This is a genomic window from Rhodanobacter sp. B04, from assembly GCF_002001125.1.
In the GTDB taxonomy this organism is placed as follows: domain Bacteria; phylum Pseudomonadota; class Gammaproteobacteria; order Xanthomonadales; family Rhodanobacteraceae; genus Rhodanobacter.
Genome location: NZ_MUNV01000011.1, coordinates 1 through 54,272, shown reverse-complemented (window position 1 = coordinate 54,272; position 54,272 = coordinate 1). Strand labels below are relative to the sequence as shown.

General features: G+C 65.8%; 60 protein-coding genes (1 of these 60 running past the window's edge). 26 read left to right on the top strand and 34 right to left on the bottom strand.

Annotation, left to right across the window (positions count from 1 at the left end; all coding sequences use genetic code 11):
• The 9 genes from hisD to gltX form a co-directional block, all read right to left on the bottom strand.
• Positions 1–755, bottom strand: the 5' portion of a protein-coding gene (gene hisD, locus B0E46_RS09605; protein ID WP_077555804.1) for a histidinol dehydrogenase. 553 nt of this gene lie to the left of the window's left edge; only the first 755 of its 1,308 coding nucleotides appear in the window; the start codon lies at positions 753–755; the stop codon falls past the left edge of the window.
• Positions 756–766: 11 nt separating this feature from the next.
• Positions 767–1,660, bottom strand: a complete 894-nt coding sequence (gene hisG, locus B0E46_RS09600; RefSeq protein WP_077555572.1) for an ATP phosphoribosyltransferase — start codon at positions 1,658–1,660, stop codon at positions 767–769.
• Positions 1,657–1,995: a YerC/YecD family TrpR-related protein gene (locus B0E46_RS09595; protein WP_077441929.1), complete on the bottom strand. Its 339-nt coding sequence runs from the start codon at positions 1,993–1,995 to the stop codon at positions 1,657–1,659. The genes hisG and B0E46_RS09595 overlap by 4 nt, the downstream gene beginning before the upstream one ends.
• A gap of 303 nt (positions 1,996–2,298) precedes the next feature.
• The gene (locus tag B0E46_RS09590; RefSeq protein WP_007805033.1) at positions 2,299–2,460 is read right to left on the bottom strand and encodes a 30S ribosomal protein THX; all 162 of its coding nucleotides are present in this window, start codon (positions 2,458–2,460) and stop codon (positions 2,299–2,301) included.
• Positions 2,461–2,527: 67 nt separating this feature from the next.
• A complete protein-coding gene (locus B0E46_RS09585) occupies positions 2,528–3,472 on the bottom strand; it encodes a cation diffusion facilitator family transporter (protein WP_077555571.1) in 945 nt (314 codons plus the stop codon).
• A gap of 61 nt (positions 3,473–3,533) precedes the next feature.
• Positions 3,534–3,968, bottom strand: coding sequence for a MerC domain-containing protein (locus tag B0E46_RS09580; RefSeq protein WP_077555803.1), 435 nt, complete (start codon positions 3,966–3,968; stop codon positions 3,534–3,536).
• Positions 3,969–4,089: 121 nt separating this feature from the next.
• On the bottom strand, positions 4,090–4,599 hold the full coding sequence (locus B0E46_RS09575; RefSeq protein WP_077555570.1) for a transcriptional repressor: 510 nt from the start codon (positions 4,597–4,599) through the stop codon (positions 4,090–4,092).
• A 32-nt stretch (positions 4,600–4,631) separates the two neighbouring features.
• Positions 4,632–4,910 carry a hypothetical protein gene (locus B0E46_RS09570; RefSeq protein ID WP_077555569.1) on the bottom strand — a complete coding sequence of 93 codons (279 nt, stop codon included), beginning with the start codon at positions 4,908–4,910 and terminating at the stop codon, positions 4,632–4,634.
• A gap of 35 nt (positions 4,911–4,945) precedes the next feature.
• A complete protein-coding gene (gene gltX, locus B0E46_RS09565; protein ID WP_077555568.1) occupies positions 4,946–6,346 on the bottom strand; it encodes a glutamate--tRNA ligase in 1,401 nt (466 codons plus the stop codon).
• A 67-nt stretch (positions 6,347–6,413) separates the two neighbouring features.
• Here gltX and B0E46_RS09560 point away from each other — a divergent pair, with 67 nt between their 5' ends.
• Positions 6,414–7,202: a transporter gene (locus B0E46_RS09560; protein ID WP_139350494.1), complete on the top strand. Its 789-nt coding sequence runs from the start codon at positions 6,414–6,416 to the stop codon at positions 7,200–7,202.
• Between the two features lie 30 nt (positions 7,203–7,232).
• Here B0E46_RS09560 and B0E46_RS09555 read toward each other — a convergent pair whose 3' ends face one another.
• On the bottom strand, positions 7,233–7,667 hold the full coding sequence (locus B0E46_RS09555) for a DUF4399 domain-containing protein (RefSeq protein WP_077555567.1): 435 nt from the start codon (positions 7,665–7,667) through the stop codon (positions 7,233–7,235).
• Between the two features lie 155 nt (positions 7,668–7,822).
• On the opposite strand from B0E46_RS09555, the gene B0E46_RS09550 reads away from it, so the two are divergent.
• Complete coding sequence (locus tag B0E46_RS09550; RefSeq protein ID WP_077555801.1) at positions 7,823–8,983, top strand: glycosyltransferase family 1 protein; 1,161 nt, start codon at positions 7,823–7,825, stop codon at positions 8,981–8,983.
• The gene (locus tag B0E46_RS09545; protein ID WP_077555566.1) at positions 8,952–9,527 is read left to right on the top strand and encodes a phosphatase PAP2 family protein; all 576 of its coding nucleotides are present in this window, start codon (positions 8,952–8,954) and stop codon (positions 9,525–9,527) included. Before B0E46_RS09550 ends, B0E46_RS09545 begins: the two co-directional genes overlap by 32 nt.
• 482 nt (positions 9,528–10,009) lie before the next feature.
• On the opposite strand, the gene accD is transcribed toward B0E46_RS09545, so the two are convergent.
• The 3 genes from accD to trpB all read right to left on the bottom strand — a co-directional run bounded on the left by accD (position 10,010) and on the right by trpB (position 13,052).
• Positions 10,010–10,879, bottom strand: a complete 870-nt coding sequence (gene accD, locus B0E46_RS09540) for an acetyl-CoA carboxylase, carboxyltransferase subunit beta (RefSeq protein ID WP_077555565.1) — start codon at positions 10,877–10,879, stop codon at positions 10,010–10,012.
• Between the two features lie 164 nt (positions 10,880–11,043).
• Positions 11,044–11,844, bottom strand: coding sequence for a tryptophan synthase subunit alpha (trpA, locus tag B0E46_RS09535; RefSeq protein ID WP_077555564.1), 801 nt, complete (start codon positions 11,842–11,844; stop codon positions 11,044–11,046).
• Positions 11,841–13,052 carry a tryptophan synthase subunit beta gene (gene trpB / locus B0E46_RS09530; protein WP_077555563.1) on the bottom strand — a complete coding sequence of 404 codons (1,212 nt, stop codon included), beginning with the start codon at positions 13,050–13,052 and terminating at the stop codon, positions 11,841–11,843. Before trpB ends, trpA begins: the two co-directional genes overlap by 4 nt.
• 129 nt (positions 13,053–13,181) lie before the next feature.
• Here trpB and B0E46_RS09525 point away from each other — a divergent pair, with 129 nt between their 5' ends.
• Positions 13,182–14,072, top strand: a complete 891-nt coding sequence (locus B0E46_RS09525; protein WP_139350493.1) for a LysR family transcriptional regulator — start codon at positions 13,182–13,184, stop codon at positions 14,070–14,072.
• A gap of 13 nt (positions 14,073–14,085) precedes the next feature.
• Here B0E46_RS09525 and B0E46_RS09520 read toward each other — a convergent pair whose 3' ends face one another.
• From B0E46_RS09520 to prmB, 10 genes are all read right to left on the bottom strand, one after another.
• Positions 14,086–15,120 carry a cupin-like domain-containing protein gene (locus tag B0E46_RS09520; protein WP_077555562.1) on the bottom strand — a complete coding sequence of 345 codons (1,035 nt, stop codon included), beginning with the start codon at positions 15,118–15,120 and terminating at the stop codon, positions 14,086–14,088.
• Positions 15,117–15,758: a phosphoribosylanthranilate isomerase gene (locus B0E46_RS09515; protein WP_077555561.1), complete on the bottom strand. Its 642-nt coding sequence runs from the start codon at positions 15,756–15,758 to the stop codon at positions 15,117–15,119. The genes B0E46_RS09520 and B0E46_RS09515 overlap by 4 nt, the downstream gene beginning before the upstream one ends.
• The gene (gene truA / locus B0E46_RS09510; RefSeq protein WP_077555560.1) at positions 15,755–16,537 is read right to left on the bottom strand and encodes a tRNA pseudouridine(38-40) synthase TruA; all 783 of its coding nucleotides are present in this window, start codon (positions 16,535–16,537) and stop codon (positions 15,755–15,757) included. Before truA ends, B0E46_RS09515 begins: the two co-directional genes overlap by 4 nt.
• 110 nt (positions 16,538–16,647) lie before the next feature.
• Positions 16,648–18,996 carry a FimV/HubP family polar landmark protein gene (locus B0E46_RS09505; protein ID WP_077555559.1) on the bottom strand — a complete coding sequence of 783 codons (2,349 nt, stop codon included), beginning with the start codon at positions 18,994–18,996 and terminating at the stop codon, positions 16,648–16,650.
• 164 nt (positions 18,997–19,160) lie between these two features.
• Positions 19,161–19,442, bottom strand: coding sequence for a hypothetical protein (locus tag B0E46_RS09500; RefSeq protein ID WP_077555558.1), 282 nt, complete (start codon positions 19,440–19,442; stop codon positions 19,161–19,163).
• Positions 19,443–19,444: 2 nt separating this feature from the next.
• On the bottom strand, positions 19,445–20,476 hold the full coding sequence (locus B0E46_RS09495; RefSeq protein WP_077555557.1) for an aspartate-semialdehyde dehydrogenase: 1,032 nt from the start codon (positions 20,474–20,476) through the stop codon (positions 19,445–19,447).
• 40 nt (positions 20,477–20,516) lie between these two features.
• The gene (locus B0E46_RS09490) at positions 20,517–21,509 is read right to left on the bottom strand and encodes a D-glycerate dehydrogenase (protein WP_077555556.1); all 993 of its coding nucleotides are present in this window, start codon (positions 21,507–21,509) and stop codon (positions 20,517–20,519) included.
• 31 nt (positions 21,510–21,540) lie between these two features.
• Positions 21,541–22,629 (bottom strand): chorismate synthase, encoded by a 1,089-nt coding sequence (gene aroC, locus B0E46_RS09485; protein WP_077555555.1) that lies wholly within the window; start codon positions 22,627–22,629, stop codon positions 21,541–21,543.
• A gap of 121 nt (positions 22,630–22,750) precedes the next feature.
• Positions 22,751–23,128 (bottom strand): GNAT family N-acetyltransferase, encoded by a 378-nt coding sequence (locus B0E46_RS17980; RefSeq protein ID WP_254425110.1) that lies wholly within the window; start codon positions 23,126–23,128, stop codon positions 22,751–22,753.
• A gap of 13 nt (positions 23,129–23,141) precedes the next feature.
• Positions 23,142–24,068 carry a 50S ribosomal protein L3 N(5)-glutamine methyltransferase gene (gene prmB / locus B0E46_RS09475; RefSeq protein WP_077555800.1) on the bottom strand — a complete coding sequence of 309 codons (927 nt, stop codon included), beginning with the start codon at positions 24,066–24,068 and terminating at the stop codon, positions 23,142–23,144.
• A 74-nt stretch (positions 24,069–24,142) separates the two neighbouring features.
• On the opposite strand from prmB, the gene asd reads away from it, so the two are divergent.
• On the top strand, positions 24,143–24,982 hold the full coding sequence (gene asd / locus B0E46_RS09470; protein WP_077555554.1) for an archaetidylserine decarboxylase: 840 nt from the start codon (positions 24,143–24,145) through the stop codon (positions 24,980–24,982).
• 141 nt (positions 24,983–25,123) lie between these two features.
• Entirely contained in the window at positions 25,124–25,561 is a 438-nt protein-coding gene (locus B0E46_RS09465; protein ID WP_254425109.1) for a hypothetical protein, read from the top strand.
• A gap of 10 nt (positions 25,562–25,571) precedes the next feature.
• Here B0E46_RS09465 and B0E46_RS09460 read toward each other — a convergent pair whose 3' ends face one another.
• Entirely contained in the window at positions 25,572–27,047 is a 1,476-nt protein-coding gene (locus B0E46_RS09460; protein ID WP_077555798.1) for a transglycosylase SLT domain-containing protein, read from the bottom strand.
• A gap of 181 nt (positions 27,048–27,228) precedes the next feature.
• Between B0E46_RS09460 and B0E46_RS09455 the strand changes: the two genes are divergently transcribed.
• Both B0E46_RS09455 and greB read left to right on the top strand, forming a co-directional pair.
• Positions 27,229–28,473, top strand: coding sequence for a DUF4013 domain-containing protein (locus B0E46_RS09455; RefSeq protein WP_077555553.1), 1,245 nt, complete (start codon positions 27,229–27,231; stop codon positions 28,471–28,473).
• On the top strand, positions 28,470–28,970 hold the full coding sequence (gene greB, locus B0E46_RS09450; protein ID WP_077555552.1) for a transcription elongation factor GreB: 501 nt from the start codon (positions 28,470–28,472) through the stop codon (positions 28,968–28,970). Before B0E46_RS09455 ends, greB begins: the two co-directional genes overlap by 4 nt.
• Positions 28,971–29,000: 30 nt before the next feature.
• Here the strand turns inward: greB and phnD are convergent, their stop codons facing one another.
• From phnD to rimO, 3 genes are all read right to left on the bottom strand, one after another.
• Positions 29,001–30,047, bottom strand: a complete 1,047-nt coding sequence (gene phnD / locus B0E46_RS09445) for a phosphate/phosphite/phosphonate ABC transporter substrate-binding protein (protein ID WP_254425108.1) — start codon at positions 30,045–30,047, stop codon at positions 29,001–29,003.
• Positions 30,048–30,124: 77 nt separating this feature from the next.
• Positions 30,125–30,937, bottom strand: coding sequence for a DUF3025 domain-containing protein (locus tag B0E46_RS09440; protein WP_077555550.1), 813 nt, complete (start codon positions 30,935–30,937; stop codon positions 30,125–30,127).
• Positions 30,938–30,946: 9 nt separating this feature from the next.
• Positions 30,947–32,284 (bottom strand): 30S ribosomal protein S12 methylthiotransferase RimO, encoded by a 1,338-nt coding sequence (rimO, locus tag B0E46_RS09435; RefSeq protein ID WP_077555549.1) that lies wholly within the window; start codon positions 32,282–32,284, stop codon positions 30,947–30,949.
• Positions 32,285–32,391: 107 nt separating this feature from the next.
• Between rimO and B0E46_RS09430 the strand changes: the two genes are divergently transcribed.
• The 8 genes from B0E46_RS09430 to pcp are packed head-to-tail and all read left to right on the top strand — an operon-like array spanning position 32,392 to position 38,312.
• Positions 32,392–33,060 (top strand): dienelactone hydrolase family protein, encoded by a 669-nt coding sequence (locus B0E46_RS09430; protein ID WP_077555548.1) that lies wholly within the window; start codon positions 32,392–32,394, stop codon positions 33,058–33,060.
• Positions 33,057–33,482 (top strand): HIT family protein, encoded by a 426-nt coding sequence (locus B0E46_RS09425; protein WP_077555547.1) that lies wholly within the window; start codon positions 33,057–33,059, stop codon positions 33,480–33,482. Before B0E46_RS09430 ends, B0E46_RS09425 begins: the two co-directional genes overlap by 4 nt.
• A gap of 7 nt (positions 33,483–33,489) precedes the next feature.
• Complete coding sequence (pxpB, locus tag B0E46_RS09420) at positions 33,490–34,185, top strand: 5-oxoprolinase subunit PxpB (RefSeq protein ID WP_168171177.1); 696 nt, start codon at positions 33,490–33,492, stop codon at positions 34,183–34,185.
• Positions 34,182–35,165, top strand: coding sequence for a biotin-dependent carboxyltransferase family protein (locus B0E46_RS09415; protein WP_077555545.1), 984 nt, complete (start codon positions 34,182–34,184; stop codon positions 35,163–35,165). Before pxpB ends, B0E46_RS09415 begins: the two co-directional genes overlap by 4 nt.
• Complete coding sequence (locus B0E46_RS09410) at positions 35,162–35,944, top strand: 5-oxoprolinase subunit PxpA (RefSeq protein ID WP_254425107.1); 783 nt, start codon at positions 35,162–35,164, stop codon at positions 35,942–35,944. The genes B0E46_RS09415 and B0E46_RS09410 overlap by 4 nt, the downstream gene beginning before the upstream one ends.
• 31 nt (positions 35,945–35,975) lie before the next feature.
• Positions 35,976–36,671: a DUF969 domain-containing protein gene (locus B0E46_RS09405; RefSeq protein ID WP_077555543.1), complete on the top strand. Its 696-nt coding sequence runs from the start codon at positions 35,976–35,978 to the stop codon at positions 36,669–36,671.
• A gap of 2 nt (positions 36,672–36,673) precedes the next feature.
• The gene (locus tag B0E46_RS09400; RefSeq protein WP_077555542.1) at positions 36,674–37,642 is read left to right on the top strand and encodes a DUF979 family protein; all 969 of its coding nucleotides are present in this window, start codon (positions 36,674–36,676) and stop codon (positions 37,640–37,642) included.
• A gap of 16 nt (positions 37,643–37,658) precedes the next feature.
• Positions 37,659–38,312 carry a pyroglutamyl-peptidase I gene (gene pcp, locus B0E46_RS09395; RefSeq protein WP_077555541.1) on the top strand — a complete coding sequence of 218 codons (654 nt, stop codon included), beginning with the start codon at positions 37,659–37,661 and terminating at the stop codon, positions 38,310–38,312.
• 101 nt (positions 38,313–38,413) lie between these two features.
• Here the strand turns inward: pcp and B0E46_RS09390 are convergent, their stop codons facing one another.
• The 4 genes from B0E46_RS09390 to apbC form a co-directional block, all read right to left on the bottom strand.
• Positions 38,414–38,890: a hypothetical protein gene (locus B0E46_RS09390; RefSeq protein WP_077555540.1), complete on the bottom strand. Its 477-nt coding sequence runs from the start codon at positions 38,888–38,890 to the stop codon at positions 38,414–38,416.
• 97 nt (positions 38,891–38,987) lie between these two features.
• Positions 38,988–39,554 (bottom strand): dCTP deaminase, encoded by a 567-nt coding sequence (gene dcd, locus B0E46_RS09385; RefSeq protein WP_077555539.1) that lies wholly within the window; start codon positions 39,552–39,554, stop codon positions 38,988–38,990.
• Between the two features lie 94 nt (positions 39,555–39,648).
• The gene (locus B0E46_RS09380; protein WP_077555538.1) at positions 39,649–40,194 is read right to left on the bottom strand and encodes an NADPH-dependent FMN reductase; all 546 of its coding nucleotides are present in this window, start codon (positions 40,192–40,194) and stop codon (positions 39,649–39,651) included.
• Entirely contained in the window at positions 40,191–41,285 is a 1,095-nt protein-coding gene (apbC, locus tag B0E46_RS09375; RefSeq protein ID WP_077555537.1) for an iron-sulfur cluster carrier protein ApbC, read from the bottom strand. The genes B0E46_RS09380 and apbC overlap by 4 nt, the downstream gene beginning before the upstream one ends.
• A 161-nt stretch (positions 41,286–41,446) precedes the next feature.
• On the opposite strand from apbC, the gene B0E46_RS09370 reads away from it, so the two are divergent.
• From B0E46_RS09370 to nth, 5 genes are all read left to right on the top strand, one after another.
• Positions 41,447–41,911 carry a DUF2147 domain-containing protein gene (locus tag B0E46_RS09370; RefSeq protein ID WP_077555536.1) on the top strand — a complete coding sequence of 155 codons (465 nt, stop codon included), beginning with the start codon at positions 41,447–41,449 and terminating at the stop codon, positions 41,909–41,911.
• A 137-nt stretch (positions 41,912–42,048) separates the two neighbouring features.
• Positions 42,049–44,154 (top strand): methionine--tRNA ligase, encoded by a 2,106-nt coding sequence (gene metG, locus B0E46_RS09365; protein ID WP_077555535.1) that lies wholly within the window; start codon positions 42,049–42,051, stop codon positions 44,152–44,154.
• Between the two features lie 14 nt (positions 44,155–44,168).
• Positions 44,169–44,624, top strand: coding sequence for a DUF2007 domain-containing protein (locus B0E46_RS09360; protein ID WP_077555534.1), 456 nt, complete (start codon positions 44,169–44,171; stop codon positions 44,622–44,624).
• Positions 44,617–45,234 (top strand): RnfABCDGE type electron transport complex subunit B, encoded by a 618-nt coding sequence (locus B0E46_RS09355; protein ID WP_077555533.1) that lies wholly within the window; start codon positions 44,617–44,619, stop codon positions 45,232–45,234. The genes B0E46_RS09360 and B0E46_RS09355 overlap by 8 nt, the downstream gene beginning before the upstream one ends.
• Positions 45,231–45,869 (top strand): endonuclease III, encoded by a 639-nt coding sequence (gene nth / locus B0E46_RS09350; RefSeq protein WP_077555532.1) that lies wholly within the window; start codon positions 45,231–45,233, stop codon positions 45,867–45,869. The genes B0E46_RS09355 and nth overlap by 4 nt, the downstream gene beginning before the upstream one ends.
• A 4-nt stretch (positions 45,870–45,873) precedes the next feature.
• Here nth and B0E46_RS09345 read toward each other — a convergent pair whose 3' ends face one another.
• A complete protein-coding gene (locus B0E46_RS09345) occupies positions 45,874–46,482 on the bottom strand; it encodes a class I SAM-dependent methyltransferase (protein WP_077555531.1) in 609 nt (202 codons plus the stop codon).
• Positions 46,483–46,749: 267 nt separating this feature from the next.
• Between B0E46_RS09345 and B0E46_RS09340 the strand changes: the two genes are divergently transcribed.
• Genes B0E46_RS09340 through B0E46_RS09330 form a run of 3 tightly spaced genes read left to right on the top strand, consistent with a single transcriptional unit; the run spans position 46,750 to position 51,121 of the window.
• Positions 46,750–48,252 carry a DUF1800 domain-containing protein gene (locus tag B0E46_RS09340; protein ID WP_254425106.1) on the top strand — a complete coding sequence of 501 codons (1,503 nt, stop codon included), beginning with the start codon at positions 46,750–46,752 and terminating at the stop codon, positions 48,250–48,252.
• Positions 48,253–48,303: 51 nt separating this feature from the next.
• On the top strand, positions 48,304–49,506 hold the full coding sequence (locus B0E46_RS09335) for a DUF1501 domain-containing protein (protein WP_077555529.1): 1,203 nt from the start codon (positions 48,304–48,306) through the stop codon (positions 49,504–49,506).
• A gap of 58 nt (positions 49,507–49,564) precedes the next feature.
• On the top strand, positions 49,565–51,121 hold the full coding sequence (locus tag B0E46_RS09330) for a DUF1800 domain-containing protein (protein ID WP_077555528.1): 1,557 nt from the start codon (positions 49,565–49,567) through the stop codon (positions 51,119–51,121).
• 20 nt (positions 51,122–51,141) lie between these two features.
• On the opposite strand, the gene B0E46_RS09325 is transcribed toward B0E46_RS09330, so the two are convergent.
• Together B0E46_RS09325 and B0E46_RS09320 are read right to left on the bottom strand one after the other, a co-directional pair.
• Entirely contained in the window at positions 51,142–52,044 is a 903-nt protein-coding gene (locus B0E46_RS09325) for a sensor domain-containing protein (RefSeq protein WP_077555527.1), read from the bottom strand.
• On the bottom strand, positions 52,044–52,406 hold the full coding sequence (locus tag B0E46_RS09320; RefSeq protein WP_077555526.1) for a PadR family transcriptional regulator: 363 nt from the start codon (positions 52,404–52,406) through the stop codon (positions 52,044–52,046). Before B0E46_RS09320 ends, B0E46_RS09325 begins: the two co-directional genes overlap by 1 nt.
• A gap of 150 nt (positions 52,407–52,556) precedes the next feature.
• Here B0E46_RS09320 and B0E46_RS09315 point away from each other — a divergent pair, with 150 nt between their 5' ends.
• Positions 52,557–53,516 (top strand): peptidylprolyl isomerase, encoded by a 960-nt coding sequence (locus tag B0E46_RS09315; protein WP_077555525.1) that lies wholly within the window; start codon positions 52,557–52,559, stop codon positions 53,514–53,516.
• Between the two features lie 142 nt (positions 53,517–53,658).
• Positions 53,659–54,186 carry a phospholipid methyltransferase gene (locus tag B0E46_RS09310; protein ID WP_254425105.1) on the top strand — a complete coding sequence of 176 codons (528 nt, stop codon included), beginning with the start codon at positions 53,659–53,661 and terminating at the stop codon, positions 54,184–54,186.
• Positions 54,187–54,272 lie beyond the last annotated feature (86 nt).

The window sequence follows — 54,272 nt, the reverse complement described above, 5'->3', positions numbered from 1 at the left end:
AACATCGGGTTGGCGTCGGCATCGGCAATCACCAGCACCTCGGAGGGGCCAGCAGGCATGTCGATCGCCGCACCATCCGGATCAGCGGAGACTTGCAGCTTAGCCTCGGTAACCCAGGCGTTGCCGGGGCCAAACAACTTGTCGCACTTCGGTACGCTGGACGTGCCATACGCCATCGCCGCGATCGCCTGCGCACCCCCGAGCTTGAATACCTTGTGCACGCCGGTGACGCGTGCCGCATACAGCACCGCCTCGTCGCAGGATCCGTCGGCGCGCGCCGGCGAACACAACACCACCTGGCGGCAACCGGCGATCTGCGCCGGGATGCCGAGCATCAGTGCGGTCGATGGCAACGGCGCCGTGCCCGCCGGCACATACAGGCCGATCCGGCTGATCGGGCGCAAGATCCGCTCCACCCGGACGCCAGCAGCGGTATCCACGCCCACGGGCTGCGGCGCAGCCGCACGATGGAACAGTTCGATGCGTGCGGCCGCTTCGTGGATCGCGGCTTTCAGGGCCGGATCGAGCGATGCTTCGGCGGCGGCGAACTCGGCCTCGTCCACTTCGATCGCTTCCAGCGCGCAACGGTCGTATTTCGCGCTGAGTTCCCGCAATGCGGTATCACCACGTTCGCGCACGGCGGCGACGATCCGCTCGACGCCGCGCCGCAGCTCATCGGCGCGCGACTGTGCGGGGCGCGCCAATGCCTCGCCTCGCGCAGCATCGTCCAACGCATTCCAGTCGATACGGTTCATGCCAACCTGCTTCATACGAGCATTTTCTCCACCGGCAACACATACATCTCGCGCGCACCGGCCTTCTTGATCTCTTCCAGCTGCCGCCAGCTCACCTCGCCGGCGCACAGCGCCTGTAGCATCAGCTGATCCGGCTGACCGGCCACCGACAGCAGGGTTGGCTGTGGCCCACCCGGCAGCAGCCGGGTAACCGCCTCCAGCGTGTGACGCGAGGTCTGCAGCAGCAGCAGGCGTGATTCGCGCACCTGGATCACGCCATCCAGCCGCTTCAGCAGAAGCTCCAGCATGTCGCCGCGCTCATCGACCGGCAGCGTCAACGACCCCGCCAGCACCGCCTCGCTTTCCAGCAGCACCTCGGCCTCGCGCAACTGGTTCGCGACCAGGGTGCCGCCGCTTTGCACCAGGTCGCAGATCGCATCGGCGGTGCCCAGCTTCGGCGCGATCTCGACCGAACCGGCCAGCATCACGACGCCGGCATCCACGGCATGCGTGCGCAGCCACTCGCCGAGCAGGCCGGGATACGAGGTGGCGATACGCCGGCCTTCCAACTGCTGCGGCCCGTGGTAATCCAGCTCCTGCGGCACCGCGATCGACAAGCGGCAGCGACCGAAGCCGAGCGGACGCAGTTCGCTGAGCGGCGCAAGCTCGCATCCGGCGGTGAGTTGGAATTCGCTCAGCACATTGCGTCCGACGATGCCGAGGTCACAAACACCTTGGGCGATCAAGCCGGGGATGTCGTCATCGCGCACCAGCAGCAGGTCGACCGGCTCGCCCTCACCGAAACAGAACAGCTTGTCGCGACTCTGCCGGAACGTGAGCCCGCAACGGGTGAGCAGTTCCAGCGCAGGCTCGGTGAGCCGGCCGGATTTCTGCATCGCAATACGCAAACGGTCACGCGTCTTCATGCCTTTGCCTTCTTCGCCGCCAGCGATTGCCGGCGGGCCGCGCGAGCTGCCGCAGCCAGATAGCCGCCGTTGCCCTGGTTGAGATAGCGAGCCACCCGTCCGATGGTGGTGATGCTGACCGCGGTGCGCTCGTGGATCTCCCGATAGGCGATGCCTTCCAGCAGATACGGCACCACCCGCCAACGGTCCACCAGCACCTCCAGTTCGGCAGGCGTGCACAAGTCGCCCAGGAAGGCGCCCATCTCGTCGGCGTTCTTCATCGACAGCAGGGCCTCGCAAAGGCTCAGCTTGGCTGACTCGTCGGGGGTTTCGGGATCCAGCGATCGACGTTTCATAATGTACTAATGCATTAACACAATGGATCGAATGATACATGGCATGTGGCAGCGCGGCAAACCGGTTGCCTAAGTGTGTCAACCGGCATTCAGATTCCGGCGCCGGGACAGCCATCTCCCGCGCGTCGGCTCGATGCGCAACGAATCGACGGGACGGGCAATGACGTTCGCTGCGTCCCCAGCCATCGCCTGCGACACAGGCGCACGATCAGGCGTATCGACTGCGACTCGAACAAATCCACATCCCTGAAAACAAAAACCCCCGCCGGGGCGGGGGTCTTCATCAGTCCGGTGCGGGCTGGCTCAGGCCGACTTCTTCTTCGGCGCAGCCTTCTTCGCGGCGGCCGGCTTGGTCACCGTCGGCTTGGCGCCGACGACGGCCGGCAGCGCGCCGTGCGCACGGGTATTGCCGTAGCTGCCGCGGTAGGTCTTGCCGCGACGGGTCTTGCGATCGCCCTTACCCATGGGAACTCCTTGATTTATTGGATGAACGGCCTACCATCATAGCAGCGCGGGACCTCAGCAGCCAGCGTCAGCGATGGCCGTGCCCCGCACAACCCGGCGCCTGATCCAGGCATTCGCCCGGATCGATCTGCACGGTCACATGCTGGACGCCGAAATGCTCCCGCAGCATCTGCTTGATCGCCCGCAAGGCCTGCGCGCCATCGGCATGCTCATGCAGCTCGGCATGCAGGGTCGCCATGCGCGAGCCCGACGCGAGCTGCCATACGTGCAGGTGGTGAATATCACGGATCGACGGATCGGCACCACGCAGCGACACTTCCACTGCCGCACTGTCCATCCCGTCGGGGACGCCTTCAAGCAGGATGTGCCCGGACAGCCGCAACAGGCGCCACGCACTGTTGAGGATCAGCAGCGACACCAGCAACGACAGCACCGGATCGGCCCACTCCCAACCAAGCCAGCGGATCGCCAGCGCCGCCACCACCGCCGCCACCGAACCGAGCAGGTCGCCCAAGACGTGCAGGCTCGCGCCGGCCAGATTGACGTTGTCATGCGCATGCCCGTGCAGCATGCGCAGCACCAGCAGGTTCACCAGCAGGCCGATGATCGCCACCACCAGCATCGTCCCGGACAGGATTTCCCCGGGGTGCATCAGCCGGGTGATCGCCTCGTAGATGATCCAGCCAACCAGGACGAACTGGCTCAGTGCATTGACGAAGCCAACCAGCACCTCGATCCGGCCATAGCCGTAGCTGCGCCGCGCATCGGCCGGCCGGGTCGCCATCCACGCGCCGACCAGCGCCAGCAGCAGCGCCAGTGCGTCGACCATCATGTGACCGGCATCGGCCAGCAGCGCCAACGAGCCGGACCATGCGCCGCCGACCACCTCGGCCACCATCATCAAGGTGGTCAGGACGAAGGCAAACAGCAGCTTGCGGTCCTGGCCACCGCCCGGAATGGCGTGCTCATGCGCGCGTGGATGATCGTGCGAGTGCGTATGCGACATGCTCATCCGTGCATGCTAGGAACGGCAGCTGCCGTTACACAATCACGAGGGTGCGGCTGCACGCGATTCAGTGCGCGCACTGCGGGCCATGCACATGGTCATGGCCGTAGCGACGGTCACTGCGCAGATTGACGAAATGCGCCGAAGCCACCAGCAGGCCGCCACAGGTCACCAGCACGCTGTGCAGGATCACCGAATAGTGCTCGGCGTAAGTGACGCCAAGCAGCAGCAGGCCCAGCCCTGGCGCGGCCAGCAGCAAGGGCAGCGTGACCTGGTGACGACGATAGCCGCGGATCATCGCGAACAGGGCGAGCGTGCAGGCGAAGAACACGAAGCCGCGCTCGAAACGATGATCGGCCAGAAACTCCAGGCCGATGAACGGCAACAGCGCCAGCACGAACGGCAACAGCGCACAGTGGATCGCGCACAGGAACGAAGCCGTCGCACCGATGCGGTCGGCCACATGCCACCAGCGGGATTTGTTTGCCTGCTCGGAGTCCATCGACCTGTCTGCCGTCGCCAAACGTGGCGACTCGATAACCCTAGTGGATGATATGTTACTTTATAACATTCAAGAGCGCCATACCGTCTCGCCGAGGCGACCAACGATCTAACAAGGCCGATCAGGGCTTACGGCAGTTCTTGCAGGTGCCGTGCACTTCCAGCGTCTGCGCCTGCGGCCGGAAGCCGAGTGCCGCGGCCTGGGCCTCGATCAGCTCGGCCACTCGCTCATCGCACACTTCCTGCGCGCTGGAACAGGTATCGCAGATCAGGAACGGTACCTGATGCGCCTCGGCCGGATGGTGGCAGGAGACGAAGGCGTTGATCGATTCCAACTTGTGGATGAAGCCGTTCTCCAGCAGGAAATCAAGCGCACGGTAGACCGTGGGCGGTGCCGCATTGCCGTGCTTCTCACGCAGCAGGTCGAGCAGGTCGTAGGCCTTGATCGGCTTGTGCGCGTCGGCGATCAGCTCCAGCACTTCCTTGCGCAACGGCGTAAGGCGCAGGCCGCGTTCCTCGCTGGCATGCTCGACCGCGCGTACGAAACCCTTCGCATCGTGATGATGCGGGTGATGCGCGTGCGTGTGGTGGGCAGCGTCGTGGCTCAAGGGTCTTACCTCTGGATGGATCATACACTGGCGCCTGCCGCGTACCCTGGCCGAGTTCACCGCCGCAACGGCGGCGGCCTGGCAGGCGGTTTGGGCCGGGGCTTGGCGAGGATCACGACCCAGCCGATCGGCCCCAGCACCAGCGCCCAGACGATGCCTTCCGCGGTTCGGCCGCGCCACCAACCCAACAATGCACCGACGGCAACGAACAGCAGGTTCCACCAGAACATGGCGGCCCACGGCAGCATATTCAACAGATTGACGAAGATCTGCCAGAACGCGCCCGGTGCGTCGGGATCAACGCCCTGGGAGGCTCTGGCGATCAGATCGTCCATGCCGCGCTCAGTGCGTCATCGACATGATGGCGGGATCAACCCTGCGCCAGGGCGATCGCGTCGTCGACGCGCTTGAGCGCCTCGGCGCGACCGGCCAGATAGATCGTGTGCTCGATCGACGGCGACACCTGGGTGCCGGTCATCGCCACGCGCAGCGGCTGGGCGATCTTGCCCATGCCCAGTTCCAGTTTCGCGGCCACCTGCTCGATCACCTGATGGATCGGCTCGGGTTTCCACTCGCAATCGGCCAGCAACGACTTTGCCGCGTTTAGCACGGCCACCGCACTGTCGTTCTTCAGGTGCTTGGCGACTGCCTTGTCGTCCCATTCGGCGATCGGCGCGTACCAGATCTTCGCGCGCTCGGCCATTTCCTTCAGCGTGTGTACGCGGTCGCGCAGCGCGATGATCACGTCGACCGGCGCCGGGCCTTTCGAGCTATCGATGCCGGCATGCTGCAGATGCCAGGCGAACTCCGCCACCAGCGACTGCGGCTCGTCGGTCTTCAGGTAATGCTGGTTGAGCCAGGCGAGCTTCTCGGTATCGAAGCGCGAAGCGGCCTTGTTGACATCACTGATGTCGAACAGCGCAATCATCTGCTCACGCGAAAAGATCTCCTGATCGCCATGCGACCAGCCCAGCCGCACCAGGTAGTTCAGCAGCGCGTGCGGCACGAAGCCGTCGGCGCGGTAATCCATCACGCTGACCGCGCTGGTGCGCTTGGACAGCTTCTTGCCTTCCTTGTCGAGGATCATCGGCAGATGCGCGAACTCCGGCACCTTGGCACCGAGCGCGTGATAGATGTTGATCTGGCGCGGCGTGTTGTTGACGTGGTCGTCGCCACGGATCACCTCGGTGATGCCCATGTCGATATCATCGACAACCACGGCGAAGTTGTAGGTCGGCCAGCCGTCGGAGCGGAAGATCACCAGGTCGTCCAGCTCGGTGTTCGCCCACTCGATCCGGCCCTTCACCTTGTCGTCGAATACCACCGAACCTTCGCTCGGATTGCGGAAACGGATCACGCGATTGGGATCTTCACGGAAAGGCTCGTTGCGATCCCGGTAATAGCCGTTGTAGCGCGGCTTCTCGCCCTTCGCCATCGCGGCCTCGCGCATCGCCTCGATCTCGTCCTTGCTCTCGTAGGCGTAATACGCCTTGCCGGCGGCAACCAGCTCATCGGCCACCTGCTTGTATCGCTCCAGCCGCTGGGTCTGGTAGAACGGACCTTCGTCGGCGTCGAGGTCGAGCCAGTGCATCGCATCGATGATGGCTTTCACGGCCTCGTCGGTCGAACGCTCGCGGTCGGTATCCTCGATGCGCAAGATGAATTCGCCACCGCGGCGACGCGACTCCAGCCAGCAATACAGTGCAGTGCGCGCACCGCCAATATGCAGGAAACCGGTTGGGCTGGGAGCGAAGCGGGTACGAACGGTCATGGGGTCTTTTCTGAAGGAACGGAACGAAGCGATGGATTTTAGCCGATACCGGGGCGGCAGCCGATGCATGATGCGGCACACACGCCGCATTCCGTACCTTGCGCGGTTCGTCATGCCGATACTGGGCGGGCTCGGCCTCACCCAGCCCGCATGGGCCGGCAACCCCGGCTATGACCGCCCTGGCTACGGTTTCACGCCCGTCGTGCTGGATGCTGGCGACATCATCGTCGAGCAGGGACTGCCGGACTGGAGCCGCGACCGACAGGATGGCACCTCAAGTTCACTGTACAGCGCGGACAGCCTGCTGCGCATCGGCCTTGGCGGTCCGGTGGAATTGCAACTCGGCAGTTCACCATGGAATGCATTGCGGCAGACAGGTGCGGGCGGCGACACCAGCATCCAGGGGCACGGCGACACCGTCCTGGGATTGAAGCTCGCCCTGCCCTCCTCAAACCAGGCCTTCAGCTGGGGATTGCTCGGCAGCGTGGAATTCACCGATGGCGCACAGGCGTTTCGCAGCGAGCGCCGCCAGTACCTGCTTGGGGCACAGTTCAACCTGCAGGCAAACGAGAACAACTCACTGGGCCTGTATCTCCAGGACGTGCGCAGCGGCGGCGCGGACAGTACCACCGTGGCGGCCAGCGACAACTACGCGCTGGGCAAGACGGTGACGCTGTATGCCGAGGCCGCCTGGTTGCATGTGCCGGATCAGGGCAGCGGCACGGTCGCCGGTGGCGGGCTGGCATGGATGGTCACCCCGCGCGTGCAGCTCGATGCCGGCTTCGATCGCCGGCTGAGTGGCGCGGCTCCCGATTGGCAGACCAATCTAGGCGTCTCGATCTACTTCGGGCACTGACCGCAACCGGCAAGCGAGTGCTGCCCGGCCTCACTTGACGTGGATGGTGATCTTCTTCGACACCAGCGGCGGGGCGAACGGCACGTGGTTCTCGTCACCAAGCTCCAGTTGCAAGGTGTGCGTGCCGGGCTTCAGCTTGAGCGTGGTTTCGGTCTGGCCGCCACCGAAGTGGAGATGGTTGTCGTCCTTCGGAATCGGCACACCGGCAGCCGGCAGCTCCTTCACGTCGACCAGCAGGTGATGGTGGCCCGTGTGCTCCTTGGACACGCCGGCCGGCGCCACGCCCATGCCCTTGAGACCGAAGCGCACGGTGAATTCCCGGCCGACAGTGGCGCCATCGCCGGGCGAGATGATGTAGACCGTGGCGTCGGCGGGAGCCCTGGTGACCGGCAGGGTCGGTGCATCGGCAGCCATCACGCCGCCGGCCAGTCCACCCAGGGCAAGCGCAAGCAGGATGCGTTTCATCGGCGTTTTCCTCGTTGGCAGAAAGACCCAGTGTAGGCGCGTCTGCCCGGACAAGACACTTCTGGGCAATGGCGGCGTCACCGCGGCGTCATGCACCCGCCACACCGCCGAAACGCCAGCGCCCGATGCTGCGCCAAGCCAGCACGGGTATCTTCATGCGCATCGGCATCGTCAGCGAAACCTATCCACCCGAAATCAACGGGGTTGCATTGACCGTGCACAGCCTGGCTGCCGGGCTCGCCGCCCGCGGCCACCAGGTGGATCTGGTCCGCCCGCGCCAGCCTCGGCCACACGTCGATGAGCCCGGTATCGACGTACTCAACGTCCGCGGCGGCGCGCTGCCCCGTTACCCGGGCCTGCGCTTCGGCCTGCCCGCTGGCGGCACGCTGCGCCAGCACTGGCAGCAGCAGCGCCCCGATGCGATCTACGTCGCCACCGAAGGGCCGCTCGGCTGGTCGGCCGTGCGCGCAGCCACGCGACTGGGGATCCCGATCAGCAGCGGCTTCCATACCCGCTTCGACAGCTACGCCGACCACTACGGCCTGGGCCTGCTCACGCCGGTGGTGCGCAGCTACCTGCGCCGTTTTCATCGACGCGCTGCCGCGACCCTGGTGCCTACCGATGCGCTCGCGCAGGAACTGCACACCATGGGCATCTCCAATGCCCGCCTGCTGCGCCGCGCGGTGGACACGCAACTCTTTCACCCCAACCGGCGCGACGACGACCTGCGCGACGCGTGGGGTGTCGATGCAGGCACGCCGGTAGTGCTGTACGTGGGACGCATCGCGCCGGAAAAGAATCTTGAACTGGCCGTGCAGGCATTTCGCGCCATCCAGCAGCGGATACCGCGCGCGCGCTACGTCTGGGTCGGCGATGGCCCGGCACGCCCGGCGCTGGAAGCGGCGCATCCGGATTTCATCTTTGCCGGCGTGCAGCGCGACGAAGCGCTGGCGCGGCATGTCGCCAGCGCAGACCTGTTTCCCTTCCCCAGCCTCAGCGAAACCTTCGGCAACGTGATTCTCGAAGCGCTGGCTGCCGGCCTGCCAGTGGTCGCCTATGCCGAAGGCGCCGCACGCGAGCACCTGGTCGACGGCATCAATGGCTACTGCATCGAATCGGGCAACGCCACGGCCTTCATGGATGCCGCCGCCAGGCTGGCGAGCAATCCCGGCCTGATCCGGCACATGGGTCGCGCCGCCCATGCCGGCATGGCGGGACTTTCGCCCGATTCGGTAATCCGCGATTTCGAAACCCTCCTGCGCGAGATGGCCGAGGAAAACCAGCATGAACACATTGCCGCCGTTGCACACGCCTGAGCTGTCGATCGGGCCGACCCGCTTCGCACTGGACCGCCGCGTCTGCGTCGCGGCGAACCGCTGGGGTGCACGACGCGCCGTGGGAATGTTTTTCGGTGCGGTCAGCCGGCTCGGCGACGGCGTGTTCTGGTACGTACTGATGGCCGTGCTGGCCCTGGTCGGCGGTCCGCGCGGGCTGGCCGCCGCGGCGCAGATGGCCGCTACCGGGCTGACCGCACTGCTGCTGTATCGCCTGCTGAAACGCTGGACGCATCGACCGCGCCCATACCGGGCCTGTCCTGGCGTGATCGCGCATGTGCCGGCGCTGGATGAATTCAGCTTTCCGTCGGGACACACCTTGCAGGCGGTGAGCTTCAGCATCGTCGCACTGGCCTGGTATCCGCAGCTGGCGCCGCTGCTGATCGGATTCACCACCCTGATCGCGATCTCGAGAGTGATCCTCGGGCTGCACTATCCGAGCGACGTGCTCGCCGCCATCCTCATCGGCAGCGGGCTGGGCGCAGCGTCGTTGTGGCTGCTGTCGATGGCCTCGAAGCTCGCATGAGCCGACACGCGGCTGATCAGCATTTGCGCACGCCGTCACAAGCGCCTTTGCGGTCAGTCAGATAGCGCACTTGTCCACAGGCTTTACCGGTCACGCTCCACAATCGCTGTGGATGACTCCGCACCGAACCGGCAGACACTGCGCAAAATGTCAGCACGCCGTGCCAAGTGCCTGTCGGCAAAAGGGCCAAATCAGGTTGTCCACAGGCTTTCACGGAAGGCGTGCACAGCAGCTGTGGAAAACTGTGTCGCCGGACATGACGACCCCGGCCTACCGCCCGGGGTTGTCGAGTGGGGTGCCTGTGCAATTCCTGCTCAGCGCGTAGCAAGTGTCTGATCGATAAGCTGCAGGCGCGGCTTGTCCACAGGCTTTGCCGGCAGGCTTCCACATCGGCTGTGGAAAACCCGCGCGCAGAAAACCCGGTTCGAAAACGGCGATGCCGCCATACGGCGGCATCGCTTCGCTGCTGCAGCTGCATCCGATCAGGCCGCGCGCGGCGCCTTCACCAGGATGCCGAGCAGGTCCGCCAGCTTGTCGCGCATTTCGCGACGGTCGACGATCAGATCGATCGCACCGTGCTCGACCAGGAACTCGGAACGCTGGAAGCCTTCCGGCAACGTCTCGCGCACGGTCTGCTCGATCACGCGCGGACCGGCGAAGCCGATCAGCGCCTTCGGCTCGCCGATGTTGATGTCGCCCAGCATCGCCAGACTGGCGGATACGCCACCGGTGGTCGGATTGGTCAGCACGCTGATGTACGGCACGCCGGCATCGCGCAGGCGCGCCAGCGCCGCCGAGGTCTTGGCCATCTGCATCAGCGAGAACAACGCCTCCTGCATGCGCGCGCCGCCAGTGGCGGAGAAGCACACCAGCGCACTGCGGTCGGCCAGTGCGCGTTCGGCGGCGCGGGCGAATTTCTCGCCGACCACCGAACCCATCGAGCCACCCATGTAAGCAAACTCGAACGCCACCGCCACCAGCGGACGCCCCTTGAGCTTGCCGCTCATGGCCAGCAGCGCGTCTTTCTCGCCGAGCTTTTTCTGGGTGGCGACGATGCGGTCGCGATACTTCTTGGAGTCGCGGAATTTCAGCGGATCGGTGGGTTCCAGGCCGGCCCACAGTTCCTGGGCGGAGCCTTCATCCAGCAGCGCATCCAACCGCGTGCGGGCACTGATGTAGTGATGATGGCCGCACTTCGGGCAGACCATCAGGTTGCGCTCCAGCTCCGGCCGGTACAGCACGGTACCGCAACCGCCGCACTTCTCCCACACGCCCTCGGGTACCGAACCCTTGCCGCCGTTCGTACCCGGCGGGCGGGTGCGCGGGTTCATGATTTTCTGCAGCCAATTCATATCGACCCAACCTCTATCTGAAAACAGGGGCTGTCGTATTCGACAACCTCCATCAAGCGAACCCGCATGGCACCACGCGCATCCCTCTCCCTCTGGGAGAGGGCGAAGGGTGAGGGCTCATGCCGCCTCGACCCTGTCTTTCAACCCGCCGCACCATGCTGCACTCAATGCGCATCGAGCGCGCTGCGGATCGGCGCGAGAAACGCGTGGACCCGCATGGTCATTTCCTCGGCATCCGTTGCCCCGGCCAAGCGCTCGACCAATGCGCTGCCGATCACCACCGCATCGGCAAAACCGGCAATCGCCTTGGCACTCGCCGCATCGCGGATACCGAAGCCTACTGCCACCGGCGCCTTCGCGTGAGCACGGATATCCGCCACGCGCGCAGCGATATCGCCGGTGCTCAAGTGTGCCGCACCGGTGATGCCGGCAAACGAGACATAGTACAGGAAACCTTCCGCGGAACCGCACAGCTGCGCCATACGCACGGGTGCGGTGGTCGGCGCAGCGAGCAGGATCTGCTGCAATCCGGCCTCGCGCAGCGGCTGCAATACCGCCGCCTCTTCCAGCGGGCAATCGACCAGCAACACGCCGTCGACGCCGGCCTGCACGGCTTCCTGCGCGAAGCGCGCATAGCCGTGGATCTCGACCGGATTCAGGTAACCCATCAACACGATCGGCGTCTCGGCATCGCGCTGGCGGAACCTAGCGACCCAGCCCAGCACTTCGTTCAGGCCGACGCCTTTCGCGATCGCCCGCTCGCTGGCGTGCTGGATCACCGGGCCATCGGCCATCGGATCGGAGAACGGCACGCCCAGCTCGATCAGGTCGGCGCCGGCATCGACCAGCGCATGCATCAACGCCACCACGTGTTGCGGCGACGGATCGCCCGCGGTGACGAAGGGGATCAAGCCGGTGCGACCTGCGGCTTTCAGTGCGGCGAAGCGGCGGTCGATGCGGCTCATACTTCCACTCCTTCGCGCGCCGCGATGGTGTGCACGTCCTTGTCGCCGCGGCCGGAGAGATTGCACAGCACGATGCCGTCCTTCGGATACTCACGCGCCAGCTTGATCGCCTGCGCCACCGCATGGCTGGACTCGAGCGCAGCCAGGATGCCTTCGGTGCGCGCCAGCAGATGAAACGCTTCCATCGCCTCATCGTCGGTCACACCGACATATTCGGCCCGGCCGGCGTCCTTGAGGAACGCGTGCTCGGGGCCGACACCGGGATAATCAAGTCCGGCCGAGATCGAGTGCGTCTCGGTGATCTGACCGTTGTCGTCACACAGCACGTAGGTACGGTTGCCATGCAGCACGCCGGGGCGCCCGGCAGCCAGCGAGGCTGCGTGATGGCCTGTCGCAATGCCCTCACCCGCCGCTTCGGCACCGACGATACGGACATCGGCGTCGTTGAGGAACGCATGGAACAGGCCGATCGCGTTGGAGCCGCCGCCGACGCAGGCGGTCAGCACATCCGGCAGGCGACCGTACTGCTCCAGCATCTGCGCGCGCGCCTCGCGGCCGACGATCGCATTGAAGTCGCGCACCATCAACGGATACGGATGCGGGCCGGCGACGGTGCCGATGATGTAGAAGGTATCGGCGACATGGGTGACCCAGTCGCGCATCGCCTCGTTCAACGCATCCTTCAGCGTCTTCGAGCCCGAGGTCACCGGCACGACTTCCGCACCGAGCAGCTTCATGCGGTAGACGTTGATCTTCTGCCGCTCGATATCCACCGCCCCCATGTAGACCACGCACTTCAAACCGAGCCGTGCGGCTACCGTGGCGCTGGCCACCCCGTGCTGGCCGGCGCCGGTCTCGGCGATGATGCGCGGCTTGCCCATGCGCTTGGCGACCAGCGCCTGGCCCACGGTGTTGTTGATCTTGTGCGCGCCGGTGTGGTTCAGGTCCTCGCGCTTGAACAGGATGCGCGCGCCACCGACATGCTGCGACAAGCGCTCGGCGTGATAGACCGGGCTGGGCCGGCCGACGTAATGCTTCAGGTCGCGGTCGAGCTCGGCGATGAACTCCGGATCGTCGCGCAGGCGCAGATAGGCTTCGCTCAGTTCGGCCAGCGGTGCCATCAGGGTTTCAGCCACATAGCTGCCGCCGTAGTTGCCGAAGCGTCCGTGCACATCGGGCCAGGCGTGGAAATCATCGATCGTGGGCATGCCGTCACTCGTCTCGGGAGAATCGCCGCCGCGCCCGTGCGCTGCAGCAAGGCGCTCACCGTAGCGCAGTGGCGCGCCCGGCAAAAGCGATAAGATCACCGCAACCTGTCAGGAAAACTCACAGATAACATGTCCCGTGAACTGCCCTCGCTGAACGCCCTGCGAGCCTTCGAGGCCGCAGCACGGCTGGAAAGTGTGAGCCGTGCTGCCGCCGAACTGCATGTAACCCACGGTGCGGTGAGCCGGCAGATCCGTGCGCTGGAAGCCGAATTGGGGGTACCGCTATTCGGTCGCGAGGGACGCGGGCTGACGCTGACTGCTGCGGGCCGCCAGTTGCGCGACGGCGCCGCCAGTGCATTCGCGCAACTGCGCCAGACCTGCGACAAGCTGCGCCGCGAGACCAGCCATGCACCATTCGTGCTCGGCTGCGCCGGCAGCGTGCTGGCACGCTGGGTGATTCCCCGGCTGGAGCGACTGGGTCGCGACCTGCCCGACCTGAAACTGCACCTGTGCGCCGTCGAGGACCTGTCCGCGCCGACCTTGCCAGGCCTGGACGCCGCCCTGCTGCTGGCCGAGCCGCCGTGGCCAACGCCGTGGCAGGCGCAGGTGTTGTCCCCGGAGCGGATCGGCCCCGTGCTCAGTCCGCGTCATCCGCGTTACGCCGCCCTGCGCAAGGCCAGTGCGAACGCACTGTGCAAGGAGGCGCTGCTGCACACCGCCTCGCGCCCGCAGGCGTGGCCGGCATGGGCGCGCACGCAGCGGATCGCCGCCGGCCGGCTGCATTACGGGCAGTCGTTCGAACACCTCTATTACCTGCTGGAAGCGGCAGTGGCCGGCCTCGGCGTGGCGATCGCGCCGCAGCCGCTGGTGGCCGATGACCTCGCCGCCGGCCGACTGGCTGCGCCGTGGGGATTCCGTGCCACGCCGGCGAGCTGGGTGTTGTGTGCACCGAAGCGCGCCGACGACGCGCGCGCGAGCGCGCTGACGGACTGGTTGCGACGGGAGCTGGCAGGGAGTTGAAGCCTGCCCCCCGTCAGAGGTTGAGGCGCGCGCCCTGCTTCAACTGTTCGACCGTTTCGGGCGTCAATGGGCCGAGCACGCCGCGGCGATGTTCGGGGATATGCGCAATGGCCTCCTCGTCGCCGAACACGTAGTGGTCCAGCAAATTCTTCCAGCCGGCCCGCTCGGCAGGCGGCAGCGTGCGGAAGGCGAGCAGGCAGTGGTACAGCGCGGCCCGTGCATGGCCCGTGGTGAAACCCTCAACCTGCACGGGACTCCACCAGTAGTTCACCAGCGCGTTGAGCTGTCCGAGCGACTCGACGTTGTGCCACCACAGGGGCGGCATGTAGATCGCGTCGCCCGGATGCAGCTCGGCCACCTGCGCGGCGGCCAGCGCCTGCCTCAGGCGCGGATAGCGCGGATCGTCCGGCTGGTCCAGCCGGGCCATGCTGATCGCCGCGCCGGTGGGTGCGAAATCCAGCGGGCCAATGTAGAGGTTGGGCAACTGCTCCGGCGGGAACAGCGTGAAGCGGCGCGTGCCGCATACCACGCAGGCGATGTTGTGCTGCGAATCGAAATGCGTGGGCGTGGTGACCCGGTTGCCCATCCACAGGCGTGGCTCCACGCCCGGGTCGAGGAAAGGCAATGCGTGCTCGGCGAGGAATCCGGGCAGGCAATCGCGGATCGGCGCGCTCTGGATCACCAGCCCCGGCGCGTTCTCGCGCCGGCTGTAGCTCGCCAATCGCTGCAGGCCGAGGGTGACCGGCACCTTGAAGTGCTGGTAGCTGAGATCGCTCATGTCTGCCGCGTAGCCGATGATGCCGTCGGCTTCCGGCGCGACCATCAGGGTGCTCACGTCGGCACCGTTGTCCAGCTCCGCCAGCCGCTGCGCGAAGGCGGTGTCCGACTGCCGCGCCAGCTTCACGATGGGCCAGTCGTTGACCAGGCCGCGGATCACCAGCGGGCGGTCGTGGCCCAGCACGTCGTCGAGGCCGAACGGGCGATCGCCGCCGGGGTGGTATTCCTCGATCGCGGCGGGTGCGGGGGTCGCACCGGCGAATTCGCTCATGATTGTCCTTCCGTCCCGTCCGCCGCCTGCACGGCTGCCATGAAGTCCGCCAGCCTGGTCGCATCCTTGATGCCCGGTGCCGATTCCACCCCGCTGGCCACATCCACCGCCCACGGTCGCGTCATGCGAACCGCCGCACCCACGTTGCCTGCATGCAGGCCGCCGGCAAGGATCAGCGGCTGCGCGAGATCGTGCGGCAGCAGCGACCAGTCGAACGCCTTGCCGCTGCCTCCGGCCTCGCCGAGGCCGTGCCCGTCCAGCAGCAGCCCCGCCGCGCCCGGGTGGGCGCGCAGCCGCGGCAACGCCGCTGCGCCGCCGCCCATCGCGATGGCCTTGAGCCAGGGGCGGCCGAACTGCGCGCACCAGTCGTCGCGCTCGTCGCCATGGAACTGCAGCAGATCCGGCTGCACCGCAGCGATCGCCTCCTCGACGAAGAGCGCCTCGTCGTCCATGAACAGCGCCACGCAGGCGACGAACGGCGGCAGCGCGCGACGGATCGCCTGCGCCTGCGCCATCGTCACCCGCCGTTTGCTGCGTGCGGTGAACACCAGCCCGATCGCATCCGCACCCAGCCGCGCGGCGAGCAATGCATCCTCGACGCGGGTCATGCCGCAGCACTTGATGCGAGTCCGCGTCATTCGCCTGCACCTGCCAGGCAGACATCCGCAGGCAAACCCCAGTACCTCTCGTAACGCGGGCCGACAAAGGTCAGCCCGGTAGCCGGTGCGGTCGGCCCGGCCACCTGGCGGTCGCAGCCGGCCAGCAGTTCGGCCATCCATTCGACCGGCTGCTCGGCGCGGCCGATCGGCAGCAGCGAACCCACGATATTGCGCACCATATGGTGCAGGAAGGCATTCGCCTCGATCTCGATGAGGACCTGCTCGCCCTCGCGCCGCACGTTCACCGCCAGCACCGTGCGGCGCGGATGCGCCGCCTGGCAGGACAATGCGCGGAATGCGCTGAAGTCGTGTTCGCCGAGCAAGGCCTGCGCCGCCAGGTGCATGCGCCCGGCGTCCAATGGCAAGCGCTCCCAGGTGACATAGCGCGCATCCAGTGCTGCGCGTACCGGGCGATTGAGGATCTGATAGCGGTAACGGCGACTGCGCGCGGCATAGCGTGCGTGAAAGCTTTCCAGCACCGGTTGCGCCCACAGCACCGCGACGCTGGCGGGCAGGTTCGAACAGGTACCAAGCACCCAGCCGCGCATGTCGCGCCGCGCCTCGGTGTCGAAGTGCACCACCTGGCAACGTCCATGCACACCGGCATCGGTGCGTCCGGCGCAGCTGATCTCGACCGGATGCGCAGCCACCGCCGACAGCGCCTGCTCGACCGCCCCCTGCACGCTGGCATCGGTTTTTAGGCGTTGCCAGCCGGAAAAATCGGTGCCGTCGTATTCGATGCCAAGAGCAATACGCATGGGGATGTACAAGAGCCGGCTTTGAAGACACGAGAGATTAGCAGCCCGGCAACGAAACCGGGCCGGCAAGGCCGGCCCGGTTTCTTCATGCTTGCCGCATGCGGCTCGACTCAGTGCAGGGTATCGAGCAGGCGCTTGGCGACATCCCGCTGCATCTGGCTGCCCTCCTTCATCACCTCGCTCAACATCGCGCGGGCGCCATCGGCATCACCCATGTCCACATAGGCGCGGGCCAGGTCGAGTTTGGTGTCGATCGGGTCATCGTTGAATTCACCCAGGTCGCTGCCGTGATCGTCGGCATGATGCAGGTGCGCGCTGTCCGGCTCCTCGAAATGCCAGCTCGAAGTCGGCTCGGCATCGTGCCGAGCCTCTGGCGCATGCGCATCCGACACCAGCGGTGCCATCACCGTGGCATCGTCCGCGGCGGCCGGGGGGGGCGCTGCAGTATCGGCGGCAGCAGCAGGATGGGTCAGATCGAAATTGAAGCTGTATTCGCTGACCTTCTTCGGGGCCTGCGGCGGCATTGGCGGCATCGCCGACACCACCGTGGGCGCATCGCCATCGGCATGGTAGTCGTCGATGTTGAACGGGTGATGTGCCTCGGCGTCCTCGTGCATCGGCGGCTCGACGTGGTGGTCGAACAGCGGATGGCCTGGCACCAGGTCTTCGCCCATGTGCACCACGTCCTGCCACTCGTCCTGCTGCGGGTCGGTGATGTGGGCGTGCATCGCCTCGGCCGCGGCCTCGAAATGCTCGACGTCGCGCCGCGAGTAATACAGGGTAACCAGCTCCAGGTGCAGGCCGATGTCATCCGGGTGCTCGGCCAGCTGGTCGAGCAGTTCTTCCTGGTCGATATCGTCGCCACTGACCAGGTCCTGACCTGCTGCCGGAGCCGTGCCGAAGCGGTCGGCCAGCGACGAGGCGGATTTCGCCGCCACGCCTGCCGCCGGCTTGCGCCTGCGACCAAGCAGGGCCAGCAGGAGCAGCACCACGATGGCGCCCGCACCAGCAGCCCAGGCCCATGTCTGCATGTACCAGGGCTGCTCGACCGGCGCAGGGCTCGGGTGAGCGATGGGCTTGGCGGCCGGCTTGATCGGCGTTGCCGCGGCTGCCGGCGCTGTGGGCACCGCAGCCGGCGCGCTGGAGGCAGTGGCGGCCGCAGTCGCCGCGGTGGACGCGGCCGCCGCCGGCGTGCTTGCGCTGCCGGCCGATGCAGCTTCCGGCTTGGCTTGTGACGCGGGCGCTGCCGTGGAGGCTTCTGCGACACCGGCAGGCGCCGCCGGCTTGGCTGCCGTCGCGGCGCTCGCCACAGCGGGCTGGCCTGCCGCCTTGCGTGCGGCGGCCAGCTGGTTCTGCAATTCGGCGATCTCGCTGTCCTTGAGCGAGAGCAGATGCTCGTTCTTGCCATTGATGTCCGTCAGGTCCTTCAGACGGGTCTTCAGGTCGGCGCTTTGCTGCTGCAGGCTGGCCAGGCTTTCCTGGGTACGCAACAGATCCTGGCGCAGGCTGGCGGCGGACTTGTCGCCCTTGCCTGCGGCACTGCCACCTTCGGCGCCGGATCCGTTGACGTCCTTTGCCGGAACCAGTGCAAGACGGTCACCTGCGCCGCTGGAGGTATTGCCGGACGCGCTGGAAGCGGATCGGGTCGCCGCGTCGGCGACCACGCTGGGCTTGGCCGGCACGCCAGCGCGCCAGTCGCTGTTCTGGCGGCGCACTTCGGCAACCGCTGCGGCCATGGCGATCGCCTGCGCTTCCGCAGACGTGGGCACGCGCAGCACCGAGCCGCTCTTCAGGGCGTTGATGTTGTCACGGTAAAACGCATCCGGGTTGGCCTGTTTGAGCGCCAGCATCATTTGCTGCACATCGACGCCAGCGGGCGCCGTGCTGCGGGCAATCGATGACAGCGTCTGACCGCGCTCGACCGGACCGTACTGGCCGTTGCCGGCCGTGGCGGCCGGCGCCGCGTGCACCGGCTTGGAAGCTGCCGTGGTGGTGGCATTGGTGGCGCGGCTGCTGTGGACTGGCTGTGCCTGCACGGGAGCGGCGGCCGGAGCCGCAGGCTGCGCACCCGGCGGATCCAGCAGGATGGCGAACTCGCGCACGCTCTTGCCGGCATGGCCGTTCACCTCGATCAGCAGGTCGAGGTAGGGATCGTCCACGGCCACGCTGCTGGTAATGCGGATGACCGGGTGGCCCGTACCGGCATCGGCGACGCTGAAATGCAGCGGGATCGCGGTACGGCCGCCGGCGATACCGGCGCGGACGAAGTCCTCGCTGGATGCGAGCTGGACGGTAAGGTTCTTCAGTTCACCTGGATTGGCCGGATGCAGGGGGATTTCCGCCAGCAGCGGCTGGCCCAGCGCCGATTTGACCTGGATCTGGCCAAGGTCGAGCGCCATCACCTGACTGCTGCCCAGTGCCAATGCCATCAACATCGACAACTTCAACGAACGATTCATTGTGTGCTCCCCCGAACGATCCCTGGCGCCATTCTTGGTATTACCGCGGTGGCGGCTGCGGCCCTAACGAGTTGCCACTTTAGTTACATGCAGGCCAATCAACAATAGGTGGGGCGAATACTTGCGATACATTGCTGCAGTGCGTTCTCACTGCAGCCATGCGCTCAGTGCTGCTTGCCCGACGATTGGGCACGCAGCGCATCCAGCTGCTTCTGCAGCTCGGCGATCGTCTGATCCTGCTGCTGCAGGCGCTCGCTGGCCTGCTTGCTGTCCGACTCCTGGCGGTCGACATCCCGCTGCAGACGCTTCACTTCAGCCTCGTGCTGCGCCAGGCGTTGCCGTGCCTGGTGCAACGGCGCTGGCGCCTGGACCGGCTTGCCGTCGTCGGCCCACGCAGCCGCCGACAGCATGAACCCCAGCACTCCCAGAATTGGCAGGTAACGCATGGTCAGAGATAGTCCTCGATCAGCAGTTCGGCGATCTGCACGGCATTCAGCGCCGCGCCCTTGCGGATGTTGTCCGAGACGATCCACATATCCAGCCCGCGCTCGTGCGAGATGTCCTCGCGGATGCGCCCGACATACACCGCGTCGTTGCCGGCCGCCTCGCCCACCGGAGTCGGATAGCCGCCCGGCTTGCGCTCGTCCACCAGCACCACGCCCGGCGCCTGCCGCAGCAGTTCGCGGGCCTGTTCGGCGGTGATCTTGTCGCTGGTCTCGATATGCACTGCCTCGGAGTGGCCATAGAACACCGGCACGCGCACCGCGGTCGGGTTCACCTGGATCGACTCGTCCTCCAGGATCTTGCGGGTTTCCCACACCAGCTTCATTTCTTCCTTGGTGTAACCGTTCGGCTGGAAGTCATCGATTTGCGGGATCACATTGAACGCGATCTGCACGGGGAATTTCTTGCCCGGCTCCACGCTTTGGAAGTTCAGCAGCGCGGCAGTCTGCTTGCCGAGCTCCTCCATCCCCGTGCGACCGGCACCGGAGACCGACTGATAGGTAGCCACGTTGATCCGCTCGATCTGCACCGCGCGGTGGATCGGCGCCAGCGCCACCAGCATCTGCATGGTCGAGCAGTTCGGGTTGGCGATGATGCCGCGCTGGGTGTACTGCGCGATCGCATGGGGGTTGACCTCGCTGACCACCAGCGGGATGTCGTCCTGGTAGCGGAACTCCGAGGTGTTGTCGATCACCACCGCGCCGGCCGCCGCCGCGCGGGGCGCATGCTCGCGGCTCACCGAACCGCCGGCCGAGAAGAAGGCAATGTCGACGCCGGCGAAATCGTAGGTATCCAGCACCTGCACGGTGATTTCCCTGCCGCCGAACGTGACCTTGCTGCCGGCCGAACGCTCGCTGGCCAGCGGCACCAGCTCGCTCACCGGGAAATCGCGCTCGGCAAGGATTGCCAGCAAGGTCTCGCCGACTGCGCCGGTGGCGCCGACCATGGCGACTTTGTAGCTGCTCTTCTGACTCATGTAATGGGGTTCTTCGTTCGGGGGGATGGTCGGGCCGGACTCAAGCCAGCACGTTCGGGTTGAGGATGGTGGGCGGCCGCCCGGCATGCGGGCCGTGGCCGAACAGCGCCAGGACATTGTCGACGGCCAGTGCGGTCATGGCGCGGCGCGTTTCCTGACTGGCGCTGGCGATATGCGGGCTGAGCACGACATTGTCCAGCTCGAGCAGGCCCGGATGCACGGCCGGCTCACGCTCGAACACGTCCAGCGCGGCCCCGGCCAGCCGTTTCTCGCGCAGGGCCGTCGCCAGCGCCGCGTCGTCCACGATGCCGCCACGCGCCACATTCACCAGCATCGCGGTCGGTTTCATCTGTGCCAGCTCGGGCGCGCCGATCGCGTGCCGGGTCTGCGGCGTCAACGGCAGCACCAGGATCAGGAAATCGGACTCGCGCAGCAGCTGCGACTTGTCCACATAGCGCGCGTCGCAGGCACGCTCGTCCGCCTCCGGCAACGGCGAACGGTTGTGGTAGATCACCGGCATGCCGAAACCGACGGCACGCCGTGCAATCGCCTGGCCGATGCGTCCCATGCCGAGAATGCCCAGCGTATGGCCACGGACGTCAGTACCCAGCCATTGCCTGAACTCGGTGGCATGCCAGTGCCCGGCACGCAGCCAGCGCTCGGCGGCATTCATCCGGCGTGCCGCGCCAAGCATCAATGCCCAGGCGTAGTCGGCCACGCTCTCGTTGAGCACGTCGGCCGTGTTCGAGGCGGCAATGCCGGCCGCGCTCAGCGCATCCAGATCGAGGTTGTCGTAACCGACGCCGAGATTGGCGACGATGCGCAGCCTTGTCGCCTGGCCAATTTCTGCCGGCCCGATGCGGTCCTTCAGGCCGACAATCGCAGCATCCTGACCGGCCAGCTTTGCCGCCAGCTCCGAGGAGCTGAACTTCCTTTCCTCCGCCTCGGCCGTCACCTCGAAATGCGGCTCAAGCCGGGCAATGATGCCGGGGAAGGTAGGACGCGAAATCCAGACGCGTGGCTTGTCGGTCATGAGCGTGACTCCGGATACGGCATGTGTCGCGTCACGGGATGCGTGGCACCACCGCGCCTACGTCTGCGCACTGGGCGCGATGGCGCAGCGCGTGATCCATCAGCGCCATGGCCATCATCGCCTCGGCGATGGGTGTGGCGCGGATGCCGACGCAAGGATCGTGGCGCCCCTTGGTCACCACCTCCACCGGCTCGCCGGCCAGGTTCACGCTATGGCCGGGAATCAGGATGCTGGAAGTGGGCTTGAGCACGATCGAGGCGGTGACTGCCTGCCCCGTGCTGATGCCGCCAAGGATGCCACCGGCATGATTGGACGTAAAGCCGTCCAAATGCATTTCGTCGCGATGCTGGCTTCCGCGTTGGCTGACCGCCGCGAAACCGTCGCCGATCTCCACGCCCTTCACCGCGTTGATCGACATCAGCGCGCTGGCCAGGTCGCCGTCCAGCTTGCCGTAGATCGGCTCGCCCCAACCCGGCGGCACGCCGTCGGCGACCACGTTGACGCGCGCGCCGACCGAATCGCCGGATTTGCGCAGCGCATTCACATAGGCTTCCAACGCCGGCACCTGCTCCGCGGCGGGCCAGAAGAACGGGTTCTGCTCCACCGCATTCCAGTCGAATGCATCCGGCGTGACATCGCCGATTTGCGCCAGATAGCCACGCACATGCACGCCGTGGCGTTCGGCCAGCCATTTCTTGGCGATCACAGCGGCAGCCACCCGCATCGTGGTTTCGCGGGCGGACGAACGTCCGCCGCCACGCGGATCGCGGATGCCGTATTTCTGCCAATAGGTGTAATCGGCATGGCCGGGGCGGAAGGTCGACACGATGTCGCCGTAATCCTTGCTGCGCTGATCGGTATTGCGGATCAGCAGCGCGATCGGCGTGCCGGTGGTCCTGCCCTCGTAGACGCCGGAGAGGATCTCCACCTCATCCGCCTCGTGCCGCTGCGAGGTGTAGCGGCTTCGGCCGGTGGCGCGACGATCCAGATCCTGACGGAATTCCTCGGTGCTGATCGGAAGCCCCGGCGGACAGCCGTCGATCACGCAGCCGATGGCCGGGCCGTGGCTTTCGCCGAAGGTGGTGACAGTGAAGAGCTTGCCGAAGGAATTGCTGGACACGGGATTTGGACGTCCGAGGGAAACCCTCACAGCTTAACGCGATGACGCTCGGACCGGGCCAGTGGACTGCCTGGCACGCCATTCGCCGGCCAACAGCGCAGACACCACGTCGTCGACCCATTCACCGTGCAGCCACAGGCTTTCCCGGTGAAGCACCTCCTGCCACATGCCGAGCGCGCGCCCGTACCGCCATGCTGGCCAGGTTGCGCGGATCGACCGAGGCGTTGATGCGGCGCCGGCCGAAGCGATCGGACACCAGTTCGAATAGCGCGTGCACCGCCTCACATGCGTAGTCCCTGCTCCGATGGGCCAGCGCGATGCTGGCTCCAAATTCGACCGCACCATCGACGTCCGGAGGCATGTGAATGCCCAGGTCGCCAATCAACTCCCCCACTCTCGCCCAAACGGATCGCACGCTGGAACCAGCCACCCGGGGTATCCACTTCGGCTCGGCCACGCGCAATGCATCGAGCCACAAGCGCGGCGTGCCCAATTCCACGCAACAGGGTCCCTCAGGCGATGCGGCGCGCCGCAGCCGCCGCACGGATCGCCGCAGCGTGCTCGATCAGATCGCGTCGCTCCAGCGCGAATATGCCCATCTGGCCCACCTTGAACTCGATCCAGATGAACGGGACTTCCGGCAGCAGGGCGGCCAGCGCATGCTCGCTTTCGCCCACTTCGACGATCAGCAGGCCGTCCTCGGTAAGGTAGTCGGCGGCCTCGTCCAGCATGCGCAGGCACAGGTCGAGGCCATCGGCGCCCGAGGTCAGGCCCAGCTTCGGCTCATGCGCGTACTCACCCGGTAACGCCGAGTATTCGGCTTCGGTGACGTACGGCGGATTGGAGACGATCAGGTCGTAACGACGCCCTTTCACCCCCGCAAACAGGTCGGACTGGATCGCCTCGACCCGCCCCTCGACATGCTGGAACACGATGTTCTCGCGCGCCAGCGACAGCGCCTCGTCGCTGATGTCGACGAGGTCGACCTGCCACTGCGGGTTGTACTCGGCCATCGCGATGCCGATGCAGCCCGATCCGGTGCACAGGTCCAGTGCGCGCTCGATATGGCGCTCGTCCAGCCATGGCGCAAAGCCCGACTCGATCAGCTCGGCGATCGGCGAGCGCGGCACCAGCGCGCGGCGGTCGCTCTTGAATTTCAGCCCGGCGAACCAGGTTTCGCCGACCAGGTAGGCCACCGGCAGGCGCTCGGTCACGCGGCGCTCAATCAGCGCCAGCACGTTCTCGCGCTCGGCCGCCGTGAGCCTGCCCGCACCATACGCCGGCGGAATGTCCGGCGGCAGGTGCAGGCTGGCCAGGACCAGGTGGGTGGCCTCGTCGATCGGGTTGTCGTGGCTGTGGCCGAAGGTCAGCCCGGCGGCCGAGAAGCGGCTGGCACCGTAGCGGATGAAGTCGATGATGGAGGCGAGTTCGGCGGTCACGGCGATCCAGGAGTGCAACGGGATGGCCGGCCATTATAAGGCCTACAGGCAGCTTCACCCCGTATACTGGGCGGATGACTTTCAACGTATTCCTGCAGTACATCCTGCCGCATCGTGCCTTGTCGCGCGTGGTCTACTGGGCCACGCGCTGGACGTTCGCGCCATGGAAGAACTGGCTGATCGGCACGATCGTACGCAATTACCGCGTGAACATGGCCGAGGCCGCACAGCCCGATCCGCTGGCCTATCAGCATTTCAACGCGTTCTTCACGCGCAAGCTGCGCCCCGACGCGCGCCATGCGGATGCGGACCCGGCCGCGCTGCTGTGCCCCGCCGATGGCCGCATCAGCCAGTCCGGCGCGATCGTCGATGGACGCATCTTCCAGGCCAAGGGGCAGGACTACACCGCCGCCGAACTGCTCGGCGGCGACGAGGCTGCCGCCGCGCCGTACCGCCATGGCCGCTTCGTCAACGTCTATCTGTCACCCCGCGACTACCATCGCGTGCACATGCCGCTGCAAGGCACGCTGAAGGAAACCGTGCACGTGCCCGGCCGCATCTTCAGCGTGGCGCCGTTCGCGGTGGAAGCGATCCCGCGCCTGTTCGCACGCAACGAACGACTGGTCTGCCACTTCGATGGCGAGCACGGCCCGTTCGTGGTGGTGATGGTCGGCGCGATCCTGGTCTCGTCGGTGGCCACCGTGTGGGACGGACTGGTCATCCCGCCCTATGCCTCGTCGATCCGGCGCAAGTCGTTTGCCGGCCAGCACATCACGCTGGAACGGTTCGCCGAAATGGCGCGCTTCAACATGGGGTCCACCGTGATCCTGTTGCTGCCGGAAGGCACGGTCGAACTCGATGCACTGCAGCCGCAGCAAGCCGTGCAGGTGGGGCAGCGTCTCGGACGCAACTGAGATGACAAGTCTGGCACAACCCGAAAACTGACGCCGCGCGTCATTTTGTGACGCTTTGCGCGCTATTTCGAAGATGATCCCGATAGGCTGCGCGCTTGGCTGCGCGTCCAGTGCTGCCGCATTCCAGCACCGGGGAGACTCATGCAACTGCTCACTCCATTCTTCGTGATGATGCGTGCGCGCCAGCTTGGCCGCCAGTTCCGCGACATCGAGCGCAGCATTCGCGCCCTGCCCAGGCGCAGTCGCACCCGTCTGAGCACACTGACCCTGCGCGAGATCGGCCAGGCCTCGCGCAGCGACTTTCCGCATCTCTACGGCACGCCGCCGGAAGCGCGCTACCAGCCCTGGGGCCAGGGAACCGAGGCCGGTTACGAGCGCGCCTGCTCGACCAACCACGAAGTGGCGCTACGCGGTATCGCGCTGTGGCTGGCGGTGGCCTACCACGAGACCAAGAATTCTCCGCACACCAGCCTGCAGCCGCAACATCGGCAGCTGATGCAGCTGCTGCGCGAACTGAAGGAAGTTCACGGCAGCAGCAGTAGCGCTGAAAGCTGGATGCAAAACAGCGCGGTCGCCTGAGCAGGCCACCTCACCGGCAGACCGGCAGCTTGAGCTCCTGACCCACGGCGAGATGGTGGTGCTTGAGCCCGTTCATTTCGGTGACTTCCTGCACGCTTGAGCAATGCAGGTTGCGCACGATGCTGATCAAGGTGTCGCCAGGACGAACCTTGTAGCGACGTTCCTTGCGCACCGTCGGCTCCGGCGGCGGCGCCTGTACCACCGGTACCACCGCACTGTGCAGGTCATGCGCGAGGATCGGCCATGGCCCATCGACACAGCGCGAGGCATACACCCGCTCCAGCGGCTTGGGCACCTGCAGCGAAGTGCCGACCGGCTGGGCTACCTGCGGGTCCAGTCTGGGATTGAGATTGCGCAAGGTGCGGAACCAGCCATCTTCCATCCCGGCCGTCGAACCCAGGCACACGGTGAGCTCGGACAGCGAGGCCGGGCGCTGCAGGGTGATCGAGCCCGGCGCGCCATCGACCCGCGGGAAACGCAGGTTGTAACTGTCCGGATGCAGGAACAGCCATGCCGCCGCGAGCACTGACGGTACATAGTCGCGGGTTTCCTGCGACAGCTGGTTGTAGATGCGCGGATCGTAGAAGCTCACCGACGTGTCGTCGCCGACCAGCCGGCGCATGCGACCCTCGCCGCCGTTGTAGGCGCCGATCGTGAGCTCGAGGTTGTTGTTGAAGACCTGCAGTTGCTCGTTCAGGTATTCGGCATTCGCCCGCGCCGACGCCTGCGGGTCGAAGCGTGTGTCGAAGCCGTTGTCCATGCCCAGGCCGAAACGCATGCCGGTGGCATACATGAACTGCAGCGGGCCGGCCGCACCCGAACGCGACACCGCGTGCACCTTGCCTCCCGACTCCTTCGCCATGATGCCGAACAGCAGTGCCTCGGGCAGATCGGCCTTCTGGTACTGCGGCCACATCTGGTAGCGCAGGTACTGGTAATTGACGTAAGCATCCATCAGTTGCGGTCGAAATTGGGTCAACCACATCTCGAGGGCAGCCTTCACCGGGCCATTCATCGCGATCAGCTCGGACAGCTTCTGCCCGTGCAGCAAGGTCACGCTGCGCTGCGCCTCGGGCAGGCTGGCCGCACCGGTCTTGCCGGCGGCCAAGGCCGCCTGCGACGGATCGACGTCGCTGTTCAGATCCTGGCCATCGTCGAAATCGCCATCCTTCAGGCGCAGCAGATGGTCGAACACCGAGAAGAACCGTTGCGGATCGCAACCCGGCGTGTTGCCGCATTGCGCCGACGCCGCCTTCAACTGATCCAGCGACCTGGTGAGGGTCAGCTGCGAGGCCTCCAGATCGCCTGCACGCGACTGCTGCAAGGCAGTCTCGTAGCCTTTGCTGGCCTGGTCGAGCTGGCCGTAGAGCGCATTGACTGGCGCCGACGGCCGACTGCCGGCGGAGCTGGCGCAGGCAGCCAGCAATCCCAGCGCCGCCGCGATGGGCGCCAGGCGCAGGGAGCGAACAACAGGACGCAGCACCATCACAGACTTCACCCGCATAAAACCGACACCATAGCCGGCACGGCGCCATGACTCAACGCGGGCAGACGCAGAACGGTCCGGCGACGGTCCTGGCTACAATCGTGCGATGACCCACGGGCGGCATGCCATGAGCAAAAACCAGCTCAGCCACGATGGCGAACACTGAACGGACATCACACTCATGCCGAGAATCGAGCTGCTCGATCCACACCTGCCACTTTCGCAGCAATGGCCCGACGCGCTGCGTTATCCGCTGCGCGGCGCCGGCGTACCTGCGCTCGCCGCATTCACGCTCGCCCATTATCTGGCGCTGCTGCCCGTAGCTGGCTGGATGCTCGAACTGGTGATCTGGGCAGCCACCTACCTGTATGCGCTGGAATGCCTGCGGCATACCGCCGACGGCTACGCGACACCGCCTGAATTCGCCGAGCCCGGCCACGGCGGCTGGGCACTGGTGGCGATCCTGCTGTGGTCCACCGTGCTGACTTTGCTGGTGAAGCTGAACTTCGACGGCGGAACCTGGATCGTCACCTTGTTGATGGCCGTCAGCCTGCCGGCCATCGCCATGTCGCTGGCGCTCGACGGCAGCGTCGGCCATGCCCTGAATCCGCTGACCTGGATCCAGGTGATGTCGCGCTTCGGCCTGCCCTATCTTCTGCTGATCGGCGTGCAGTGCCTGATCGCGGTGATTGTCGGCGTGGCGCAAATGGCCTTCGAATCCGCCTTCCCGCGGGTGATCTCGTTGCCGCTGTTCTACCTGGTGGCGAACTACGCCACGCTGTTCAACTTCCACCTGATGGGCGTGCTGATCCACCAGCGCCACGAGCATTTCGGCGTGCAACCGCAGGCGCATCGACTGGCCAGGGAAATCCACCAGGACGCCGACCAGCGCCTGCTCGACGAGGTAACCGCCTTGGCGCCCGAACAACCGCAGGCTGCGCTTGAACTGCTGGTGCCGCGCCTGCGCGACCACGCGGCGCCGGCCCCGCTGCATCACGCCTATCGTCAGCTGCTGCAACGCCAGGGGCTGAAGGACGCATTGCTGGTGCATGGGCAGATCTGGATGGCCGCACTGATCGCCCAACGCGAGTCGCGCCGCGCGCTCGGCGTGCTGCAGGAGTGTTGCGGCATCGATGCCGGCTTCTTTCCGGACGATCCGCGCACCTGCGGCGAACTGGCCGACCTGGCGGCACGGCTGGGCATGAGCCGGCTCGCCCTGCACCTCTGCCGCAGCTACCTCGCGCAGTGGCCACGCGACCGGCAAGTACCGCATTACGGCCTGCTCGCCGCGCGCCTGCTTGGCGAACACGCCGACCAGCACGCCGAAGCGGCGCAACTGCTGGACCAGCTGGCCTGCGCCTGGCCCGATCATCCGCTGCGCGCCGACATCCATGCCCAGCGGCAGCACCTGGGGGACCCCGCATGAGCCGCTGGCGCCCAGCTTCGCCCGGCTCCACCGCGATCATCACCCGCGATGGTTTCGAGCGACTCAAGGCCGAACTCGATCACCTGTGGCACGTGCTTCGTCCGGAAGTGGTGAAGGCGCTCGCCGCCGCCGCTGCCGAAGGCGACCGCTCGGAAAACGCCGAATACATCTATCGCAAGAAACAGCTGGGCGAGATCGATCGCCGCGCGCGCTACCTCAGCAAGCGCATTCCCTCGCTCAAGGTGGCCGAGGGTGCGCCGAGCGATCGCAGGCTGGTGTTCTTCGGTGCACGGATCGAGCTGGAGAACGTCGATACCGGCGAGATCCTGCGCTACCGCATCGTCGGCCCGGACGAAACCGACGCGAAGCTGGGCTGGATCAGCATCGATTCGCCGATGGCCCGGGCAGCACTCAAGAAGCGCATCGACGATGAATTTGCGGCGGAATTGCCCGGCGGGGCGGCGCAATTTGCGGTAATCGCGGTGGATTACGACTAGGCCCTCAAAGGGCTCCGTTTTCGCCCACGCTCAATGCCCCTGCAGCGCCTGCGTATCCCGCTGGTAGCGCTGCTCGATCTGTACCAGCCGGGCCTGGCGCGCCTGCGGGCTCACCCACTGGCCATGCTCGGCCTCCTGCCGCAGCAAGGCGTACTGCATGTCCACGAACGGTTGCAGTACATGATTGTTCTGCGCGACAAAGCCGCCCAGGTCGGGAATACGCGAGAGCTGGGCACGTTCGCGCGCGCCAGCTTCGCCCGCGCCCTTGCCGTAGGCGAGGATGAACGCCGTCAATTGCCGGCGCCATGCCGCTGCCAACCCTTCGCGTACGACCAGGACGCCTGATGGGATCAACGGCGAGCGCCAGATCACCCTGAGCTGGGCGGCCTCGCCCGGGAAGTTGCGGTGGAACAGGTCCATGTCGGGATTGTTGCTGCTGGCTACATCGGCCTCGCGATTGACCACGGCCAGCAGATTGCTCTGATGGTCGCCGACCTGCACGTTGGCAAAAAAAGTGTCGGAATTGAGCCCATGCGGCGCGAATACGTCGGCCTCCGGCGCGGTATAACCCGTCACCGAAAGCTGTTCGCTGCGGGCGTAGCGCCAGCGACCGGGGCTGGCCAGCAATTCGGCGACACTGTGGATCGGACTGTCGTCGCGTACCACCAGCATGGCGACATTGCCCGTCGCGCCGTCACTGCGCAAGAACTGGGCGAACACCTGCATGTGCTGGTGGGTGACCGCCTCCACGGCAAGCTTGCCGGACAGGAAGGCGATATCCACCCGCTGTGCGCCGATCGCGTTGGAAAGGCTGGCATAGCTGCTTACCGACACCGTGGTTACCGGATGACCCAGCCGCTTGCGCAGATCGTCCAGCAGCGGCCGCCATTGCTCCAGCGATTCGGCGGCACTGCCGATCGGCAGGATGCCGAAACGGATCGGTGCAGCCTGACTGGCAAGCTGCCCCGGAACCTGTGCACTCGCACCGAATAGCAGCGGGCCGAGGCAGAACCCGACCGAGGCGATGCACGCCAGGTAGCGACGGGCGCACAACCGGTGCAGCCAAGACGCGTTCACTGCCATGGATCCCCCGACCGGCCCGCCATGCCTTTATATAGTCGGGTTCATCCACCGGGGCAAGGCTGATCGACGGATCACGGTTGCGCATGCGCCGGCGGGTACTCGCGTCCGGCACGTCGCGGCTGGTAGCAGACAGTGGTGAGATGAAACGCCTCGTCGGCATTGTCGGCATGCCAGCCCGGCAGCCCCGACAACGGCAGCGGGCGCAACTCCAACGGGTCGCACAGCAGCTTGCCTGCCGCAACGGCCGCAGCGCATTCGGCGCAGGCATCCCCGGCATCGACGTCACGCGACGATTGAAAAACCAGCGCCTTGCCGACCAGCAGCTTGTCCGGGCTCAAGCCGTGTTCCAGCACTGCATGGCCAAACAGTTCCAGCTGGATCGCACCGTCCAGCCACGCCTGCCGCCGTCGCCAGAACAGGCCGTGCCAGTCGTGCGCATCCCACAGCGCCAGCAGCGCCGGATCGCGCAGCACGACGATCACGCCGGCCTCGTCGAAATGGGTCATCGCGTATTGCGGACGTGAACGGTGCTTCGGGCCCATCCGGGCGATCTCGGCCACCTGGCGCTGGTTCAACGCCTGCTTGATCGCCGGGTAGCGCAGCCATACCAGCGCATTGAGCAGGTCATGCCAGTTGCCGATTCGGGTGGCGATCTGTCCACGCTCGGCGATGCGCTGCTCGTAGTGCAGGCCATCGGCGAGCAGCTCATGGTCCTGCGCCACGAAGCGGGTCCGCGCATGCGCCGGCCACAAGGCATTGAGTACATCGAGCGTGGGCCATTGCGACCCCGCAAGCAGGTCGGCGTACTCGCGCCACGCCAGCAGCGGCATGCGGCCGAACACCTGCGGATCGACCGTGCCGCGTGCCGGCGCGACATAGCGCATGACGCCGGCTTACATCAGCTTGAGTTTGGGATGGGCCAGCCGCGCATGCAGGTCATGCTCGCTGGCGCCCTCGACCAGCACGTCGACGAACTGGCCCGGCTTCAGCGCCTGGCCGTCGGCGATCAGCACGGTGCCGTCGATCTCCGGCGCATCCGCCGCCGAACGCGCCACCGCACCACCTGCACCAGCCTCGTCGACCAGCACGGTGATGATGCGACCAATCTTGCGCTGCAGTTTCGCCGCGGAGATTTCCGCCTGCACAGCCATGAACTGTTCGAGGCGGTCTTCCTTCAATTCCTCGGAGACCGGATCCGGCAACTCGTTCGCCTTGGCGCCGTCCACCGGCGAATAGGCAAACGCACCGACGCGATCGAGCTCGGCCTCGCGCAGGAAGTCGAGCAACTCCTCGAACTCGGCATCGGTCTCGCCGGGGAAACCGACGATGAAGGTGCTGCGGATGGTCAGGTCAGGCACGAGCTTGCGCCAGTTCTGGATGCGATCCAGCGTCCTGTCGATATTGCCCGGGCGCTTCATCAACTTGAGGATGCGCGGACTGGCATGCTGGAACGGGATGTCGAGGTACGGCAACAGCTTGCCGGCGGCCATCAGCGGCATCACCTCGTCCACGTGCGGGTACGGGTAGACATAGTGCAGACGTGACCACACACCCAGCTCGGACAGGCCATCGCACAGCTCGGTCATGCGCGTGCGGTAGGTCTTGTCGCGCCACTGGCGTTCGGCGTACTTCAGATCCACGCCGTAGGCGCTGGTGTCCTGCGAGATCACCAGCAGCTCCTTGACGCCGCCCTTGACCAGCCGCTCGGCCTCCAGCAACACCTCGTCGACCGGGCGCGAGACCAGGTTGCCGCGCATCGACGGGATGATGCAGAAGCTGCAGCGGTGGTTGCAGCCTTCGGAAATCTTCAGGTAGGCGTAATGCTTCGGCGTCAGCTTGACACCCGTGTCCGGCACGATGTCGATGAACTTGTTGCGCTTCGGCGGGAGTGCCGTGTGCACCGCTGTCATCACACTGGCGTAATCCTGCGGGCCGCTGATCGACAGCACCTCCGGGTACGCCTCGCGGATCAACGCCTCGCGCTTGCCGAGGCAGCCGGTGACGATCACCTTGCCGTTCTCGTGCAGGGCGGTGCCGATCGAATCGAGCGACTCCTGCACCGCCGCGTCGATGAAGCCGCAGGTGTTCACCACCACCGCATCGGCTTCGCCGTAGCTGGGCACGATCTGGTAGCCCTCGACCTTCAGCTGGGTGAGGATGCGCTCGGAATCGACCAGCGCCTTGGGGCAGCCGAGGCTGACGAAACCGATCTTGTGTGCGGCCTGGGACATCAGCGTGGTTACCGTCTTGCGTGCGGGAAAACAGGCGATTATACGCGAGCACGCGGGCGATGCCGTGGCGGCTAAGATCACGGCTTCGAAACCACGAGCATCCCGCCATGGGCCAGCAGATCAACCTACCCACCACGCGCACCCAGTGCATCGGCGCCTATCTGGCCCAACCGCAGGGCAAGCCGAAGGGCGGCATCGTGGTGATCCAGGAGATCTTCGGCGTCAACGCGCACATGCGCAGCGTGGTCGATCGCTTCGCCGAGCACGGCTACACCGCCATCGCGCCGGCATTCTTCGACCACCTGGAAACCGGCGTGGAGCTTGGTTACGACGAGGCCGGCTATGCGAAAGGCAGGCAACTGATCACCGAACTGGGGCTGGAACGCGCCGTGGAGGATGTCGCCAGCGCGGCCGAGGCGATCGCGGCGGCGGGCAAGATCGGCACCGTTGGCTATTGCTGGGGCGGCACGGTGGCGCTGCTGGCTGCATTGCGGCTGGGCCTGCCCTCGGTGAGCTACTACGGTGCCCGCAACCTGCCGTTCCTGAACGAGACACCGAGGGCGCCAGTGATGTTCCACTTTGGCGAGAAGGACCAGCACATCACGCCGGAGATGGTGGCCAAGCATCGCGAGGCGCTGCCGCAGATGGAGACTTTCACGTATCCGGCCGATCACGGCTTCAATCGCGATGTCGGTGCCAGCTACGACGAGGCCAGCGCGAGACTTGCGCTGCAGCGCACGTTGGCATTTTTCGACCAGCATCTGGCTGGCGCATGAGCCGTCCCAGCTTCATCCTCGACCCCCGGTTGGACGGTGACACGCGGCTGATCACCTCGCTCGCCCTGTGCGATGTGCGACTGATGAACGACGCACGTTACGCCTGGCTGGTGTTGGTGCCGCGCCGCGCCGGACGGGTGGAGATCACCGATCTGTCCGCCGACGAACAGGCCCTGCTATGGCAGGAAGTGAATCGCGCAACGGCAGCCCTGCGTGCGGTCGCGCCCTGCGACAAACTCAACCTCGGCGCACTCGGCAATATCGTGCGCCAGCTGCATGTCCATGTAGTCGCGCGCTGCGAGGGCGACGCCGCGTGGCCGGGACCGGTATGGGGGCATGGCGGTGCTCAGCCGTATGCCGCAGCTGTCCTGACCGCACGGCTGGATGCGCTGCGCGAAGCGCTCGCCAAAGCCGCCGGGTAACGCTGTGATGCCGGCCATCCAGTTCGAGGCGCTGGCCGAGGATGCGCTGCTGCTGCGTTTTGGCGAGCGCATCGACATCGAACTCAATGCGCGAGTCCAGGCCGCGACGGCCTGTCTGCGCCAGCGCCTCCCACAAGTGGGATGCATACCCGCGTATGCCAGCGTGCTGCTGCGCTTCAACCTGCGGCACTGGCCCGGCGCCGACCCGCATCAACAAGTGCAGGCTGCCGCCAGCGCAGCGCTGAATGAAGCCGCTGCAACGACTGCCACAGCCCGAGAGCTGGTGATCCCGGTTTGCTACGGCGGCGAGTACGGGCCGGATCTGGCCGAGGTCGCCGCACTTTGCCGGCTCGATGCGGACAGCGTGATCGCCCGTCACACGGCCGCCGACTATCGGGTGGCGATGCTCGGCTTCGCCCCTGGATTTCCTTACCTGCTCGGGCTGGATCCACAGCTGGCCGTACCGCGCCGCACCGATCCGCGCCAACGCGTGCCGGCCGGCAGCGTGGCGATCGGCGGCAGCCAGACCGGCATCTATCCGGAGGCGCTGCCGGGCGGCTGGCAACTGATCGGACGCACGCCGTTGCGCCTGTTCGACATCGCGGCGAACAGGCCATCGCGGTTCATACCCGGCGATCGCGTGCGTTTCCAGGCGATCGACCAAGACCAGTTCCGCAAGCTGGCAGCGACCCATCCGGCATGAACGTCACCGTCATCAAGCCAGGCCTGCTCAGCAGCCTGCAGGACGCCGGACGGCCTGGCCATGCCGCGCTCGGCGTGGGCCGTGCCGGCGCGATGGATCCGCCCGCATGGCAACTGGCCAATGCGCTGGTCGGCAACACCCGCGGCGAGGCGGCGATCGAATGTACCCTGATCGGTCCCAGCCTGCGCTTCGAACAGGCTGCGATGATCGCGCTGACCGGCGCGACGATCACCGCGCGCGTCGGCGAACATGACGTGCCGATGTGGACCACCTGCCATCTGCCTGCAGGCAGCGTGCTGCACCTCGGCGGCATGGCCAGCGGCTGTCGCAGCTATCTCGCCGTACGCGGCGGCTTCGACGTACCTCCCCTGCTTGGCAGCCGCAGCAGTGACTTGCATGCACAAATCGGCTACGCGCACGGACGACCGTTGCGCGCCGGCGATCTGTTGCCGGTTGGCGCCGCCCCCGCGTTGCCCAGCTCGCTCGCTGGCGACGAGGTACGGCTGCTGGGCTGGAGCCTCGATCCGCAACCCTGGTTCGACTTCGCACAGCGTCCGCTGGCGCTGCTGCGTGGCAGCCACTGGCCGCAGCTGGATGCAGCATCGCAGCAGCTGTTGCTTGGCGGGAAATTTTACCTGAGCAAGGACAGCAACCGCACCGCCAGCCGCCTGGACGGCCATACGCTGCAATTGCGTGCACCACTGGAGCTGATTTCCGAAGCAGCCCTGCCCGGCACCGTGCAATTGCCACCGTCCGGCCAGCCGATCGCCCTGCTGGCCGAAGCGCCGGTGACCGGCGGCTACCCGCGGATCGGCCAGGTCGCCATGGTGGACCTGCCGCGACTGGCGCAACGGCGCCCGGGCGATACCGTATGCTTCCACGAGACCACGCTGGACGAGGCGTTGACGCGGTTGGCCGCACATCGGCAGCGACTGGCACGCCTGCTCGGCACGATCGCACAACGACTGGAATGCACTTGAGCGAGTCAACCCGCATGAACCGCATCGACCTCAACGGTGACCTCGGCGAATCGTTTGGCGCCTGGCGCATGGGCGACGACGACGCGCTGCTGGCCCTGCTCAGTTCGGCCAATATCGCCTGCGGCTTTCATGCCGGCGATCCGGAGATCATGCGCCACACGGTGGCGCAGGCGGTGGCGCACGGTGTGGCGATCGGTGCGCACGTCTCGCTGCCCGACCTGCAGGGTTTCGGCCGCCGCGAAATGAACGTCACGCCGGCCGAGGCGCATGCGTTGACGCTGTACCAGATCGGCGCCCTGCACGCGTTCACCCGCGCGGCCGGCACCCGGCTGACCCACGTCAAGCCGCATGGTGCGCTGTACAACATGGCGGCTCGCGACGCCGTGCTGGCCAATGCGATCGCCCGTGCCGTGCGCGACTTCGATCCGCAGTTGCGGCTGTTCGGACTGGCCGGCTCGGCCCTGGTCGAGGCCGGCAAGGTGCTTGGCCTAGCGGTGGCCGCCGAGGCCTTCGTCGACCGCCGCTATCGCGCCGACGGCTCGTTGCAGCCGCGCCGCGAAGCCGGTGCCGTGATCGAGGATATGGATCGGGCGCTGGCGCAGGCGCTCGGCATCGCCCGCGACGGCGTGGCGCACACGCTGGATGGCCAACGCGTGCCACTGCATGCCGACACGCTGTGCCTGCACGGCGATGGCGCGCATGCCGTGCAGTTGGCGCGCAAGCTGCGCAATGAACTTGAAGCGGCAGGCCTGCGCATTGCCGCGCCGGGAGCGGATTGATGCCCTCCTCGCACCACGACGGAGATCACTCATGAACTACTGGCCCCTGCTCGGCGTCGCGGTGATCGTGGTCGGCTTTCTGCTGCGCTTCAATCCGGTCCTGGTGGTGGTCACTGCAGCGATCAGCAGCGCGATGCTGGCCGGTTTCACGGTGCCGGCCCTGCTCGCCCTGCTTGGCAAGAGCTTCGTGTCCAGCCGCATGCTGCTGATCTTCGTGCTGACCCTGCCGGTGATCGGCCTGCTGGAACGTGCCGGATTGCGCGAGCATGCGCAACGCTGGATGAACCACCTGCACGGACTGACCCTGGCACGACTGCTGATCGGCTACCTGCTGCTGCGTCAGCTGCTGGCCATGCTTGGCCTCACCGGCGTGGCCGGCCCCGCGCAGACGGTGCGCCCGTTGCTCGCGCCGATGGGTGAGGCGGCGGCGGAAAAGATCCTCCCCACGCTGGACGATGCCGATCGCGACGAGCTGCGCGCGGTGGCCGCCGCCACCGACAACATGGGTCGCTTCTTCGGTGAGGACGTGTTTGTCGCCGTGGGCGGCGTGCTGTTGATTCAGGCCTTCTATGTACAGCACGGCATCGAGCTGACCCCGTTGTCGATCGCACTATGGGCATTACCCACGGCGATCGCAGCCTTCGTCATCCAGTCCGTGCGCATCTGGCTGTATCAGCGCCGTCTGCAGCGCCGTGCCGCCGACGCAAGCACCGAATCGGCAGGCTGAGCATGCTGCGCATCGAATACGCCTACTGGCTGATCGCCGCCTTTCTGCTCTACACCGGCCTGCGCAATCTGCGCGAACGGCACGGCTGGCACGCGGCATTCTGGCTGGTGCTGGGCGTACTGTTCGGCACTGGCGACTACGTGCTGGCGCAACAGGCCGCCGGCAACGCTTTGCCAGCGCAACTCGCTGGCGCCGGAGTGATCGTGCTCGCGTTGCTGGCGCCGCGTCTGCGCCGCCACGCGCACGTCGAAGGCAACAGCGCCGAGCAACGCCTGCAGTCGGCGATCCGGCTCGGTCACCGGTTGTTCGTGCCCGCCCTGCTGATTCCGCTGGTGACCCTGCTGGTGGCGTTGTTCGGTGCGCATCTGTTCATTGCAGGCCATGCGGTATTCGCCACAGCGCAGATGACCCTGACCGGGCTGGCGCTGGCCTGTCTGGTGGCGCTGTTCGCGGCAGCGCAGGTGGCGCATGCACCGATGCACGACGGCCTGGCCGAAGGTCGACGCCTGCTCGATGCGATCGGCTGGGCGACGCTGCTGCCGCTGCTGCTGGCAGCGCTGGGCGAGGTGTTCACGCAAAGCGGCGTGGGCGCGGCGATCACGGCGCTGGCCGGCACCTTCCTGCCGACCGGCAGCGCCTTCGCCTGCCTGCTCGCCTTCGCCCTCGGCATGGTGCTGTTCACCGTAATCATGGGCAACGCGTTCGCGGCGTTTCCGGTGATGATGGCCGGCATCGGCCTGCCGCTGCTGATCCATCGGCACGGCGCAAACCCGGCAATCCTCGGCTCGATGGGCATGCTGTGCGGCTACTGCGGCACCTTGCTGACGCCGATGGCAGCCGACTTCAACCTGGTGCCGGCGGCGCTGCTGGAATTGCGCAGCCCCTATGGAGTGATGCGCGCGCAGGCATGGAGCGCCTTGTGGATTCTTGCCACCACCTTCATGTTGATGTGGCTGCTGGTATTCCGTTGAATTCGATGAGGCCTGCATGAGTACCATCCCACGCATTCTGTTGACCGGCTTCGATCCGTTCGGCGGCGAAAGCATCAACCCGTCATGGGAGGCCGTGCGCGCACTGCACGGCAAGCGCATCGGCGGGCACCGGATTGTCGCGCTGCAGTTGCCGACGGAGTTTGCCGGTTCGCTGCGTAAGCTCAAGGCGGCGGTGCGCGAGCTGGCTCCAACGATCCTGCTTGGCGTCGGCCAAGCCGGTGGGCGGGCGCAGTTGTCGATCGAGCGGGTGGCGATCAACCTGCAGGATGCGCGCATTCCCGACAACGCCGGAGCGCAGCCGATCGACGAGCCCGTGATCGCCGGCGCACCCGCGGCGTACTTCAGCACGCTGCCGATCAAGGCGATGCTTGCGGCACTGCATGCGCAAGGACTGCCGGCCGAGATATCGAACAGCGCTGGCACCTATGTCTGCAACCACATCGCTTATGCCATGCTGCATCTGGCTGCCATGAAACGCAGTGTGCGCGCCGGCTTCATCCATATCCCGTATTTGCCGGCACAGGCGGCAGCACGGCGTGGCGCCGCCAGCATGGCGCTGGACGACGTGGTGCATGGCCTGGAGGTCGCGTTGCGAACGGCGGTCGCCACACCTGTCGATCGCAAGCTCGGTGGCGGCGCGCTCGACTGAATGCAGCGATACCGATAGCGTCGGTATTCGCCCCCACGAAAAAGCCCACGGATTGCTCCGCGGGCTTTCGATGGAAGTGCGTGAGGTAGGAGTAGCCGGGATCAGTACTGCTGACCGCCGGTATGATCCTGCGGCGGCGGGACCTCCACCGGGGCCCGATCATGGTGATCCTCAAGCTGGCGCGCCTTGGTGTCGATCGGGTTGATCTCCTTCAGCGTGCCCTTGTCGTCGTAATACACGCGAAACCCGTAATCCAGCCGAAGCCGTGCCATGTACTGCAAATGCTGTTTGCGGATCTTCGAGTCGTCGCTGTTCACCAGCAGCACCGTCCTCGGCAGCTTGCCCTGATCCTTCAAGTAAGCGAAATGGCTGCCGAGATCCGCCGACGACAGTACGGCGCCGTCTACCAGAAACTGACCTTCCTTGTACGCTTCAATGGTCGCGTCGAACTGCCCTTTCATGGAGCTAGTGGCAACGTCACCCTTGGTGCCGCCGAAATGGCAACCGGCAAGCAGCAGCGTGCTGCCCAGCATGATCGCGGCGGTGGCGCGCGTCAGCCATGTGGAAAAGCGGATCATGCAGGTCTCCTGGAGGTCGATCGGTTCAATCGGGTGAAGTGTAACGCCCGGCCGCGGCAATCGGAGCGTTGCCCGTGCCGGCCGTTCAGGCGATCGCTCAGGTACGCGGCAGGGTCACGCCCTGCTGACCCTGGTACTTGCCGCCGCGATCCTTGTAGCTGGTCTCGCATTCCTCGTCGGATTCGAGGAACAGCATCTGCGCCACGCCTTCGTTGGCATATATTTTTGCGGGCAGCGGCGTGGTGTTGGAGAACTCCAGCGTCACGTGGCCTTCCCACTCCGGCTCCAGCGGCGTCACGTTGACGATGATGCCGCAACGCGCGTAGGTGCTCTTGCCCAGGCAGATGGTCAGCACCTTGCGCGGGATGCGGAAGTACTCGACCGTGCGCGCCAGCGCGAACGAGTTCGGCGGGATGATGCAGACGTCCGCCTCGACGTCGACGAAGCTGGTCGGATCGAACGCTTTCGGATCGACGATGGTGGAGTTGATATTGGTGAAGATCTTGAATTCGCGCGCGCAACGCACGTCGTAGCCGTAGCTGGAGGTGCCATAGGAGACCAGCTTCTGGCCATCGCGCAGCTTGACCTGGCCAGGCTCGAACGGCTCGATCATGCCCTGGCTCTCGGCCATGCGGCGAATCCACTTGTCGGACTTGATGCTCACGCGGACTCCGGTCGGTAGCAGGATCGCCCGGCTGAGCCGGGCGCAAACGACAAAAATACATGGTCAGGCTGCCACCACGCCAGCCTGCAGGCTTTCACGCCACCGCCAGGGCTGCGGCAAGCACGTCCAGCGCCGCGCGCAACTCCATGCAGCGTTCGGTACTGGCCAACACCTGCGCGACGCTGCAGCCGGCCCCCGGCAAGGCCACCATGAACGGATGCGTGGTCAGCAATCGGGCAGCCATGGTGTGTAGGATCTCGCCCAGCGCATCCTGCGCATGATGCGAACCACGTGCCGCGGTATTCAGCAGCAGCACCGGCTTGCCCGGAAACTCCAGACTGCCCACCAGCCAGTCGAGCAGGTTCTTGAACGCGCCGGGCACGCCATGCGCATACTCGGGGCAGGCGATCAGCAAGGCATCCGCGCTTCTCACTGTCTCACGCAACGCAAGCACGGTAGCAGGCAAGGATGCGGCCTCGTCATCCGGATTGAACAGTGGTAGTGCGCCAAGGCCCGCATAGAGATCGAGTTCCAGCGTACCTGCTGCCAGCTGCTGTGCTGCCTGCAATGCGGCCGTGTTTGCCGAGACTCGGCGCAGGCTTCCGGACAGGCACAACACCCGCCGCCGCGCCAGCGTCATGCGGCAGGCGCGCCCTGTACCACGATCTTGCCCAGTCCCAGCGACTTGTTGCGTGGCTGGCGCGACAGGCGGCCTGCCGCATTGCGCGCAATCTCGCGGTAGCGGGCCGTCAGATCGGAATCCGGCATCGCCACCACGGTGGGCGTGCCGCCATCGGCCTGCTCGCGGATACGGATGTCCAGCGGCAACGAGCCCAGATACGGCACCCCGTATTGCGCCGACATCCGCTCGCCACCGCCCTCGCCGAAGATGTGCTCCTCGTGGCCGCAGTGGGAGCAGACATGCGTGGCCATGTTCTCCACCACGCCGAGCACCGGCACCTCGACCTTCTCGAACATCTTCAGCGCCTTGCGCGCATCCAGCAGGGCGATGTCCTGCGGCGTGGTGACGATCACCGCACCGGCCACCGGCACCTTCTGCGACAGCGTGAGCTGGATGTCGCCGGTACCCGGCGGCAGGTCGACGATCAGATAGTCCAACTGCTCCCAACGCGTGTCGGTGAGCAGCTGCATCATCGCCTGCGTCACCATCGGGCCGCGCCAGATCATCGGCGTGTCCGCTTCCACCAGAAAGCCGATCGACATCACCGGCATGCCATGCGCCTGCATCGGGATGATGCTCTTGCCGTCCGGCGATTCCGGCTTGCCATGCACACCCAGCATGGTCGGCTGGCTGGGGCCGTAGATGTCGGCATCCAGCACGCCGACCTTCGCGCCCTCGGCCTGCAGCGCCAGCGCCAGGTTCGCCGACACCGTGGACTTGCCCACGCCGCCCTTGCCGGATGCCACCACGATGATGTTCTTCACGTTCGGCAGCGGCCCCAGCGTGCCCTGCACCTTGTGCACGTGGACGCGGCTGGTGATCGAGACGGCCGCCGATTCGATCGCCGGGTCGCTCTCCAGGGCCTGTCGAACGCGCCCGGTCAGGCTGTCTATCGCACCCGCCGCCGGATAGCCAAGCTGCATGTCCACCGACACGCGCGTCCCGTCCACGCCGACCGCACGCAAGGACTCGACCAGTGGCGCGCCGGTATGGGTGTCGATCAGTTCGCCGAGGATGCGGCGGATCAGGGCTTCGCTCGCCTGTGTCATGGGAACTCGAATGATAGGGGGACTGCTTATTATGCCAGCCCACATCCCGGTGCCGCCTGAGCCAGATCAGCCAACCCGCACAGCGCATGGCGCAATGCAGCTTGACGCTCCGGACAGGCCCCGGCAGGCTCCGGCCATACGCTTTCGTACGGGAGGTCATCATGAAGCCACTGTTCCGACTCGCCATCGCCGCCAGCCTGCTGCTGGGCGCCAGCGCCGCCTTTGCCGCCAATGACACGCCAGTAGGCACGTGGAAACAGGTCGACGACGCGACCGGCAAGCCCACCTCGATCATCCAGATCACCGAAAACAACGGCAAACTGCAGGGCAAGGTGCTGCAGGTGATGAATGCGACACCGGAGGACATTGCCCGCGACGGCAATCCCCCGAAGTGCACGCAATGCAACGGTGCCAACAAGGATCAGCCGATCATCGGCATGACCATCATGTGGGGCGTGAGCAAGGACGACGACGTCTGGAACGGCGGCAAGATCCTCGACCCCAAGAACGGCAAGGTCTACAAGGTCAGGCTCACCTTGACCGATGGCGGGCAGAAACTCGACGTGCATGGCTATATCGGTTTTGCCCTGCTTGGCCGCAGCCAGGTATGGGAGCGGCAACAGTAACCGCCCCCGTGGCCTGACGTGGAAAAGCGCGCCGATGGCGCGCTTTTCATTTATGGCATGCCTCTGGCGATCCGCACCAGGCATGGATTTGGACGGCCATGCCATAATGCGCAGTCATCCCGGAGTACCTGTCTGCCATGAGTCGTCGCCTGCTCGTCACCCACGCCTTGCCCTATGCCAATGGCCCGCTGCATCTGGGCCACATGCTGGGTTACATCCAGACGGATATCTGGGTGCGCGCGCAGCGGATGATGGGCAACGAGGTGCATTTCGTTGCCGCCGACGATGCCCACGGCACGCCGATCATGCTGGCCGCGGAAAAGGCCGGCATGACGCCGGAAGATTTCATCGCGGGCATTCGTGCCGGCCATGAAGCCGACTTCGCGGATTTCCAGTTCAGCTTCGACCACTACCACACCACGCATTCGGACGAGAACCGCGAGCTGGCCTCGCTGATCTACACGCGCCTGCGCGACAACGGCTATATCGCCAAGCGCAGCATCCAGCAGCTGTTCGATCCGGAAAAGCAGATGTTCCTGCCGGATCGCTACATCAAGGGTGTATGCCCGAACTGCGGCACGCCGGACCAGTACGGCGACAACTGCGAGCACTGCGGCGCCACCTATGCGCCGACCGACCTGATCAACCCATACTCGGTGATGTCGGGCGCCACGCCGGTGCTGCGCGACTCGGAGCATTACTTCTTCGAACTGGGCAAGTTCGAGGGACTGCTGCGCGACTGGTTCGCCGGCAAGTTCACCGGCGGCAAGCCGGTGGCGAACAGCGGTGTCGCGGCGAAACTGCGGGAATGGCTGGACGGCGGCCTGAAGGATTGGGACATCTCGCGCGACGCGCCCTACTTCGGCTTCCCGATCCCCGATGCACCCGGCAAGTTCTTCTACGTGTGGCTGGATGCGCCGGTCGGCTATCTCGCCAGCTTCAAGGCACTGTGCGATCGGACCGGGCTGAAGTTCGACGACTTCCTCGGCCCTGACAGCACCGCCGAGATGCACCACTTCATCGGCAAGGACATCATCAACTTCCACGGCCTGTTCTGGCCGGCGATGCTGCACGGCGCGAACTTCCGCACGCCCACCGCGCTGCACGTCAACGGCTACCTCACGGTGAACGGCGCGAAGATGTCGAAGTCGCGCGGCACCTTCATCCAGGCGCGCACCTACCTGGATGCCGGCATCCATCCGGAATTCCTGCGCTACTACTTCGCCACCATGCTCAGCGATGCGCCGGTCGACGTCGATCTCGACCTCAAGGCGTTCGAGGAGCGTGTCAACTCGCACCTGGTCGGCAAGTGGGTGAACATCGCCAGCCGCACCGCCGGCTTCGTGCAGAAGTACTTCGACGGCCGGCTGGCTGCCCACTTCGACGCCGAGCAGGCCGCGCTGTGGCAGACCCTGCTGTCGCACTACGACGACATCGACAAGCTGTACGAAGACGGCGAGTTCGCCGAAATCACCCGCCGCTTCGTGCTGATGGCGGACCTGGTCAACGGCCACATCGCCGAGAAGGCACCGTGGGCGATGGCGAAGGACGAATCGCGTCGCGCCGAACTGCACCAGGTCTGTTCGTTTGCGCTGACCGCGTTCCGCCTGCTCGCCGGCCTGCTGAAGCCGATACTGCCGGCCACCGTGACGGCAGCCGAACAGTTCCTCGCCGCACCGATCGACAATTTCGAGAACGCACGCGCCGAACTGCATGGCCACACGATCAATGCCTTCGAACCGCTGCTCGGCCGTATCGACCCGAAACGCATCGAGGCGATGGTGGAGGCATCGAAGGAATCGCTGGGCGGCCCAGCCGAGCCCGCGACCGTAGCCGTGAAAAAACCGAAGGAAGCCAGCAAGCCCATGAGCGAGAACAGCACTGCCAGCCATGACACCGTAGCCGCGCCGGCCACCATCGGCATCGACGATTTCGCCAGACTCGACCTGCGCATCGGCAAGGTGCTCGCCTGCGAGTTCGTCGACGGTTCCGACAAGCTGCTGCGCTTCGAACTGGATGCCGGCCCGCTGGGCAAGCGGCAGATCTTCTCCGGCATCCGCGCCGCCTACGGCACGCCGGAAAAGCTGCTCGGCCGCAATGTGGTGTTCATCGCCAACCTCGCCCCGCGCAAGATGCGCTTCGGCCTGTCCGAGGGCATGATCCTGTCGGCCGGCGACGGCGGCAGCGACCTGTTCCTGCTCGATGCCGACCAGGGCGCGATGCCGGGTGCCACGGTCCGCTGACCGGGAGGTCGCGCATGCGGTGCGTCCACCGATCCTTCGACCACGCCGAGGCGGAGATCGTCGCCGGCTTGCTGCGTGAGGAAGGCTGCACCGCTTTCGTCTTCGAAGGCGGCCTGTCGCGTCTCAAGTGGCATCAGGTCATCGCGTTCGGTGGCGCGGTGATCATGGTTCCTGATGCGTGCATCGAGCAGGCGTGTGCCGTGCTCGCTCGCTGGCACCGTGGCGACTATCGCCTGGAAGACGACAATCAATGTCCGTGTTGTCACGGCAGCGATATCGAGGAGAACCCCAACTATCGCGGCTGGGCCTTTTTCTTCGGATGCTTCCTGGGTTTGCCGATTTGGCCCATGCACAAGTGGAGGGAGCGCTGCAGGTCGTGCGGCCACCGCTGGAAAGCAACCCCACCGGACACCTACGCCGAATTGATTGCGTCGGCAGCCGAAACCGGAACGCCTGCACGTAATGACTGAGTTCCAGGCCATCGTCGACCGCATCGACGCGATCCTGCCGCAGACGCAGTGCGAGCAATGCGGCTACCACGGCTGCCGGCCGTATGCGGAAGCGATCGCGCGTGGCGAGGCGCAGATCAACCAGTGTCCGCCCGGTGGCGTCGCCGGCATCGAAAAGCTGGCCGCATTGTTGCAACGACCACTGCTGCCGCTGAGCTCCGAACATGGCGTCGAAAAGCCACGCACGCTGGCGCGCATCATCGAGGCCGATTGCATCGGCTGCACCAAATGCATCCAGGCGTGCCCGGTCGACGCGATCGTCGGTGCGTCCAAGCTGATGCACACGGTGATCGCCGACGACTGCACCGGCTGTGAATTGTGCGTGCCGGCCTGCCCGGTCGACTGCATCGTGCTGCTGCCGATGCCAGTTGAGCAGATCGACATGGCACATGCCGATGCCGCGCGCGCGCATTTCCAGCGCCGCGAGGCAAGGCTGGAACGCCAACGGGCGCAACGCGAAGCCGAGCTGGCCGCACGCAAGGTGGCGGTGGACGCCACCACCAGCCCGGTCAATCCCGTGCTGGCGGCACTGGCCCGTGCCAAGGCAAAACAACAGGAGCCGAAGCCGTGAAGCGTGCCGACGTGATCGATATGTTCACGCGCCTGCGCGAACTCAACCCGCACCCGGCCACCGAGCTTGTCTACACCACGCCATTCGAACTACTCGTCGCGGTGGTGTTGTCGGCGCAAGCCACCGATGTCGGCGTGAACAAGGCGACCAGGAAACTTTATCCGGTGGCGAACACACCGCAAGCGATGCTCGATCTCGGCGAGGAAAATCTAAAGCGCTACATCAGCACGATCGGCCTGTTCAACGCGAAGGCGAAGAACGTGATCGCGCTGTGCCGGCTCCTGATCGAGCAGCATGACGGCGAGGTGCCAGCTAACCGCGAAGCGCTGGAAGCGTTGCCGGGCGTGGGTCGCAAGACGGCCAACGTGGTGCTCAACACGGCGTTCGGCGAACCGACCATCGCGGTGGACACGCACATCTTCCGCGTCGCCAACCGTACCGGCCTCGCGCCGGGCAAGGATGTGCGCGCGGTCGAGGACAAGCTGGAGAAGGTGATCCCCGCCGAGTTCAAGCAGGACGCCCATCACTGGCTGATCCTGCACGGACGCTACGTGTGCAAGGCGCGCAAGCCGGACTGCCCGCACTGCGCGATCCGCGACCTGTGCCGCTACAAGGACAAGACGCCCGCCGACTGAGCCCTCAGGCCGGCAGCTGCGCCCGCTCGAGTGCCGCGATGTGACGTTCCAGCCGCGGCCCCAGATAGCAGTGCGAACCGCATGGCAGCAGTCCAACCTCACCGAATTCGCGCAGGTACCAGGCCGGCGCGCGCGACACGAAACCGTGGTGGTCGCCGGCGACATCATCGCGACTGGTGAATACCTCCAGAAACGCCACGCCTTCGAGCATCTCGCCGATGCCCTGCAGGCCGGCGCGGATCTCGGCCGGCTTCAGGTAATGCATGACATCGGTGCACACGATCAGGTCGAAGCGGGTATCGAAGCGCAGCTGTTCCAGCTGGCCGAAGCGCGCCAGGCCGATATTGCGGCTGCGGCCATAGCGCGCCACCACGTATTCGCTGGCATCCAGTCCGCGATAGGCGATACCTGGTCGCAGCGCGCGCAGCGGCGCCCGCCAGGTGGCCTCGCCACAACCGACATCGAGCACGTTGCGGATCGGCCGACCCAGGTAGTACTCGGCCTGCGCCACCACCATCGCCACCTTGCGCTTCAGTTCGGTCGGCGAACCGACCGCGTGCCGGGGATCGCGGTACCACTTGTCGAAATAGTCGCGGTCGTAGGTCTTGGGCATGACAGGCTCCGGCGGGAGTCGCATGGTAACCGCGGCGGCACGCGATGGGCACTTCGGCTGAATCGCCCCGGAATATGCGCTATCCGTCACATGGCGACGGTCAGCCAAAGCACGGCCTTTGCGTTAACACTACGCAACACCCCCTCATCCGAGTACGGACGCATGCCTGCCACCGCCCCGCTACGCTGCCGTGTTTTGGTTCTCGGCTTGCTGCTGACACTGGCTCCCGCACTGGCTTGCGCCGGCAATGGGAGGCCACCGGACAGCATGCCAACCACGACAGTTACCGCGAAGGTGGATGGCTTGCGACTGGGCGACATCGCCTGGTTGCGCCGCGACGGTTTCGGCCTCGACAGCACCACGCTGGCGCGCTATCGCGAACTGGGCCGCACGCGCTTCCTGGACGAACAACTTGCCGGCGGTGACGACAGCCTGCCGCCACAGGTCGCTGCACAGATCCAGAACCTGGCCGTCATCAGCACGCCGCTGGGGCAGCAGCTTGCCGAGTACCAGGAGCGCGCGCAGCAGTTCAAGCAGATGTCGGACAGCCCGGCCAAGGAAGCCGCGAAGAAGGCATTCCAGCTGTACCGCCGCGACATCTACCAACAGGCCGCGCAGGCCGAGATGCTGCACGCGATCTATGGTGGCGACCAGTTGAAGGAACAATTGGTGTGGTTCTGGCTCAACCACTTCAGCGTGTATGCGGAGAAAGGACCGGTACGTCTGTTCACCGCCGACTACGAGGAGCACGTGATCCGCCCGCATGCGCTGGGCAAGTTCAAGGATCTTGTCATGGCCACGCTGCAGAGCCCCGCCATGCTGGTATTCCTCGACAATGCACACAACGTCAAGGACAAGACCAACGAGAACTACGCGCGCGAGCTGATGGAGCTGCACACGCTGGGCGTGAACTCCGGTTACAGCCAGCAGGACGTGCAGCAGCTGATGCGCATCCTCACCGGCGCCGGCCTGATGCCGGCGAAGCCGGCTGCACGCCGCAACCTGTTCGCCCGTGCACGCCCTGGCCTGGTGCGCGACGGCCTGTTCGTGTTCAACCCCAACCAGCACGATTTCGGCGACAAGAACTTCCTCGGCCAGACCATCCATGGCGGCGGCTACGGCGAGATCGCCCAGGCCGTGGATCTGATCGTGCGCCAGCCGGCGTGCGCGCACTTCATCTCGCAGCAGCTCGCCACCTACTTCATCGCCGACCAGCCACCGGCGTCGCTGGTCGATGCGATGGCGAGCACGTTCCAACGCACCGACGGCGACATCGCCGCGGTCGTGCGCACGATGCTGCTGTCGCCGGAAGCTGCTGCCCTCGACGGACACAAGTTCAAGGACCCGATGCGTTTCCTGGTTTCCGCGATGCGGCTGACCTATGACGGCCAGCCGATTCCGAACGCGATGCCGCTGGTGAACTGGCTGCGACAGATGGACGAGCCGCTCTACGGCCGCATCACGCCCGATGGCTGGCCGCTGGATTCGGCAAGCTGGACTGGCTCGGGCCAGATGAGCAAACGCTTCGACTTCGCCCGCGTGATCGGCAGCGGGCGCAACCGGCTGTTCGTGGACAACAGCGATCCTGCGCTGCCCGGCACGCCGGCGAATCCGCCACGGGATGCTCCCGCGTTGCGCGACTCGGCGCTGTATCGCGACGCGATCGCGCAAGGGCTGTCCACGGCCACTACCAACGCGCTTAGCCAGGCCAAGTCGCCGATGGAGTGGAACACGTTCCTGTTGTCGTCGCCCGATTTCAATTACCGCTGACGCGACCCCTGCCTGCATGGACGAACTTGCTGACCATCACCGAGGTGCTCCATGAACCGCCGCGAATTCCTGTTTGCCGCCGCCAGCGCCACTGCCGCGTTGCCGGCCCTGTCGTTCTCCGGAAAGCTTTTCGCCACGCCAACCAGCGCACCGCGCTTCCTGCTGGTATTCCTGCGCGGCGGCTACGACTGCAACAACCTGCTGGTGCCACACCACAGCGACTTCTATTACGAGTCGCGACCGACGCTGGCGATCGCCAGGCCCGATGCCGGCAATCCGAACAGCGCGATCGCACTGGACGCAAACTGGGGTCTCAACCCGGTGCTGCGCGATTCGATCTATCCGCTATGGCAGCGCAAGCAGATCGCGTTTGTGCCGTTCGCCGGCACCGATGATCTCTCGCGCAGCCATTTCGAGACGCAGGACAATATCGAATCCGGCGAACCGACCGCCCAGCGCGGCAACTTCCGCTCCGGCTTTCTCGCCCGCCTGTCCGGCACGCTGCCCGGCATTCCGCCGATCGCTTTCACCAACACGCTGCCGCTGAGTTTCCAGGGCGCCGCCCATGACATTCCCAACATCTCGCTCAAGGGCGACACCAAGCCGCACTTCGACGCGCGCCAGTCGGCGATCCTCACCCAGATGTACCAGGGCACGTCACTCGCCGCCGCCACCGCGGACGGTCTTGCGTTACCGAACACGGTCTCGCAGGATCTGCGCAACGAAATGGTGCAGGCCAGCCGCGGTGCACCCAGCGCGAAAGGCTTTGCTGCCGAAACGCAACGCATCGCCACGCTGATGCGCGACCGCTACCGACTCGGCTTCATCGATGTGGGCGGCTGGGATACCCACGTGAACCAGGGCAGCGTCACCGGCGGCCTCGCCAACAACCTGCGCAATCTCGGCGAAGGACTGAGTGCCTACGCCGACGCGCTGGGTAACGAATGGAACAACACCGTGGTGGTGGTGGTCTCCGAATTCGGCCGCACCTTCCGTGAGAACGGCGACAAGGGCACCGACCACGGCCATGGCACCGTGCACTGGGTGCTCGGCGGCAAAGTCAACGGTGGCCGCATCGCCGGCGAGCAGGTCGCCGTCAACCAGCAGAATCTGCTGCAGAACCGCGACTATCCCGTACTCAACAATTACCGCGACACCCTGGGTGGCCTGATGGGCCGCGTGTGGGGGTTGCGCGACAGCCAATTGCAGACGGTGTTCCCGCAAGCCAAACCCAGGGACCTGCAGCTGGTGTGAACAGCGTCATGCAGCAACGCTGCACGGATGGTGACCTGCCCCCGACGGAACCTCTCGCATGCACCCGCTATCTGTTGCCATCTCCCTCGTGACGACAGCACGTCGACCGCGCGTGGTTGCCGCGCTGTTCCTGCTACTGCCGCTGCTGGCCAGCGCACGCGGCACGGCCAGCCTGGGAAGCGACGATGTTGCGTGGCTGCGTCGTGATGGCTTTGGCCTGGACACCGCAGGTGTCAGCCTGTACCGCAACCTTGGCCGCGAGCATCTGCTGGATGCGCAACTCGCCGACCATGTAGATGGCCAACTTCCGCCTGCAATCGCCACGCTGATCGGAAGCTTCGAAGCCATCCGTACGCCGACCGCGCAACAGCTGGCCATGCTGCAAGCCGAACAACAGCGCATCAAGGCACTCCCCGATGGGCCGGACAAAGTCGCCGCCAACAAGGCCCTGCAGCAACAGGGCAACCAACGGGGACAACAGGCGCAGCAAGCCGAACTGCTGCAGGCGGTGTATGGCCCGAACCAGCTGAAAGAGCAGCTAGTGTGGTTCTGGCTGAATCATTTCAGCGTATACGCCTCGAAGGGGCGCATCCGCTGGGAACTGGCCGACTACGCGCAGAACACCATCCGTCCGCACGCCCTGGGCAAATTCAAGGACCTGCTGATGGCCACGCTGGAAAGCCCTGCGATGCTCGAGTTTCTCGACAACACGCAGAACGCGAAAGGCCACGTCAACGAAAACTACGCGCGCGAACTGATGGAGCTGCATACGCTGGGCGTGAACTCCGGTTATACCCAGCAGGACGTGCAGCAACTGGCGCTGGTCCTCACCGGCGCGGGCATCGCTCCGGTCGACGGCAAGCCGCAGCATTTCAATCCGAAGTTTGCGCCGCTGGTGGTGCGTAGCGGCCTGTTCGAGTTCAACCCGCAGCGGCACGATTTCAGCGACAAGACTTTCCTCGGCCACGCCATCCATGGCAGCGGCTTCGGCGAGGTAAACCAGGCGATCGACATCCTCGTGCATCAGCCGGCCTGCGCGCAGTTCATCTCGCAGCAGCTTGCCGAATATTTCGTCGCGGACCAGCCACCGAAGAAGCTGGTGGACAAGATGGCCCGCGCCTTCCAGCGCAGCGACGGCGATATCGCCAAGGTGATGCGCACGATGTTCGAATCGCGCGAACTGGTGGCCAACGCCGGCAGCAAATTCAATGACCCCGCCCAGTTCGTGGTGTCGTCGGTGCGCCTGGCCTACGACGGCAAGCCCCTGGCCAATGCCCTGCCACTGATCTACTGGCTGAATCAGCTGGATGAACCACTGTTCGGGCGCATCACTCCGGACGGCTGGCCGCTGGATGGCGCCAGCTGGTCCAGCTCCGGTCAGATGGAAAAGCGCTTCGACATCGCCAACGCGATCGGCACCGGCAACAACCAGCTGTTCACACCGGTCGGCAGCAGCGCGCGCGAAGCCGGATTTCCGATGCTGACCACGCGGCTGTACTACGACGCCATCGAGCCGCGACTTTCAGCAGCGACCCGCGCCGCGCTGGCCAAGGCCGACTCGCAGCGGGAGTGGAATACCTTCCTGCTGTCTTCGCCTGACCTCAACTATCGCTGACCTGCACGTCGCCGGCGCACTCAGTCCACCGAACTGGGCACCAGCAGGTGCTTGGCGATCTGGCCGTGCACGCGGCCGATGCCGCGCACCAGATGCAAGGTGGCGAACAGCAGCACGACGCCGACGAGACTCAGCGCGATGGTGCCAGCCCAACCCGGGCCGTAGTAGCTGAAGCCATCGACGTCCATGTTGACCACGTTGAAGCCAAAGGCCTTGACGAAGGGCGAACCGGCAAGGGCCAGCGACACGCTCAACAGCGTCACCGCGACCGTGAAGTAGATGATGCCCAGCGGCAGCATCAGCCACATGTAGACCAGCGTGGTCCAGGTGCGACCGTCGATGAGTATCGCTCCGATGCGTTTCAGCCAGGGCATGCCTTGCTGCGACGGATACGGAGGCCGGCGCGGCATGCGAACACCCAGCATGGTTTCCACGATGCGCCCTTCCAGCAGCGACAGGCCGCGCACGCTGCCAAGGAACAGCAGGAAGAACGGGATGCCGATGACCAGGAACGACAGGCCTGCCGACAGTGACAGGCCGGTCACCGCCCAGGTGAAATAGAAGATGCCCGTGACCAGCGCCAGCAACAGATAGAACAACGCGCCATAGGTATGCGGATCGGCGGCGACACCGAAGAACCGCCCCAGCACCGAGTGGTGCTGCTGCGGCGGCGGTGGACGGATCGCACGCTGGATCCGGATTTCCTGGTCGCGGTAGATGTCCGCCACCTCGTCCGGCGCGCCATAGCTGCCAACCACGTGCTCGAGCATGACTGCTTCGTCGCGGCCCGGCTGCTCGGCCAATTCGGCGCGCAGGTGTTCCTCGGCGTCGTACAGCGCGTCCTGGACCAGGGCGGGGTCGGCGCCACGCAAGGCGGCACGAAGCTGTTCCAGATATTCGTTGATGGTGCGTGGCGCGTTCATTACACCCCTCCTTGCAAGACGTTATCGACGGAATCGCGGGTGGCAGTCCACGCTGCAACCCACTCGCGCAATGCCTCGCGCCCCGGTTTGGTGATGCGGTAATAGCGACGCGGCGGTCCACTGACCGATGGCTCGACTTCGCTGGCCAGCAAGCCCGCCCCTTCCAGATTGCGCAACACGGGATACAGTGCGCTCTGCTTGCCGGCCAGCACGCCTTCGCCGACCTCCTCCAGCCGCTTGGCGATCTGGTAGCCGTACATCGGCTGGCGCGACTGGCCAAGCACCGCCAGCAGCACCAGCGACACGGTGCCGCTGGAGAGCTCCTTCTGGAACTTCTTCAATTGGCCGGCATGGTCTTCCATCCACTCACCCGCACTGCCGCTTAGACTTGAGTGAACCATAGTATTAAGTTGACACTAGCACATGGGCCTGAAGTCATGCCTGCGGCAACTTAGTCCGCTAAGCTCTGCTAAGTTGCCCTTCTGCCAATCAGCCACCTGAAGGGGAACCGCATGTCTCATCGCCGCCATCTCGTTGCAGCCGCCGTGCTGAGTACCAGTCTGCTTGCCCTGTCCGCGTTCGCTGAGCAGAGCAAGCCCACGCCGACGACACAGGAGCTGCTGGCCAAATCCGCCTCCACCGAATGGCGCCAGCCCGACCCGAACAATCTGTTGGTGATGCAACTGGCCACCGGCCGCGTGCTGATCGAACTGGCACCGGACTTCACCCCGTTGCATGCCGCGAACATCCGCACCCTGGTGCACCAGCATTATTTCGACGGGCTGGCGATCGTGCGGGTACAGGACAACTTCGTGACCCAATGGGACGACCCGGCCGGCGACGAGGGTGGTGACCCGAAGAAGGTGCGCTCGCTGGGAAACGCCAAGAATACGTTACCGCCGGAATTCACCCGCCCGATCGATCCGAAACTGGCGTGGACCGCGCTACCCGATGGCGATGTCTATGCGCCCCAGGTCGGCTTCTCCGAAGGTTTTCCGGTCGCACGTGACCCGGCCAGCGGACAGGAATGGCTGACCCACTGCTACGGCATGGTCGGCGTGGGCCGCGACAACGGCCCGGAGACCGGCAACGGCAGTGCGCTGTATGCGGTGATCGGCCAGGCGCCGCGCCGGCTGGACCGCAACCTGGCGGTGATCGGCCGCGTGCTGGAAGGCATGCCACTGCTGTCCGGTTTGCCCCGCGGCACCGGCCCGATGGGCTTTTATAGCCAGCCGGCCCAACGCAGCGTGATCCAGTCCGTGCGACTTGCCGCGGATCTGCCCGCTGCCCAGCGACCTGCGATCGAAGTGCTGCGCACCGACAGCAACACGTTCACGGCCTTGATCGAGGCAAAGCGCAATCGTCGCGATGCCTTCTATGCCGTCCCGGCTGGCAAGATCGACCTGTGCGGCATCGATGCGCCAGTACGCGAACCGACCCCGGCGTCCGCTGCAGCTCACCCGCCGCATTGATCCGATTCATGCGAACATCGTGTTCAGCCGTATCGGTTACCTTGCAGCAAGATTGAATCATGTCGGAAACCGCTACATGCCATTGAACGATACCGTCGCCTTCTTGCGCGCGTGGCTGCGAGCCCCGCGCCGGATTGGCGCCGTGACGCCATCCGGCGCGGCTCTTGCCCGCCTGATGACAGCCCACGTGAGCCAGCTCGATGGACCGGTCATCGAGCTTGGGCCCGGTACCGGAGCCTTGACCCGGGCACTGCTGGCGCACGGCGTGCCTCCGCATCGGCTCGCACTGATCGAAGCCGATCCGCACTTTGCCGACGCCCTGGCCCGACGCTATCCGAAAACGAAGATCCTGCGCATGGACGCCGCGCAGCTTGGGCACACCCAGCCGTTGTTCGGTGATGAGCGCGCCTGCGCCGTGGTCAGCGGCTTGCCGCTGCTGTCGATGCCGGCCGCGCAGGTGGCCGCCATCGTGCAGGGTGTGTTCGATCGCCAGCTGCGTGCCGACGGCATGTTCTACCAGTTCACCTACGGTCCGCGTTGTCCGCTCCCGGCAAGCCTGCTCAAGCGGCTGCATCTGCAGGCTCGGCGCGTCGGGGGCGTCATGCTCAACCTGCCGCCGGCCTCGGTCTACTGCATCAGCCGGCGCCCGGATATCCAGGTCGCCGCCTGAGACATCGTCCTGCCGGCTGCCGGCGGGCACGCCACGGCCATGCGCTCATGGTGCGCGCGGTGGTGGCGGTGGTGGCGGTGGTGGCG

Excerpts from the sequence above, each read along its gene's own strand:
- B0E46_RS09580 (WP_077555803.1), bottom strand. The coding sequence starts at position 3,968 with ATGGACTCCGAGCAGGCAAACAAATCCCGCTGGTGGCATGTGGCCGAC.
- B0E46_RS09390 (WP_077555540.1), bottom strand. The coding sequence starts at position 38,890 with ATGATCCGCTTTTCCACATGGCTGACGCGCGCCACCGCCGCGATCATG.
- truA (WP_077555560.1), bottom strand. The coding sequence starts at position 16,537 with ATGCGTATTGCTCTTGGCATCGAATACGACGGCACCGATTTTTCCGGC.
- gltX (WP_077555568.1), bottom strand. The coding sequence starts at position 6,346 with ATGACCGTTCGTACCCGCTTCGCTCCCAGCCCAACCGGTTTCCTGCAT.
- B0E46_RS09505 (WP_077555559.1), bottom strand. The coding sequence starts at position 18,996 with ATGAATCGTTCGTTGAAGTTGTCGATGTTGATGGCATTGGCACTGGGC.
- apbC (WP_077555537.1), bottom strand. The coding sequence starts at position 41,285 with ATGACACAGGCGAGCGAAGCCCTGATCCGCCGCATCCTCGGCGAACTG.
- B0E46_RS09520 (WP_077555562.1), bottom strand. The coding sequence starts at position 15,120 with ATGAGCGAATTCGCCGGTGCGACCCCCGCACCCGCCGCGATCGAGGAA.
- pcp (WP_077555541.1), top strand. The coding sequence starts at position 37,659 with ATGAGTACCATCCCACGCATTCTGTTGACCGGCTTCGATCCGTTCGGC.
- B0E46_RS09570 (WP_077555569.1), bottom strand. The coding sequence starts at position 4,910 with ATGGACGATCTGATCGCCAGAGCCTCCCAGGGCGTTGATCCCGACGCA.
- B0E46_RS09325 (WP_077555527.1), bottom strand. The coding sequence starts at position 52,044 with ATGAACGCGCCACGCACCATCAACGAATATCTGGAACAGCTTCGTGCC.
- B0E46_RS09515 (WP_077555561.1), bottom strand. The coding sequence starts at position 15,758 with ATGACGCGGACTCGCATCAAGTGCTGCGGCATGACCCGCGTCGAGGAT.
- B0E46_RS09460 (WP_077555798.1), bottom strand. The coding sequence starts at position 27,047 with ATGGTGCTGCGTCCTGTTGTTCGCTCCCTGCGCCTGGCGCCCATCGCG.
- B0E46_RS09575 (WP_077555570.1), bottom strand. The coding sequence starts at position 4,599 with ATGATCCATCCAGAGGTAAGACCCTTGAGCCACGACGCTGCCCACCAC.
- B0E46_RS09340 (WP_254425106.1), top strand. The coding sequence starts at position 46,750 with ATGCCAACCACGACAGTTACCGCGAAGGTGGATGGCTTGCGACTGGGC.
- B0E46_RS09400 (WP_077555542.1), top strand. The coding sequence starts at position 36,674 with ATGCTGCGCATCGAATACGCCTACTGGCTGATCGCCGCCTTTCTGCTC.
- B0E46_RS09555 (WP_077555567.1), bottom strand. The coding sequence starts at position 7,667 with ATGAAACGCATCCTGCTTGCGCTTGCCCTGGGTGGACTGGCCGGCGGC.
- B0E46_RS09335 (WP_077555529.1), top strand. The coding sequence starts at position 48,304 with ATGAACCGCCGCGAATTCCTGTTTGCCGCCGCCAGCGCCACTGCCGCG.
- B0E46_RS09465 (WP_254425109.1), top strand. The coding sequence starts at position 25,124 with ATGCAACTGCTCACTCCATTCTTCGTGATGATGCGTGCGCGCCAGCTT.
- B0E46_RS09430 (WP_077555548.1), top strand. The coding sequence starts at position 32,392 with ATGGGCCAGCAGATCAACCTACCCACCACGCGCACCCAGTGCATCGGC.
- B0E46_RS09440 (WP_077555550.1), bottom strand. The coding sequence starts at position 30,937 with ATGCGCTATGTCGCGCCGGCACGCGGCACGGTCGATCCGCAGGTGTTC.
- B0E46_RS09550 (WP_077555801.1), top strand. The coding sequence starts at position 7,823 with ATGCGCATCGGCATCGTCAGCGAAACCTATCCACCCGAAATCAACGGG.
- trpB (WP_077555563.1), bottom strand. The coding sequence starts at position 13,052 with ATGCCCACGATCGATGATTTCCACGCCTGGCCCGATGTGCACGGACGC.
- hisG (WP_077555572.1), bottom strand. The coding sequence starts at position 1,660 with ATGAAGACGCGTGACCGTTTGCGTATTGCGATGCAGAAATCCGGCCGG.
- B0E46_RS09545 (WP_077555566.1), top strand. The coding sequence starts at position 8,952 with ATGAACACATTGCCGCCGTTGCACACGCCTGAGCTGTCGATCGGGCCG.
- B0E46_RS09455 (WP_077555553.1), top strand. The coding sequence starts at position 27,229 with ATGCCGAGAATCGAGCTGCTCGATCCACACCTGCCACTTTCGCAGCAA.
- B0E46_RS09380 (WP_077555538.1), bottom strand. The coding sequence starts at position 40,194 with ATGACGCTGGCGCGGCGGCGGGTGTTGTGCCTGTCCGGAAGCCTGCGC.
- rimO (WP_077555549.1), bottom strand. The coding sequence starts at position 32,284 with ATGTCCCAGGCCGCACACAAGATCGGTTTCGTCAGCCTCGGCTGCCCC.
- accD (WP_077555565.1), bottom strand. The coding sequence starts at position 10,879 with ATGAATTGGCTGCAGAAAATCATGAACCCGCGCACCCGCCCGCCGGGT.
- B0E46_RS09330 (WP_077555528.1), top strand. The coding sequence starts at position 49,565 with ATGCACCCGCTATCTGTTGCCATCTCCCTCGTGACGACAGCACGTCGA.
- B0E46_RS09360 (WP_077555534.1), top strand. The coding sequence starts at position 44,169 with ATGCGGTGCGTCCACCGATCCTTCGACCACGCCGAGGCGGAGATCGTC.
- B0E46_RS09320 (WP_077555526.1), bottom strand. The coding sequence starts at position 52,406 with ATGGAAGACCATGCCGGCCAATTGAAGAAGTTCCAGAAGGAGCTCTCC.
- B0E46_RS09590 (WP_007805033.1), bottom strand. The coding sequence starts at position 2,460 with ATGGGTAAGGGCGATCGCAAGACCCGTCGCGGCAAGACCTACCGCGGC.
- B0E46_RS09315 (WP_077555525.1), top strand. The coding sequence starts at position 52,557 with ATGTCTCATCGCCGCCATCTCGTTGCAGCCGCCGTGCTGAGTACCAGT.
- B0E46_RS09595 (WP_077441929.1), bottom strand. The coding sequence starts at position 1,995 with ATGAAACGTCGATCGCTGGATCCCGAAACCCCCGACGAGTCAGCCAAG.
- B0E46_RS09585 (WP_077555571.1), bottom strand. The coding sequence starts at position 3,472 with ATGAGCATGTCGCATACGCACTCGCACGATCATCCACGCGCGCATGAG.
- B0E46_RS09495 (WP_077555557.1), bottom strand. The coding sequence starts at position 20,476 with ATGAGTCAGAAGAGCAGCTACAAAGTCGCCATGGTCGGCGCCACCGGC.
- B0E46_RS09355 (WP_077555533.1), top strand. The coding sequence starts at position 44,617 with ATGACTGAGTTCCAGGCCATCGTCGACCGCATCGACGCGATCCTGCCG.
- B0E46_RS09345 (WP_077555531.1), bottom strand. The coding sequence starts at position 46,482 with ATGCCCAAGACCTACGACCGCGACTATTTCGACAAGTGGTACCGCGAT.
- B0E46_RS09415 (WP_077555545.1), top strand. The coding sequence starts at position 34,182 with ATGAACGTCACCGTCATCAAGCCAGGCCTGCTCAGCAGCCTGCAGGAC.
- metG (WP_077555535.1), top strand. The coding sequence starts at position 42,049 with ATGAGTCGTCGCCTGCTCGTCACCCACGCCTTGCCCTATGCCAATGGC.
- B0E46_RS09490 (WP_077555556.1), bottom strand. The coding sequence starts at position 21,509 with ATGACCGACAAGCCACGCGTCTGGATTTCGCGTCCTACCTTCCCCGGC.
- B0E46_RS09370 (WP_077555536.1), top strand. The coding sequence starts at position 41,447 with ATGAAGCCACTGTTCCGACTCGCCATCGCCGCCAGCCTGCTGCTGGGC.
- asd (WP_077555554.1), top strand. The coding sequence starts at position 24,143 with ATGACTTTCAACGTATTCCTGCAGTACATCCTGCCGCATCGTGCCTTG.
- B0E46_RS09405 (WP_077555543.1), top strand. The coding sequence starts at position 35,976 with ATGAACTACTGGCCCCTGCTCGGCGTCGCGGTGATCGTGGTCGGCTTT.
- pxpB (WP_168171177.1), top strand. The coding sequence starts at position 33,490 with ATGCCGGCCATCCAGTTCGAGGCGCTGGCCGAGGATGCGCTGCTGCTG.
- B0E46_RS09425 (WP_077555547.1), top strand. The coding sequence starts at position 33,057 with ATGAGCCGTCCCAGCTTCATCCTCGACCCCCGGTTGGACGGTGACACG.
- trpA (WP_077555564.1), bottom strand. The coding sequence starts at position 11,844 with ATGAGCCGCATCGACCGCCGCTTCGCCGCACTGAAAGCCGCAGGTCGC.
- greB (WP_077555552.1), top strand. The coding sequence starts at position 28,470 with ATGAGCCGCTGGCGCCCAGCTTCGCCCGGCTCCACCGCGATCATCACC.
- B0E46_RS09560 (WP_139350494.1), top strand. The coding sequence starts at position 6,414 with ATGATGCGGCACACACGCCGCATTCCGTACCTTGCGCGGTTCGTCATG.
- B0E46_RS09500 (WP_077555558.1), bottom strand. The coding sequence starts at position 19,442 with ATGCGTTACCTGCCAATTCTGGGAGTGCTGGGGTTCATGCTGTCGGCG.
- B0E46_RS09525 (WP_139350493.1), top strand. The coding sequence starts at position 13,182 with ATGTCCCGTGAACTGCCCTCGCTGAACGCCCTGCGAGCCTTCGAGGCC.